This window comes from Streptomyces sp. NPDC043908, assembly GCF_056435525.1.
The window spans coordinates 459444-517114 of the sequence record NZ_JBWKEI010000001.1 but is presented as its reverse complement, the minus strand read 5'-3'; the positions used below and the strand labels follow the sequence as shown (position 1 = coordinate 517114).

The window sequence follows — 57671 nt, the reverse complement described above, 5'->3', positions numbered from 1 at the left end:
CGCGGGAGCGGCCGTGTGGCGGACCAGGATCGCTCGGTAGACGCTCTCGTCGAAGGGGTCGATCCCGGCGGCGGTCAGCTGGGGCATGATCAGGATCCTGGCCCGTAGGTGCCAGGGGCAGCAATGGGCCAGGCCAAATCGTTGTCTGGACCACTGGATTCCGATTACTTGGTCTGGCATGACCCCTCGAAGATCTCTCACCGCCGCACTCGCGGCCGCCGTCCTCGGCGGACTGCTGTCCGCGGTACCCCAGTCCGCCACGGCGGACCCCCACCAGGATCCGGAGCGGCGCGTCATCGTCACGCTGTCCGGGGCGGCCGCCGCGGCCGGGAAGGGCGTTCTGCGCGCCGGCGACGCCCGGGCGGTCGGCACGGACCGCGCCGCCGTCGCGGGACGGCAGAAGTCGTTCCTCGACCGGGCCAAGGGCGCCGGAGTGCACACCGGTTCGCCACGCACCCTGAACCTGCTGCTCAACGCGGTCGCGGTGACCGTGAAGGCCTCCGAGGTCACCGCGCTGAAGCGGTTGCCCGGGGTGGTGTCCGTGGTCCCCGACACCAAGGCGCGCCTCCTCACCGACGCGAGCGTGCCACTCGTCAACGCGCCGCGGGTGTGGCGCCGAAAGGACCCGGCGGGCAAGGGCGCCGACGGCCACGGCGTCACCGTCGCCGTCCTGGACAGCGGGGTCGACTACACCCATCCCGACCTCGGTGGCGGCTTCGGCGAGGGCCACAAGGTCGTCGCCGGTTACGACTTCGCCAACGGCGACACCGATCCGATGGACGACAACGGCCACGGCACGCACGTCGCCGGCATCATCGCGGGCCGGGCCGCCGGGAAGGGCGGGGTGACCGGTGTGGCGCCGGGCGCGAGCATCCTGGCGTACAAGGTCATGGACGACGCGGGCGAGGGTTACACCTCCGACATCGTGGCCGGTATCGAAGCCGCGGTCGACCCGGCCAATCCGCACCGAGCCGACGTCATCAACATGAGCCTCGGCGGCTACGGGGACGGCACCGATCCGCTCGGCGCGGCGGCGACCGCCGCCACCAGGGCGGGAGTTGTCGTGGTCGCCTCCGCCGGCAACGACGGGCCGAGGAGGGGCACGGTGAGCACCCCGGCCGCCGGCGACGGCGTCATCGCGGTCGGCGCCTCCATCAGCGGGCTGCGCATACCGAGCGCCGCGTACCGGGGCGGCGAGAAGATCCAGGCGTACCGCGGACTGGTCTCCGCGAACCCGCCCGTCAAGCCCGTCACCGCCGCGCTCGTCGATGCCGGGCGGGGCACCGCGGAGGACTGGGAGCGGGCCGGCGACGTCAAGGGCAAGGCCGTCCGGGTCGACATGCTGGTCGCGCAGTCCTCGCAGGACCTGTACATGACCGAGATCGAGATGGCCCGCGAGGCCGAGCGCCGCGGTGCGATCGCCCTCATCGGCGGACCGTCCGGGGGCGGTGGCCCCGTGCACGCCGCACCGGGCGCCCAGTCCCAGGACCAGCCCGGCCGACCCGACCGGCCCCAGGCCCCCTCCCGCGACGGAACCGTGCCGCTCGCCGCGCGGACCTCCCTCAAGGACTCGGGCGACTCCCTGCGCATGGACACCATCGTCATGCTGGGCATGGACTCCACCCAGTACGCCGAGCTCGGCCGCCGACTGGCGAAGGGCAGGGTCGAGGTGACGGTCAGCGGCACGGACGCCACCGACGCGATCGCCTCGTTCTCCTCGCGCGGTCCCGACCTGCGGTGGGGTCTGAAGCCGGACCTCGTCGCGCCGGGCTTCGACATCCTCTCCACCGTCCCCGCCTCCCTGTACGCCCCCGGCTACTACCGCATGTCGGGTACGTCCATGGCGGCACCGCACGTCGCCGGCTCCGCCGCCCTGCTGCGCCAGCTGCACCCGGGCGAGACCCCGGCGAAGGTCACCTCCGAACTGGTGGGCTCCACCCGGCAGCTCCGGGATGGGGGGACGATTACCGTCGGCTCCGGCCGCCTCGACGTCGCCGCTGCCGCCGCCACGGCCGACACCGGCATCACCACCACCCCGGCGACCCTCTCGTACGGCCTCGCCGACCTCGCCCGGCACACGGTCGGCGGCACCAGGAAGCTCACCGTGACCAACTCCGGCACCAGGACGCGCACGGTCCGCCTGAAGGCGAGCGGCCCGGCGAGGATCAGCCCGGACACCCTGCGCATCCCGGCCGGCGCCCGTGCGACGGCGACGGTGACCCTGCGGGCCGCCCGCCCGGACGGCGAAGCCGAGATCACCGGCACGGTCACGGTCACGCCCGAGCACGGCGCCGCCCTGCGCGTCCCGTACCTCCTCGTCGTCCGGAAGATGTTCCTCCAGACCGGCCCCGACCCGAGCGACGGCACGTCCACCGCCGTCGTCCTCAGCCCCGCCCCGCTCGCGAGGCCGCCGGTCCTGACCGTCACCCCGCCGCACGGCAGGCCCTACACCGTCACCACCACACTCCGCACCGAGAACGTCTACCAGGCGGAGATCACCGGCCGGGGCGAGGGCGCCCACCTGGTGTCCGCCGAAGGCGTGACCGCCGACGGCAAGACGCTGACCAGCAACCGCGACGGTTTCGAGGTCACTCCCCGGAGCAGCCGCACCTCCCGCTGGCAGCCCGTCGGCCCCAACGCCGAGAGCGGCGACGTCACCACCGCGCCGAGCGCCCCGGGCGCCGCCGTCCTCACGCAGTACAACAAGGCGGGCCCCTGGTCGACGGAGGACAACGGCGCGACCTGGAAGCAGCACACCAGGCTGCCGCTCGGCGACGCGAGCGGCCCGGCCTTCACCGTCATCGACCCGCACGACCCCAAACGCTGGTGGTACGCGGCCAACAGCGCGTCCGGCATTCCGCGCACCGGCTCGATCCTGCGCACCCAGGACGGCGGCCGCACCTGGCAGACCCTCGACACCCCCGACGGGCGCGTCATCGACCTCCTCACCGACGAGGCGGGCAGCACGCTCCTCGCCGTCACCGCCACCGACCTGCTGATCAGCCGGGACGGCGGCGACACCTGGGCCGCCGAACCCCACGGCATCCCCGCCGACCGCGTCTACGACGTGGCGATCGGCGGCGACAGCGTCTACTTCTCGACGGGCAAGTCGCTGTGGAAGCGCGACGGGCTGGCATCGGGCACCCTCGGCAAGGCCACCAAGGTGTACGAGCCCACCGGCAACCGGGTCTCCGTCGACGTCGTCGCGGACAGCCGGGTCGTGGCCATGTACGAGGTGGGGTCCGGCGTCGTCGGCTCCTTCGACGGCGGCAGGACCTGGGCCACCCTGGACACCGGCGAATACGGCGGTACGGGTCTGACCCTCACCGGCGGTGACCTGTACGTCGGCTACGGCAAGGACATCCGCGTCGGCCACGACCACGGCCGCCGCTGGAGCACCCTCCCGGCCGCCAACCCCGCGTCCACCACCTCCGACTTCACCCGCTGGGCCGACGGCTCGCTGACCGTGTCCGCGGACGCGGCCGGTGTCTACCGGGGCACACCGGACGGCAAGGACTACCGGCGCATCGGCGTCCAGGGCGGCACCGTCAACTCCCTCGCCCTGAGCGGGGACCGCCTGCTGGCGGCCGGCCCGCAGGGCACCCACCGCTCGCGGCTGCCGGTCTCCGGCGCCGAGTGGGGCACCACCGGCGGTGAGGGCAGGCTCGGCGTCGCGACCCGGCTGCTCCAGGCCTCCGCCAAGGACTCGCGGATCGTGTGGCGGGTGCGCAGCGGCGCCTGGGGCGACTTCCACCTGGAACGCAGCGGCGACGCGGGCGCCACCTGGCAGCAGAAGGGCGAGAGCAACGGCACGGTGTTGGCCCTCGCGGTGCACCCCGCCGACCCCGACCGGGTGTACGTCTCGTACGCGAACCTCCTGGGCAAGGGCCTGTTCTCCACCGAGGACGGCGGCTCCACCTGGAAGAACCTCCTGCACGACCAGACCTACTTCACCGCCGTCGCGGGCGACCCGAAGAACCCGGACCGGCTGTGGCTCGGCACCCCCGACGGCCTCTACCGCTCGGACAACGGGGGTGACGACATCACCAGGATGGCCGAGGGCCGGGTGGACACCATCGAGTTCGCCGGCGCCAAGATGCTGACCGGCGGCGACGCCATCAGGGTCTCGACCGACGGCGGCAGGACCTTCCGCACCGCCGACACCGGCAAACTGCCGTTGCGCGTCAACGACATCCAGGAGGTGGGCGGCTCCCTCTACGCGGCCAGTACCAGTTACTGGGATTCCGCCCTGCCGCGCGGTGGCCGGGGCGTCCTGCGGTCCACGGACGGCGGCCGCAGCTGGCAGAACGTCTCCACCGGTCTGCAGAACCTCAACGCCACCAGCCTGGCCGCCTCCGGAGGCTGGCTGTACGTGGGCACGGTCCAGGGAGGAGTGCACCGCCTGAAGCTCTGACCGGGTGGGGGGGGAAGGCGGTGGCCCGCCTGTCGGGCGGGCCACCGCTGTCCGCGTGTCCGTCGGCCGCCCTCCTCCAGGCGGTCGAGCCCGTAGGGGTTCAGCGCGCAGCGGGCCAGCCATCCCCCCTGCCGCACCAGGACTCGCCGTGGTGAGGTCACCCGCCGCCGTGCCTTCCCCGGGCACACTGTCACACGCTGCCATGTCACGCGGCCGTGGCTCCCGGCGCGCCTGACACAGGCGCACCACGGGACGCTCCATGCCCATGTTCTGGAGGTCGGCATGACGTGTGCCAGTTGGTTCTCCCGCGCGACGGCGATGGCTGTCACCGTCGTCCTGGCACTGCTGCCGGCGTACGCGGAGGCGACGGCGGAAGCAACCGCGGGCAACGCGCCGACCGCGGTGAACGCCCCGGCTCCCGGTACCAAGGGGCCCGTGGGATGGGAGAGTCTGCGCCGTCTCGACCGTCTTCCGGTTCTCCCCTCGGGTGTGCGGACCTTGCAGTTCTCCAGCTTCGACCGCGCCGGGGGCAACGCTCAGGACGGCTTCTTCGGCACCTACTCCTGTCTGCGCACCAGCGGCGGCGGTTGCGTGATCGCGGAGCACCGTGGAGCGGGCGAGATCGGGTCCATCTGGTTCACCCGCGACGAGGGCGATGTGACCCGCACGGGCACGCTCACCATCGAGCTCGACGGCAAGAAGGTCCTGGACGCGCCGCTTCAGGATGTGGTGAACGGCCGGCTCGGCGCGCCTTTCGCACCGCCCCTGGTGGCCAACGCCGAGGCGTCATCGGGGGGCGTGCTCATCGAAGTGCCCATGGCGTTCCGCGAGTCCATGCGCATCACCACCCAGCACAATCCCCTCTTCTACCACGTGTCGTACCGCTCCTTCGCCGACGCCGACGGCATCGTCACCTTCGACGCCCACGACCCGGCCCAGGATGTCGTCGCCCTCATCAAAGCGGCCGGCACCCGCGACCCCAAACCGGCGCTGCCAGGAACCCGTACGACCACCCAGGCACTGAGCCTCGCCCCGGGAGGCACCCAGACGCTCGCCACCTCCCTGACGCCCGGGCTCCTCACCGCACTGGAGATCCACCTCCCGCAGGTGTCCGGCGCCGCCACGCGGAGGGCGGTGGGACGTGGCCGGGTCCCCGGGGGCGGCGAACCCGCCGCGCCGGTGGTTGGCCGGACGCTGCTCACCGCGCTGCGGCTGCTGATCTCGTTCGACGGTCAGCGCACCGTCGACGCACCACTCGGCGAGTTCTTCGGCGCGGGGCAGGCCATGGCCCCCGTGCGGGCCCTCATGTTCGCCACCGATCCCCGGACGCAGACCTTCCGCGCCTGGTGGCCCATGCCCTTCACGACGCGGGCCCATGTGCAGCTCTACAACGGCTCCGACATCCCGGTCACCGCGGGCAGCGCCTCGGTGAGCACGGCCCCCTCCCCCGCCCATGCCCAGGCCGTGCGTACGAGAGCCGAGGGCCGCTTCCACGCCCTGTCCCACGCCGGACCGACCGTTCCCGGCACGAGCTGGTCGTTCCTGCGCACGCAGGGCCGGGGCAAGTTCGTCGGCGTCAGCCACAGCATGCGGGGCGACACGGACCGTACCTATCTGGAGGGCGACGAACGGGTGTACGTCGACGGGGCACGCACCCCCCAGCTCCACGGCACCGGTACCGAGGACTTCTACCAGAGCGGGTGGTACTTCAACCGCGGCCCCTACACCCAGCCCTTCAACGGGAACCCCACCCACCTCAGCGCCTCATCGGGCTGCGCGACCGGGCGCGACTGCACGGACGCCTACCGCCTCCAGCTGCACGACTCGGTGGCCTTCACCGAGTCGATCGACTACTCGATCGAGCACGGTCCGATGAACGACCGTCAAGCCGACTACTCCTCCACCGCGTTCTGGTACGGCACCTCCACCACCGCCTCGTACACGAGCGACGTCCTGCACCTGGGAGATCTCGCCGGCGAAGCGGCTCACCGCTACACGGCCGGCGCCGCGAGCCCCCTCCCCCTGCTCGATTCCGCCTTCGAGGGTGACGCCCGTACACCCACGCGGCTGCGCGCCCCGACCCGGGCCACCCGCACGCCCGTCACCTTCACCCTGGCCATCGACCCCCGCAACCGAGGCGTCGAGCTACGGCGCACCTCCGACCAGCAACAGGGCCCGCAGCAGGCGGAGATCAGCATCGACGGGCACCGGCTGGGCGACTGGTACCAGCCTCTCGCCAACACCGACCGGCGCTGGCTCGACGACACCTACCAACTGCCCGCCGCTTACACCCGCGGTCGGAGCCTGCTCACCGTGACGCTCACCCCGGCACCGAACGGTGCTGCCTGGTCCGCCGCCTCGTACGAGGCCCGCAGTCTGATCTGAACGGGGCACCGGGCCGGGCGCGGGGAACCGGCTACCCGGGCGGGCAGCCGGTTCCCCGGCGGTTCACGACGGACGTCTCACCGGCACGTCCCCCTGGGCGGCAGCACGCCGATTGTGAGGTTCACCGCGGTTCCGGGGAGGGCCGGCGTGCCCGCGGCCGGACTCTGATCGGAGACGGTCCGGTCGTGATTGCACGTCGGGTCGACGACGGTGCTCACCGCGCCGAGGACGAACCCCGCGGAGGTCAGGACCGACGTGGCCACGGCCCGGGTCTCGTCACTCACGTCGGGCACCCTGAGCGTGAGTTTCTGCCAGGTGGAACCGTTGGACCACCTGATGAGGTTCGGTGCCTGCAACTTGGCGCTGTATGTGGCGTCGTCGGGGAAGGTGACCAGGATGGTGTCACTGGTGATGACGACACCGGAGGCCGTCGGACGGTGCTGGGAGGACATGTCCACCGTCAGGATGTCGTCGACGTCCGAGATCACCGGTCTCGCCGTGCCTCCGTCGGTGAACGTGCCGTTGACGTCGAACACCAGCTGTGTGGCCGCGGCGGCGGCGCCCTCCCCCATGGGCGCGCTCGCCCCGACCGGTGCGACGAGCGCCGGTCCGAGCTGGTGTGCGTCGGACGCTCCCGCTCCCGCCAGGTTCACGACGGTGGTCAGGACCACCGCCAGCACGCCTCCGAAGATCTTGTCGCGGACTCGCATGATCGTCTCCCCTCCTGGGCCCCGGCCGGTCGCGTCGGGTGCCGGCTCCGGCCCGGTCGGACCGTGCCACGGCCGGTGGCGCCCAGCATCGGCGGATCCGTACACCGGCCGCCATACGAGGGTCTGCGTATGCCCGGGGCCCGGGGCGGCCGAGTAGCCTGGGACCGGCCCGCGGACGAGGGGGACCTCATGGGGAGCTCGCTGTCGCTCAGCGACCTGGATCTGCGTGCCCTGGCGGGGATCGTCACCGAGACCCGCACGGACATACCGGCCCAGGGGCTGCCGCCCTCGTTGCTCGACGATCTGATGCGGCAGATCCCGTGTGACGAACTGACCGTCGCGGGGTTCGACAGTCACCGGCGCACCTGGTGGCTGGCACAGGCCGGCTCCGGCGGGGACGACACACCGGATGAAGACGCCGACTCCACGCACTGGGAACACTACTGGGACTGCGCGCCGTGCAGTTACCCCGACCGCAGCGCCGACCTGCGCAGCGTCCTGACGATCGCGGACTTCTACTCGGCCCGGCAGTGGCACGGCACCGGTATGTACACCGACTACTACCGCCCTCTGGGCATCGAGCACGAGCTCACGCTCTGCATGCCCGCCGGGACGCCCGGGACCCGCGGCCCCGGCCGGACCCTGCGGCTGTTCCTCTTCCGCGGGCCCGGCCGGGACTTCTCCGAACGCGACCGCGCGGTGCTCACACTGCTGCGGCCCCACCTGCACGAGGCATACCTGGAAGCCGAACGGCTCCGGCACCCCGCTCCCCGGCTCACGCCCCGGCAATGGCAGCTACTGCGCCTGCTCGCCGCGGGGCACACCAACGTCCAGATCGCCCGCCGGCTGGGCGTGTCCGAGGGGACCGTGCGCAAACACCTGGAGAACGCCTACCGCCGGTTGCACGTCACCAACCGCATGGCCGCGGTCAACCGCGCGTTCCCGGAGCGCTCGCAGGGCCCGCCCCCGCACGCGGTGATTCCGTACGGGCAGACGGTGGTCCCGTACGGGCAGGGCTGACGGGGAACGCACGCGCGCCCCCGAGGTGAAATGTGCCATTCAAGATCTCGTGGATCGTCGGACTGGGCGTCACCTCGGCCCTGTACTGGCTCTGGGCGAGGCGTACGGCCAACCCGCCCGCGCAGACCGTCCACCCGGCCCCGTCCGGGAGCGGTGACCGGGCAGGGGCGGACGCCTGACCTGGTGTCACCCGGTCGGCACGACATCCGCCCACAGGGCGGCGGCGTCGGGCGAGAGCGGTGCGACCGCTCCCGCCGCCGCGTCGTCGTCGCCGTCCCACCACACGCCCTGACCGGTCGTCAGGACAGAGCCGTCCCCCGTTGCCTGGCCCGGGGCCCGCCACTGGCCGCTCAGCACATAGAGCATCCCGGAGTGTCCCGGGCCGGGCGCGACGGGCTCGGTGACGCGGTCCACCCGGGCCGTCCAGTGGCCGCGCCGCGCCATCAGGTTGAGCACCCGGCAGGGGCCACCCGGCAGTTCGGCGGTGAGCGCGAGATCGCCGGAGAACGCGAACGGCTCCCCCGCGCACACCAGCAGCCGGTCGAACACACCGGAGGACGTCAGCCGTACCCCGTCTCCCGCCAGCAGGGTGAGGGTCCGGTCCACCCCCGCGAACGCCGAGAAGGGACCTCCCCGGCCGATGTCGGCGACGCTCGCGCGCCACCCGAACGCATCGGTGCCCGCGGGCCGCGAGGTGATCTCCCTGGTCGTGCCGCCGCCGTTGCGCCAGGGACCGGCGGGCAGGGTCTCCACATCGAAGGGGTGCATGGGTGGGCTGCTCCTGGGCGGGCGCGGGTCGGGGTGGGTGTCAGGTCCGCAAGTACGAGGCGCCGTTGACGTCGAGAACGGTGCCCGAGCTCCACATGGCCTGCGGGGAGGCCAGATACAGCACGGCTGCGGCGATCTCGCCTGGGTCGGCGACGCGGCCGAACGGGCTCTGGGCCCGGATGCCCTCTCCCTCGGGTCCCTCCAGGCGGTCCGCGACCCGCTCGGTGGCGACGAACCCGGGGGCGACGGACGCCACGGCGATCCCGTGCGGGGCGAGGGAGACCGCGAGGGACTGGCCCAGGGCGTGCAGGGCGGCCTTGGTGGCGCCGTAGGCGGGATGGTCGGGCTCGCCCCGGAAAGCGCCGCGCGAGCCGATGTTCACGATCCGCCCCTCGCGGCCAGCCTCGATCATCCGGCTCGCCACCCGGTGGCTGAGGTGGGCGGGACCGAGGAGGTTCACGTCGACGGTCTGCCGCCAGGCCTGCTGCCACTGCTCGTACGAGGTCCGGGCGAGCGGGTGGGCCACCATCACGGCGGCGTTGTTGACCAGGATGTCCACCCCGCCGAGCGCCTCCTCGGCCCGGGCCGCCAGTTCCTCGACGCCGTCCGGGTCCGCGAGGTCGGCGGCGAGGAGTACGTGTCCCTCTCCCTCCAGTGCGGCGAGGGTCTTCTCGGCGTCCGGCCCGGAGGTGGAGCAGTGGACGGCCACCCGGTCGCCACCCCGGGCAAACGCGGCGGCCACCGCCCGGCCGATGCCCCGTGAGGCCCCGGTGACCAGGACGCCCCGGCCGGTGCTGGGCAGCTTCGTCACGGTCCGGTCCATCGGGGTCCCTCTCGTCGGCGGCGGCGACGGCCCCGCCGCCTGAGCGGTGCCGTCCTCCCGAGCCTACTGAGCATGATCACGATCTGGGAAGCAGTCCGTTCCGTTCCCGCCGCGGCCAGCGCCGGGCGCGGTCCCGGGCCCCGGGCGGCACGCGGACAGGACCGCCGTCCTGTCCGCCGACCGGTCACGATGGCCTCGGTCGGCCCGGGACGGCGGCCCTGTCGCAGCGGACGCGATGTCAGACGGTGAGGACGATCTTGCCGCGGGTGCGGCCCTCCTGGTTCAGGCGCCAGGCGTCCGCGGCATCGGCCAGCGGGAAGGTCTTCTCGACGTGCACCGAGAGCTTCCCCGCGTCGGCGAGCCGAGCGAGTTCGGCGAGGTCCTCGCTGTCCGGACGCACCCAGAGCGAGTGCCCGCCCTGCTCCACGGCGGCCTGGTCGGCGATGGACACGATGCGTTCGCGCTGCTTGAGCAGGGCCTGCGACAGATCGACGACGCCGCCCCCGACGAAGTCGAGCGCCGCGTCCACGCCCTCCGGCGCCAGCGCGCGCACCCGGTCCTCCAGGCCGTCCCCGTACGTGACGGGCTCGGCGCCGAGGCCGCGCAGGAACTCGTGGTTGCGCTCGCTCGCGGTGCCGATCACCCGGGCGCCGAGGGCCACCAGGATCTGCACGGCGAACGCCCCGACACCACCGGCGGCGGCGTGCACCAGCACCGTCTCGCCCGACTTCACCCCGGCCCGGTGGACCGACTGGTAGGCGGTCAGCCCCGCCAGCGGCACCCCGGCCGCCTCTTCCCAGCTCAACGCGGCGGGCTTGCGCGCCACGGACCGTACGGGTGCGGCGACGAGCTCGGCGTACGCGCCCTTCTCCACCCAGTCCTTGCGCACATAGCCGAACACCTCGTCGCCCACCTGGTACTCGGGCACGTCCAGGCCGACCGCTTCCACCACGCCCGAGACGTCCCATCCCGGGATCATCGGAAACGCGACTTCCATGATGGGATCGAGATACCCGGCGGCCAGTTTCCAGTCGACGGGGTTGATGGCTGCCGCCTTCACCCTGATCAGGACCTCGCCGGGCGCCACCTTCGGGTCGGGAAGGTCCACCAGGCGCAGGTCGTCAGCAGAACCGTACTTCTCCAGCACAATTGCCTTCATGACCAGCTCGAACACCGGCACGTGCCCGCTCATTCCCGGGCGAACGGGATACGCCCGAAAGGCCCAGCCTCCGGCGCACCGAGTCGGCTGGGACCACGGGCCCGGGGCACGGAGGTAAATGCGTCGACAGCACCCCGAGGCACCCGGCAGAGTGGCCGCCCGTGACGAGCAGCGAACTCTGGACCCGTGCGACCGCCGACCGCTACGACGCCGAAGAGACCGAGATGTCCTCGGCCGCCGTTCTCGGACCCGCCCTTGCCTTCCTGGCCGAGCTCGCCGGGGACGGCCGCGCTCTGGAGTTCGCCATCGGCACCGGACGCGTGGGGGTTCCCCTGCGCGAACGCGGTGTGCCGGTCGTGGGCATCGAGCTGTCCGAGCACATGGCGGCGGTCCTGCGCCGCAAGACGGACGAGGCCACGCTCCCGGTGGTCATCGGGAACATGGCCACCACCGTCGTCCCCGGCGAGTTCAGCCTGGTCTACCTCGTCTACAACACCATTACGAATCTGCTCACCCAGGACGAGCAGGTCGCGTGCTTCCGCAACGCCGCCCGTCATCTGGCGCCCGGCGGCCGGTTCGTCATCGAGCTGGGTGTGCCGCCGCTGCGGCTCCTGCCTCCCGGGCAGGTCGCGGTGCCCTTCGACGTGTCCGAACGGCATCTCGGCTTCGACACCTTCGACCTGGTCGAGCAGATCCTCGTCTCCCACCATTTCACCCGCGACGGCGATGACGGCACCTACCGCCGCGGCAACTCCCGCCACCGGTACGCCTGGCCGGCGGAGCTCGACCTGATGGCACGCCTCGCCGGTCTCGAACCAGAACGCCGGGTCGCGGACTGGGACGGGACGCCGTTCACCCAGGACTCCACGAAGCACATCTCCGTATGGCGCAAGCCGGTCTGAGACCGGCCCGGGGCACTCAACCGCCTAGTCCAGTTCGCCCTTCCCCCGCGAGGCCGCGCTGTGCAAGGTGCGCAGCGCCAGGAGCAGGACGCCGATGTCGTCCAGGTAGACGGGGTCGGGGAGCAGGTCGACCGGGCTGATCACGTACAGCAGCGCACCCCAGTAGGCGGCCTTGTGGGTGAGGGGGATACCGGCGTCCCGCAGCAGTCTGCGGGCGCGGACCAGCCGGACGGTCAGGACGACCGCCCCCACGGCGGCCGCCACGAGCAGGAGTGCGGCGAGGACCAGGCCGACCGTCACTTCCCTGCTCATACTCAGCGACTCGGCCAGAGCGGCTTGCGACGGGCTCATCGTGTCGCGGACGGCTGGGGACGGCGGTTTTCGAGGACCCGGGGATGCGCCCAGGGTTCGTCCAGCGTCGGGCCCATCGGCTGCGTCATGGCGCGGCCACCTCCTCGTTGTGCGGCGGGACCGTGCCCCGCATCACCTCACGTGTACCGTGCGCGCGGCGGTTGATGCGCCGAGCGCGGGATGTGTTGGCCGAGTGCCGCAACGGCGGCCGCCACCGCCACCACCCCGCCACCGCCGGGAGCGGGGCCGATGGCCGTGCGCCGCTAGGATGCGCGGGATTTGCCGTTCACCTTGGGGAGGGACATGAAACTCATCCGTATACCGGGCCGACTGCGTACGGCTCTTGGCGCGTTCGCCGTCGCCACGGGGGTACTCACCGGGATGCTCGTGGGGCCCGTGGACACCGCGAGCGCCGCCACGGTCACCACCGGACCGGTCTTCAACGATCCGACCGGTGACAGTGCCGCCCAGCAGGCCATCCGCAGCCAGGTGCGCTCGGTCGTCACCAACGCCGACAGCGGAACCTCGCTGCGGCTGGCCATGTACCACCTGTGGGACGAGACCGTCGCGAACGAACTGGTCGCCGCGAAGACGGACCGGGGCGTCAGCGTCAAGGTGGTCCTGGACGCGAGCACCCGCGACTACCCGGCCGCGTACGACATCCTGAAGGCCGCTCTCGGTACGGACACCACGAAGAGCTCGTACGTGAAGCTGTGCGCCACCGGCAGCTCCTGTCTGGGCCCGGCGGGTACCGGCATCAACCACAACAAGTTCCTGGTGGTCGGCAGCGTCGGTGGCGGAGCCCAGAAGAACGTCGTGGTGCAGCTCACCTCGAACCTGACACCGTCCAACTACTCTCGGTACTGGAACAGTTCGGTCACCGTCGTGGGCAACACCGAGCTGTACGACGGCTACCTCTCCTACTTCGACAAGCTGCCCGCGCAGAACCGCGCCGCCTGGACGTACACGTACGGCAACGCCGGCGACTACAAGTACTACTTCTTCCCGCGCGCGGGCACCGACGCCACCACGGACACCGTCGTGAACGCGCTGGACAACATCACCTGCCGCTGGACCGACACCGCCGGAGCGCACCGGACGACCGTCCACGCGGCCATGCTGAAGATCAGCCGCCAGGCCGTGGCCGACAAGCTGCGCGCGCTCGCCGGGGCGGGGTGCCTGGTGGACCTCGTCTACAGCGAGACGGACACGGGTACGTGGAACGCCCTGCACGGAGTCTCCGGCATCACCAACCGCTGCTACCAGCACGATGACGACGCTGACAGCACCACCCCCAACCGCATCGTGCACTCCAAGAACGTGATGGTGGACGGCATGTACGCGGGGACCGTCCAGAAGCTGATGTGGACCGGCAGCCACAACTGGAGCGGTCCGGCGCTCCGCGAGAACGACGAGGCGATGCTGCGGATCACCACGCCCTCCGTGTACAGCGCGTTCGAGGCCAACTTCCAGGCGGCACGCGCCGCGGCCGTACCCGGCACCAGCGACAACGTCACCGCCTGCAAGAGCGAGTAGCGAGGGCCGCGGCTCCCGCCCCATCGGGCGGGGGCCGACCCGACCGGCCGCGGGCCCGGGCGTTCACGGGTAGTTCGGCGCCGGGGAGGTGCGGAACACCCGGGGATCCTCGGCAGCGATCAGCCCGCGTAAAGGCTTACCGAGCCTGGCAAGGGGGTCGCTACTGTGACCTCATGACCACCGACGCCGTGCCGCCGCCCACCCCCGATGACATCGCGCTGCTCCCCCGGGCCGAGTTCGCCTTTCCCGGTCCGCTGCGCGACCGGCTCGTCGCGGCCGTCCTCGACGGCTCCAAGACCTCCACGACCGGGCTCGTGATCGATTACGAACACGAAGGCGAGCCGCTGCCGTCCGTCGGGCGCCGCGCCGTGGTGATCGACTCGGACGGCCGTCCGGTGGCGGTCACCGAGGTCACCGATGTGCGGGTCGTACCGCTCGCCCAGGTGGATTTCGCTCATGTGGTGGATGAGGGCGAAGGCGACACCAGCATCGCCGGGTGGCGGGCCAACCACGAGACGTTCTGGCACAGCGCCGAGATGCGCGCGGCCCTGGAGGACCCGGCGTTCACCGTGGACGACGAGACCCTGGTGCTACTGGAGCGCTTCCGGGTCGTCACCGACCTGCGCCCGGCCGGCTGACCGAGCACCGGGCCCATGGCCCGCTGCGGACGGCTGGGTACCGACACCGCCCGGCCACGGCCCTCACCTCACGCGGCCACGGCGTCCCACATGGCGTGCGCGGACGGGCGGACCGGGCGCTGGGGAGCACGCTCGGCGAGCCGCGTCATCCAGGCACCGATCTCCTGCAACTCCCTGCGCCCGACCCCGGCCCGTACGCGGGGGAACCACCGGTGGTCCTCCGCGTCCATGTGCCGTTCGACGATGTCCATCAGCAGACGGGCCTTGGCGTCGAACGCGACCTCGCCGGGACGCATGTCGTACAGCTCCGCGGCGAGCACGTCGGCGATGTGATGCTCCTCGACGAAGCCCAGGATGTCGGGCTCGGTCTCGGGGAGCAGCACACAGACGCGCGGGTACATGCCCTCCCGCTCGATAAAGGTGTACACGGTCAGTGCCCGGAGGAAGGGCTCCACCGCCTCGGTCCGTCCTTCGACCCGGTAGGAGCGGATCAGTCGCCTGATCTCCTTGTGGCCTTCCCTCAGCATCACGATCGCGTCGGTCGACATGGGCAGCTCCCTGAGGCACAGCGGGCACAGCACTCACTTACGCTCCAGGCCATACCCGGCAAACCGGATGCTCATGCACCGGATGGGGGGGTACCCGTCCGCTGTCGCGCGGTCACGGGGGGACGTCGGACACCACCCGCCTCCCTGCACACCACCGCAACACCACCGTCCCGCATACGCGAAGACGCCCGGCCGGGTCGTCCCAGCCGAGCGTCTTTGTGTGTCTGCTACCGAGAGCGGCTCACCCGGGGGCGGCTCAGTACCAGTGGTGGGTCTGCCAGAAGTTCCAGGCGCCCACGGGGCTGCCGTAGCGGTCGTTCATGTAGTCCAGGCCCCACTTGATCTGAGTGGCGGGGTTGGTCTTCCAGTCCGCACCGGCCGAGGCCATCTTCGAGCCCGGCAGGGCCTGGACCAGGCCGTAGGCGCCCGAGGAGGTATTGGTGGCGGTGTGGTCCCAGCCACTCTCGTGGGACACGATGTTGTTGAAGGCGGCGAACTGCGCCGGGTCCTTGATCATCTGCTGGGCGATCGCCTTGGCGCTCGTCGGGGCCGCGGCCTGAGCGGGGACCGTGGCGAGCAGGGAACCGGCGGCACCGACGGCGACGACGGCACCCGCGAGGGTCTTCTTCGAAGCGGCGATACGGCGGATGACAGCGTGGGACACGGAGAAACCTTCCGAAGGGAACGAGGGCGGTCGCCGCATGCCGAAGACATGCGTGAGCCACTCACGCGAAGGAGAGGGGTTCGTCTGCGGCCGGGGAGAAACACCCGCACCGCTCGGCGACTCATCCAGTTCTACCGGCCACCCCCAGCCCTGGCAACGACCCCTCCTACTAGGCCGATTCGCAGCGGAGGACGAGAGTCCCTGATCCGGCCGGGCAGCCGTTTACGCAGGTGGGAGCAGGGATAAGCCGGACAGTCCGGCCGTCTCAGGGTTACGATGTCCGCTCGTACGTGACATGGGTCCTATGGGACGAGTCACCTTCAGGGCGTCCGATTTTTACGAAGAGTGACTGTTCGTACCCTTTTGAGGTGGGGGTGGGGCGCGGCGATCGCCTCGAAATCAGAGGGAAACGGGCGACTCGACGCCGCCCTTCACAGCCCGGGGCGAGCCTGCGCCCCACCCGTAGCGCTCCGACGCGGTCCGTTCAGGGGGCGAGGGCGCCCACGGACGGCAGATAGCGCGGCGCTCGCCAGGCCCGCAGCCGTCGCTCCACGGCGGCTCCCAGCGAGAGCAGGTCGGCGTCCTCGTGGTGGCCGGCCATCAGCAGGAGCCCGACCGGCAGCTCACCCACGGCGCCGGCGGGCACCGACAGCGAGGGATACCCGGCCACCGCCGCGGGGGTGGAGGACGGGATCACGTCGTTGTCGCCGCGCGCGCAGTCGGTCGTCCAGGCCGGCGGGTTCGTCGGCGCGGCGATGGCGTCCAGGTGGTGGGCGGCCAGCGTCTCGTCGAGCGAGCGCCGGGACAGTTCGGCCAGCTCCGCGCGGATGGCGCGGTACCCCGGGTCGGTGGTGGGCGGGGCGGCGAGGGCCTGCTCGAACAGCTCCTGCCCGGCGAAGCAGGCCTGCTCCTGGGAATGGGCACGGTTGAACGCGATCAGCGCGGCGAGGTCCCGGGGCCCTTGGCGCGTACGGAGGTAGGCGTCGATGTCCCGGTGGAACTCGCTGAGCAGCGCGGGGAATTCGAGCGCGGCCAGCCGGTCCTGGTACGGGGGCGTCACCTCGACGACTTCCGCACCGGCGGTGCGCAACATCATCGCGGTACGGGTCATCACGGCGTCGACCTCGGGACCGAGCGAGGGCAGGCGCCACAGACCGATGCGCTTGCCTCGCAATCCGCCGTGACGGCCCGCCGATTCATCCCACTGGGGCGTCCGTTGGGCCGGTATGGCGTCAGCACCCGAGCGGCCCTTGGGGCCCGTGACGCCTGTGAGGCCCGTGACACGGTTTCCGGTGAGCACGGACAGCGTCAGCGCGGTGTCGATGACGTTGCGGGCCATCGGCCCGGCGGTGTCCTGCTCGGCCGAGATCGGCACCACTCCCCTCTGGCTCACCAGACCGAGGCTGGGCTTGAGACCGACCACCCCGTTCATCCCCGCCGGGCACACGATGGACCCGTCGGTCTCGGTACCGATCGCCACCTGGGACAGCGACGCGGCGAGCGCGGCGGCCGAGCCGGCGGAGGATCCGCACGGGTTGCGGTCGAGGACGTACGGGTTGTTCGTCTGGCCGCCGACGGCCGACCACCCCGAAGTCGGCTTCGCCGCACGGAAGTTCGCCCACTCCGACAGGTTGGTCTTGCCGAGGATCACCGCTCCCGCCTGCCGCAGCCGGTCCACCAGAACCGCGTCCTCGGCCGGTGGCCTGCCCGCAAGTGCGAGCGACCCCGCCGTGGTCGGCAGGTCCCGGGTGCCGACGTTGTCCTTGAGCAGCACGGGGATGCCGTCCAGTGGTCCGCGCAGTCGGCCGCCGCGCTGCCGCGCGTCGCTGGCGGCGGCCTGGCGCAGGGCCGACGGGTCGGTGTGGAGCACCGCGTGGATCTTCGGGTCGATGGTCTCGATCCGCCGCAAGTACGCGCGGGTCAGTGTCAACGACGTCAGCGTCCCCCTGGCCCTGTCCGCCTGTAACTCCGGGATCGTCACGGTGTCCAAGTCGACCCCTCCCGGAGACGACGCTCGGCGCGGCGGTCCGTCCGCCGCGCCGATGTCCTGCGCGCTCGACCCGGGCGCGCCCGCCAGCAGCGCTCCGCCGACCACGGCGGCGATCAGTGCACCCACTCTGCTCGATGTCATGGCAGACAGGGCACTACACGCCTGCGTCACGGCGCAAGGGTCGTCCCGGCCGGGAACGCTGCCCCGTCGGCCGCGGCCCCCGGGCGTGCGGGCAGCGTCGCGGCACGGGCCCTACCGTCGACGAGCAGCCTCATCGCCGCACTGTTCACCGGATGCGGCGGATACGGACCGGGCCCCGCGCTCGAGCCGGTTCGACGGGTCGGCCACCTTGAGTGATCTCGACCTCGCCGGCCTCGACCAGTCGCCGGGCCGCGCGCCGGGCGGGTTCCATGAGCGCGCGCCAGCCGTCGTCGTCCCCGTCGTACACCGCCCGTGCGGCGTCGGAGGGGCAGATCGTCGCGGTGGGGCTGCGACGCTCCAGCAGATCCAGAATGGCGCGTTCCAGACGCCGGTCGGTCTGCCGTTCGGTGTCGGTCACTCTCCCAGTGTGGCAGCAGCGGCAGGGGGGAGCCGGGCCGTTCGCGCAGGACCAGGGCACGCAGGCTGTCACCCGTTCGGGCTAACCCGATGCGACGCCCAACCCCTGTCGGACCAGGCTGGAAAGGGAGCCCAGGCACCCTCGCCGATGAGCGTACGGGAGGTGCTCCGCCATGCGCGCCGAGACACGTCCAGCGGGTACACCCGGAACGACAGTGACGAGCGCCCGGGCCACCACGTAGGAACCCCGACGGGGCGGAACCGGTCCTTGCGGGCCGCGTCCCGCCACGGGAGACCGTCTTCACCCTGAAGATTTCCCTGGAGGTTGTCATGCGTATGCGCATCGTCGCCGCTACCACCCTGACCGCGGTCCTCACCCTGGCGGGAGCGGGTACGGCCCTCGCCGCAGATCCGGGCCCCGACACAACGACCGGCGTGGCCAGCAACTCGCCCGGCCTCCTTTCCGGCAACGTGACCCAGGTGCCGATCCACATTCCGGTCGCCGTGTGCGGCGACACCATAGATGTCATCGGCCTCCTCAACCCCGCCACCGGGAACAGCTGCACCAACGGCTAGGCACCGCACCCCGCCATCTCCATCGGCTGGGGCGTGACGCCCGGCCGGGGCAAGTCCGACGGGCCGTAACGCCCGGGACTTGTCCCGGCTGCCCCCACCTGCACTCTCAGTCGCGGGCCGTCACCGCGTGGTCCACTCCCAGGACGCGGCCTTCATGTAGTCCTTGTCGGTGGACAGGGCGGTCGTCCAGACAAGCCGCTTCGGCGGGTTCGACTCGTTTCCGGCGAAGACCGTGCAGAGCGTGTGGGTCTCGCCGACGTCCCATCCCATGTAGACGGGTGGCACCTCGCACCCGCCATCGACGTATCCCGTGTGGACGGTCGGCCGGTCGGCGACTTTCACGCCGTTCTTGTCGAGGGCCGCGGCATGGGCTCCCAGGTCGGCGTTGGGTGACCGGGGCTTGCCTGCCTTCAGCGTGTAGGTGAAGTAGACGAAGTACGGTGTGTCGCCCATCAGTTCGCCCGGGGCGACCGTGTCCCAGTGCAGGGACTTCGCCTGTTCGGGGGTCCCCTTGACGATCTTCTTGGCGGCGACTTCGAACGTGCCGCCTCCCGTGTTCGCGGGCTGGTACAACTGCGGTGAGGGTCGGCCCATCGCCAGCGCCGGACCCCACTCCCACTTCGGGGACGCACTCGCGGCCGGGCTCTCCTGACCCGAACCGCCCTTCACCGCCCGCCCTTCGGAGACACCGGGGTTGCCGCTCTCCGCGTCACCGCCGCAGGCAGTGAGCGTGAGCCCGAGGACGGTGAGGAGTACCCCGTACAGGGGTGTGGAGCGGCGGTGCATACGTTCATCCTTCGGCCACAGGTTCCGGACCCGGAGGAGCGGAAGGCTGAGCAGCCCGCGGATTCCCCCTGGTCGCGCTAGCGCGTCGTGTACATGCTAAGTGCCTTTCTCGCGGTGAAGGGCACGACCATCACCCCTCCTCGCGCCCTCCCCATCACGTACGGAAGTAGCGCGTGAACGCCGTGGCGTCGGTGCCCAGGACATCACCGAAGGGTGAGTCGAGTTCCCGGATGAGCAGGACGAGGAACGTGATGAGCCCGGCCAGGCCCATCACCATGACGATGTGGGTGAAACTGCGCCGGATGCCGAAGATGAACATGAAGGCGACCGTCAGCACCCCACCCATGATCAGGCCCAGCCAGAGGACGGGCGACAGGCTGCTCTGGGCGTCGGCCTCGCGCCCGCGCCGGGCCTCGTCGAGCGTGCCCAGTTGCGCGAGGAGTTCCTGAGCGGCGATCTGCTGGGCGGGGGTGGCCGTGGCCGGAAGCCGGGTGGCGGTGCGCAGCTGGTTCAGCAGCGTCCAGCCCTCGGGGCCGAGGCTCTCGCCGTCCGCCATCCGCGGCCACTCGGCGGTGACGACGTGGTGGGCGTACTGCCCGGAGAGAGAACGCACCTGTTCCCGCTCGTCCGCCGGCAGTGCGTCGGCGACCAGATACGTCTCGTGCAGCGCACTGGCCTCCTCCTGCACGTGGGAGGAAGCACTGCTGCTGGTCTCCCATACGGACACCAGGGCGAGCCCGAGCACGAGCGCGTAGAGGACGCCGACCATCATCGAGATGTACTCGGCGACGTCCTCGCGCGGTTCCTCGTCGGGGCCCGGCGGGAAGAGGCGCCCCTTCGCCACGACCACCGCGGCGGCGAGCATGGCCACCCCGAGAACAATGGCGAGGCTTTGCAAGGTGTCAGGCACGGGAGTCCCTCTGGATCACGGGGTGCGTCACGGGGTGAGTCACGTGGTGGATCACGGGCGGCGTGAACCCATCAGCGCCGCCGCGAGCGCGGCGGGAATGAGGAGCAGAAGCAGGACGGCCACGACCGACAGGCCAGAGACCTCCCGGGCCCTGCGCCGCACCCGGGTCAGGACCGAGGCCTCCTCGCCGGGGCGTTCGTTGGTACGGGGCGGCCGCGGCCGGGGCGGCACCACCGGCGCAGGGGGCCGCGGGGGTGTGACACCGGCCGTCCCACCGCCCGGCTGCGCGGGCGCCGCACCCGCGATGCCTCCGCCGGGCGGCGCGGGCGCGACACCGGCCGCCCCGCCGCCCGGGGCCACGGGCGCCGCGCCGGCCGTACCTCCACCGGGCGCCGCGGGCGCCACGCCGCCGGTCCCCGCAGCGGGCGGCGCGGGCGCCACGCCTGCCACTCCACCGCCGGGCGCGACCCCGGCCGCCCCGCCTCCCGGGGCTCCGGCCACCCCGCCTCCCGGCGCCGCGGGCGCGACACCGGCCGCCCCACCGCCCGGCTGCTCGACGCCAGCACCCCCGGCACCCCCGGCACCGGCGCCCGGAGCCACGGGTACGGCACCGGCGGTTCCACCATTGGCCGGGGCGGGTCCGGTCCCCACCGCACCCTCTCCGAAAAGGGGCGCCGACGGCGTTTCCCCGGGCGCGAAGGGGCCGGGGGGACCGGGGGGCGCGATCGGCGCGCTGTAGAACGGCGGCTGGGCGAGCAGGCCGCGCGTGGCCGGGCCGGGCGGCTGCCCCGGCAGGCCGCCGGCCGGCGGCGGTACGGCCGGTACGAGTGCGCCAGCCGAACCCGGCGCCCCGCCCGGCCCCGACACCCCGCCTGGCCCTGACGCTGCGCCTGGTGCACCTGGTGTGCCAGTTCCGCCTCCCCCGGGTGCCCCGGGCGTCCCAGGTGCTCCGGGTGAGCCCGGCGGTGGCACCGTGCCGGGGCCCGTCGCGGGAGGCGCCTGCTGACGCAGAGGAGGGCGTGGCTGCAAGGGGAACGCCGGACGGAAGGGGAACGGCGGTGCCAAGGCCGCCGGGGGCAGAATCGGTGGGGTGGGGACGCTGAACGAGAGCGTGGCGTGCGCGGTGAGGACGGGGGGTGCTTCGCCGCCTCCCGCCGGGCCCAGCGTGATCGTCCGGTCGCTTCCCGTGGCCACGCCCGCGCTGCGGTACGTACCGGGGGGCCGCACGACCTGCGCCGCGCACGTCACGGACGTACCGGGAGGCAGCTCGGGGACGTTCGTACGGCCGGAGCAGTCGATGCGGCCGGGTGCCAGCGCGGGGTCGGCCAGCTGTACGTCGTACACCGTCCTGTTGCCGGGGTTGGTCAAGACGTAGCGGACCTCGGCCTCGTTGAAACTGGTCAGCAGCGCGCTCTCCGACAGGGACAGCCGCCCGGCCACACCCGCGTAGCCGCTGTGCGCCACAGCCTTCATCCGTATCCCCAGGGAGGCGATCGCGCCGGTCGCGGTCACCCAGCCGGTGTGCGGGCCGGGGGCGGCGGGAAACCGGGCCGTGCAGGTGGTGCTCGACAGGGCCCGTAGGGTTCCGGGACTGCCGGAACCGCCGCCGCAGCGGAGCAGCGCGGGCGCTACGGCCGGATCGGTCAGACGCACCGAGGAGAGGTCGGCCCCGCTGTGGTTGGTGAGCCGGTAGACCTTCACGACGGGTGCGCCGGCCCGGATCCCGGGCTGTACCGCGCCGAGCCCGGGACGGGTGTTGACGGTGACGGTCAGCTGGAGGCCGTTCTCCCCGACTCCTCCCGCACGGGCCGCCGGTGCGCGGTCCGCGTAGGCCGCGCACATCGCGGCCGTGATCGTGCACACGGCGAGGAAGGCCGTGTGCCGGCCCCGTGGGCACCCGCGCCGAAGCCCCATCCTGACCACCTTTGAGCGAGGGTCGCTGTGAGGCAGATGGTCACCGGTCGCCGTGCGGCAACGGCCGCAGGCGTGCCGGTGCAGTCGTATTTTCTGCCTGATATCGCCCTGATGGGTGAGCAGCGGGCCGTGTGCCTGCCGCGTTCGCCGCCCCGGCCGGGTAGTCGGTCCGGCTCAGCCGGGATCTTTGATTGAAGGGGCACCACTCCCCCGATCGGCCGATCGCCGCGCCCGGGAGGCGGGGAAGGCATGGCGTATGACGAACGTGAGTGCATCCGGGTCACCGGTGCGACCTCGGCACGCGGAGCCGGCCTCGGCCCGGGCGGATCGCCCGGGTACGGGACGCCGGGCGGGTGCCGCACCACTGGGGCGGATCCGGCGGACGGGGCACCACTGACTCTCTGGAGCGCGCGGTTCGGCGCCTCCGGCACACCCGGGCAACGCCACGGTGAGGCCGGACAAACGCTGCTCCGACCACTCGTCCGGCCGGGGCAGCGCCAGCCCCGGTCGCCGTTCCCGTCCATCGACTCCACGAGCCCTTTGGGGATGTCCATGTTCACTGAAGTCCGAGCCCTCATCTCGGAAACGCTGCGGATTCCGGCCGACGACCTGGCCCTGGACACGTCCCTGGCCGATCTGGACTCCCTCGCTCGCGCCGAACTCGCCGTCGCCCTGGAGAACTCCTATCGCGGTGCCGTCGACGGTGACCGGGCGGCGCGCGCCCAGACCGTGGAGGAGCTCGTCACCCTGCTGGAGCGAGGGCTTCGCCGGTGAGCGGCGCCGTCGTGGTCACGGGGCTGGGCCTGGTGACTCCGGCCGGCGTCGGCGTGGCGGAGAGCTGGGCCGGCATCTGCTCCGGGCTGCCGACGGCGATGGTGGAACCCCTGCTCGCGCCGTCGCCCGTCCGCCTGGCCTGCCGGGTGACCGGTTTCGACCCCGAGCGGGTCCTGGGAGCGGAGCGCGCTCACCGTACGGCGCGGTTCGGCCAGTTCGCGCTGGCCGCGGTGGCGGAGGCCCTCGGTGACGCGGGGCTCGACCCCGCGCAGTGGGACGGTTCGCGCGTCGGCATGGTCCTGGGCAACTCCGTGGGCGGGCTCGATGCCTGCGTCCTGGCGCAGGAGACGATGCGCGACCGGGGCGCCCGGGCCGTCTCCCCGCTCCTCCTGCCGCACTACCTGTCGAACATGGCGGCCGGGCACACCACGATCGCGCACCGGATCACCGGCCCCTGCCTGGTGGTCTCGACCGCCTGTGCCTCGGGCACCACGGCGATCGGCACCGCCCTGGACATGCTGCGGGCCCGGCGCTGCGACATCGTCGTGGCCGGCGGCACCGAGGCGCCGCTGACCCCGGTGGTGGCCACCGGTTTCGCCCAACTGGGCGCGCTGTCCCGTGCGGAGGACGCGAAGGGGGCGTCCCGACCCTTCGATTCCCGGCGTGACGGCTTCGTCCTGGCCGAGGGCGCGGGCGTGCTGATCCTGGAGCGGGAGGAGCACGCCCTGGCGCGCGGGGCCCGCGTCCGTGCCCGCGTCGCGGGACGGGGCGAGACCGCGGACGCCCATCACCCGGTGGCGCCCCACCCCGACGGCACCGGGCTGGAGCGGGCGGTGCGCGACGCGCTGGCCGACGCCGATCTGTCCGCGTCCGACGTGGATCACGTCAACGCCCACGCCACGGGGACGCCTCGCGGGGACGCGGCCGAGGCAGCGGTGCTGGCCCGGGTCTTCCCCCATCGGCCGCCCGTCACCTCCATCAAGGGCGTGACCGGTCACAGCCTGGGGGCGGCGGGAGCCATCGAGGCGGTGTGCGCGGTGCTGTCGATCGCCCACCGGACCATCCCCGGCACGGCCAACCTCCGCGACCCCGACCCGGCCACCGACCTGCACCTCGTCCCCTCCACACTGCGCCGGACGGTGAAAGCGGTGCTCACGCACTCGGTGGGCTTCGGCGGGCAGAACGCCGCGTTGGTGGTGACGGCCCCGTGAGCGCGCCCGGCCCGGCCGCCCTGCGGCGCGGCACCGCCGTAAGGCACTGCCTGCGCCTGGCGTGGGTGTATCTCGTCTTCTTCGAACTCCCGGCCCTGCGCGCCCTGCTGTCGCGCCGGGCTCGGGACACGCGCGCCCGTGAGCGGCTCTTCGGCCACCTGAGCCACCGGCTGCTCACCACGGGCATCGAGAAGGCGGGATTCTTCCTGGAGGGCCGTCACGCGCCGCCCTCCATCGAGGCCGGTCGCCCGGTGGTGCTGCTGGTCCGCCACTCCGGCCCCTTCAACCCCCAGCTGCTGGCCCTGCTCGCATGCCACGAACTGGGGCGCGGCCTGATCTCGGTGGGACGCCTCCTGCCGGCCTGGGATCCGGCCCTCGCGTTCTTGCTGCGTCCGCCGCGGGTGGCGCTGATCCGGTGGAACCGGCACGGCCCGGCCCGGGCCATGCGGTTCCTGATCCACCACGCCCAGAGGCTCGGCCCGGACGACGTGCTCGCGTTCTTCCCTGAAGGGGCGCACATGACCGCTGCGCGAAGGCGTACGGTCCTGGCGAACCTGCACAGGTCCGATCCCGCGCGCGCGGCGTGGGCCCGGGACCTGCGCCACGTGCTTCCCCCGGTGCCGTCCGGGGCGGCGCGCGTGCTGGCCCAGGCCGTCGACGCCGATGTCGTCGTCGTGGGCCACACCGGGCTGGAAGACCCGCTGAGCTGCCTGACCGACGTCGGCTATCCGGTGACCGGCCACCGCCGCGTACACCTGCGCTGGTGGCACACCCCGGCAGCGGACGTACCCCGCGAACCCGCGGCGGCCGCCGCCTGGCTCGATCAGCAGTGGGCGGCCATGGACGCGTGGATCTCCCGCGTCCGCGCCCCGGCCGCGGCTCCGGCCCCTGGCCATGTCCCGGCCCCTGCCCCACAGTGACCGCACCGGCTCAAGGGCCGCCCGCCTTGCCGAGCACTCAGTACGCCGACCGCCATGCTTCGCGCCCGGATCACCGCCCTGGAGAGGCCGCAGAGATGACACACCACCCCACCCACACGCCCGAAGTCGCCTTCGTGCTCGGCGGAGGCGGCGCCCTCGGCGGCCACCAGGTAGGCATGGTCCGTGCTCTCTTCGAGCACGGGATCACTCCCGACCTGGTCATCGGTACGTCCATCGGGTCGATCCAGGGAGCCATGGTCGCCAGGAACCCGACGCCGACGGTGTGCGAGGAGATGCTGCGCTTCTGGCACGACTTCGTCGCCGACCGGGTCATGGGCCTCACCCCGCGCAGCCTGCTCAAGGCGCTCGCCCTGCGGCCCGAGATCAAGACGAACACCGCCGTACGCGCCCTGCTGGCCAGCCACTTCGCCCAGCCGAGCAGGATCGAGGATCTCCAGGTCCCGTACCAGTGCGTCGCCGCGTCCATCGAGCGCGCGGCCGTACGGTACTTCGACTCCGGCCCCCTGCTCCCCGCGCTGCTGGCCTCCAGCGCCGTGCCGGGGCTGTGGCCTCCGGTCCGGATCGGTGCCGAGCACTACGTGGACGGAGGGGTCGTCGAGTCCGTACCCCTGGCGCGGGCCGTGGCCAGTGGCGCGCGCACCATCTACGTCCTGCGGATGCGCCAGAACGAACGGCCCCTGCGCCCGGCTCGTACCCCCTGGCACCTGGGGGCGACCATCTTCGAGGTGTCCCGCAGGCACCATCTGCACCAGGTCCTCAACAGCCGTCCCGACGGCGTACGCGTCCACGTCCTGCCCAGTGGTGAGGACGCCCCGATGCAGGGGCCGGAGACCCGGTGGCCCGGCAGGAGCAGTGAACTGGCCGCCATCCACCGCCGCATCGACCTCAGCTACGCCGCCACCAGCCGCTATCTTGAGGCCCGCGCCACGCGGCAGCCCGTCGTTCCGCGCCGCACGGCACCCAGGCCGCACGTCCACCCCGCGTGGCCCGGGGAGGTGCCGTCCCTGGTGACGGAGAAGCACCGGCGGCAGTTCCACCTCTTCGACACCGACGCGGACGGTGTCGTCACGGCGGCGGACTTCATGGCCGCCGCCACCCGGATGGCCACGCGCCTCGGGCACGAGACGGACAGCCGGCAGGCTCTGGCCCTCCGCGACGCGTTCGCCACGTACTGGCGCAGTCTGACCGGTGAGGCCGGGGTGTTCTCCTCGCAGTCCCTGACGCGCGAGCCGTTCACCACCGCCCTGGCCAAACTCGCCTTCACCCCCGCCACCTACGACACCTGCATTCTGCCGCTGGTCACGGCCATCCTGATGGCCGCCGACCACGACCAGGACGGTCTTCTCGGCAGGTCCGAGACGCGCCAGCTCGTACGGGCCCTCGGCGCGGACGAGACGGAGGCGGCCCACATCGCCCACCGACTGGACACCAACGGGGACGGCATGACCAACCTCGACGAACTGAGCGAGTCCCTCCACGACTATTTCACCAGCGACGAGCCCGGGTGCGTGGGAAACCTGCTCTTCGGCGGGGCTGCCCCCGAGGCGCCGGGGGCGGGCCCGTCGTGAGGTCAGCGCCCGCCGCGCAGCCGCTTGAACATCCCGCGGGCCTGCTCCCGCTTGCGCGGGTCGGAGGCGGCGCGCCGCACCGAGGCGATCGTCCGCTGCCCCTGCGGGGTGCGGCTGAACTGCTTGATCTTGGCGAGGAGACCGGACATGAAACCCTCCCGATGTAGCGAGCCGTGACGCTACGTCGTCTGCCCCGGCACTGCCGGTCGAAACGGCGGCGCGGATGCCACGCGGGGGCGCGGCGGGTGTCGCGGGGAGCACGATGAAGCGCCGGGAGGATGAGGAGCCGTCCGCGCCTGCGGGCGCTCGGGGATGGCGCTCAGAGGGGGTCCCGCGCCCCGAGGGCAGCGATGTCGAGGACGGTGCGGGCCCTGGTCGCTCGGGGTGAACGCGGCTTTGACGACCGGGACTTGGGCGGGGTGGACCACCGAGCTGCCGAAGAAGCCGCGTCGCGGCCACGGGCGCAGTCCGCCGCCAGCCTGTCGAGGTCGCGTAAGCTCTGGGCCGCGCTCAACCGCACGAACACCCTGGTGCGGCTGAAGGTCCCGTACGGCGCCCGGTCCGTCACCCGGGACGCCGCCTTCACATGCCAGGGTCCGGGGAAGCGTGGGTCTCGTCCTTCGACTTCGAGGACACACCGCCGTTCCTCCCGTAGGCGCCCACACGCGCCACAGGAGTCGTACCGTGGCTCCCATGTGCTGGAGTGCGACAGCCGACCTCGTCGCGGGTGCGGGCATCGCGGCCGTGGGAGTCGTCTCGGTGACCCTCGCGGCCCGGCGCCCCCGCGATGTGCCCCTGGCCGCGCTGCCGCTCCTCCTCGGGAGTCACCAGATCGTCGAAGCCGCGGTGTGGCACCACGACGGCGGCACCGGGCCTGCCACGGTGGCCTGGGCCGTCATCGCGCTTCCCCTGCTGGCGCTGTGGGTACCGGCGGCCGTCCTCTGCGCCGCGCCGCCGAGCGCTCGCCTCCGTCTGCTCATCCCCTTGGCCGCAGGGCTCGCGACCGCGACGGCACTCGCCCACGCGCTGGCGACCCGCACCGTGACGGCCGAGATCCGCGGGCACACCGTCGGATACTCTCTCGGCCTTGCGCAGCCGGAACTGGTCGTCGGCGGCTACCTCCTCGCCACGATCGGCTCCCTGCTCCTGTCCGGCGACCGGGGGCTGGTCCTGCTCGGTGTGCTGGTCGCCGTGGGAGCCGCGGTGTCCGCCGCGCTGTGGCGGCAGGAGTACATCTCGACGTGGTGCGCGTCCGCGGCGGTGTGTTCGGTGATCGTGGCGCTCTGGGCGAGAGGGCGCCGTCCACCGGCGCCGGTCGCGGGGCCGTCGGGCCGAGGCATGCGAGAGGCGTGACCGGGACCTGGTGGGGGCGGCCCGCAGACCTCACCCGGCCACCCGCGGCCGGGACACGGGCGCGGCGGTGGGACACGGGCGCCGACCGGGCCCGCGCCCTGTTCGCCGCGGCCGCGCCCCGGCCGGCCCCGGCTCGTGAAGCGTCCTACCGCTTGGGGGGCTTGATCCAGCCCGCACGCACCAGCTGGTCGCAGTGCCACTTGGCGTAGCTCCGGCTCTCGCCCTTGTTCCGGGCGGCCTTGATGCAGTCCGCGTACGGCCACGGCGGCCCGTCGAGCCGGGGAGAAGAGGCGGGGGCGGCCGTGGAGGCGCCGTGGGCGTGGACCGGGCCCGCCAGTCCCAGAGCGGACATGGTCAAGACCGTGACAGCAATGATTTTCCTCATGGCCTGTCAACGATCACCGTGCGCGCGGGACACGCCCCTCCGCCGGGGTGGCCGTCGTTCCGCCGCGACCATCACCCGAACGGACGCACCCGGCCGTCACTGGGGGACCCTCCCGGCGGCGCGCGACCGATGATCCGTCCGCTAGGGTGCCTGCGGCCCGACGGGGCCAGAACCCGGGTGTGGCTGGAGGAGCCCGGCCGGGTGGGAGTCGGGAGGGGCGGCATGGACACCATCGCGACGGTACTGCGGAAGGCGCTGGCGATCGGCGGGGCCACCGGGGTGGCCGTGGTCGACTTCCGCCAGCGCCGGGTCCTGGGGTCCCTCGATCGCGGCAGCGGGCTCGACATGGACAAGGTCGCCTACGGGGACAGCGACGTGATGCGCGCCAAGCTGTACACCCTGGAGCTCCTCGGCTATGCCCCGGACAGCGTCGAGGACATCCTGATCACCCTCGGCACCGAGCTCCACCTGATCCGGCCGCTGCTGCGGCTGCGTGAGGGCGGCCTCTTCATCTACCTCGTCCTGGACCGCGAACGCGCGCTGCCCCTGGAGGAGATCCGCGCGGCACTCCGTGCTCTGGAGCCCCTCCTGGAACTGTAGGCGCACCGGCCCCGGCCACCGGACGGCCGGGACATCTTCCACGAAGCCATGGTGTGTGAGCACGCGTCGTGCGGGCATCCGACCTGCGAACGACTTCGAGGAAGGGACGGCATGGAGATCTCCGGCATCATCACCGCCATCATCATCGGCGCAATCATCGGCGTTCTGGGCCGCCTCGCCCTGCCCGGCCGCCAGCACACCGGCATCCTGTGGACCATCGCCGTCGGTATCATCGCCGCTCTGATCGGTACCGCCATCGCCGCCGCCCTGGACGTGGCGGACACCAACGGCATCGACTGGATCGAACTCGCCATCCAGATCGCACTCGCCGCAGTCGGTGTCGCCGCGGTCGAACGGATGAAGGGCCGACGCTGACCGGCAGGCAGGTTTTCCCCCATCGGCCGCCCGGGGATCTCCCCGGGCGGCCGACGCGTACCCACCATCCGGGCGCCCTTGAGGTCATACGGCGAACACCGAAGAAGCGGACCCGCTAGGGGTGGTAGAGGGTTCGGGCACGTGCCGTGTCGGCCTGCCCGTCCTCGTCGAGCCGCAGGAAGTAGGCCACCTGCCACGCCTGCGTACCGCGTGCCTGTCGGTTGGTGGTCGTCACCCAGGGCGGATAGACCCGAAAACCCCGTTTGCCGCCGGCGTCGGCTCGCGAGACGATGCCGCGCTCGCACAGCACCTCGCGCGGGAACACGAACTGCCCGAAGTGGCCGCTGTCGCGACTGCTGATGACGAAGAGGTCGATGCCGTCGTCGACGTCGAAGGGGCGGATCGGGCCCTGTGCGGACCGCTGCCATACGGTCACGAACTGGCCGACCTTCGTCGGGGTGGTCCTGGCCACGCGGAACCGTACCGCCAGACCGTCAAGGGTGAACCCGTGAGCCGCGTACTCCGCACTCTCCGGCTCGGGCACCGGCCGGGTGCAGACGAAGCCGCTCGGGTCGTACACCCGTGTCCTCGCCGCCACCAGGTCATCAGGAAGCCCCGACCAGGGGTGATTCTTCGCCACTCCCCCATCCTGCCATCAGCTCGTCGCACCCCTCCGACATGGGCAGCGGTGGTGATAATCTGCCGTGCTGTCAGATTGCTCAAGGTTCTTCCCGGCGTGCGGAGGTGCGAGCGCAGATGACCGACTGGGCCGAGTACTGGGACCGTCGTTACACCCACGGCGACATCGGCTGGACGCTCGCTCCCCACCCGCTGGCGGTCGAGGAGCTGGCGCTGGTGGCACCGGACGCGCCTTCCGGCCCGGCGGCGGCGCGGCCCCGCGCCCTCGACCTCGGGGCGGGTGCCGGACGCCATACGTTGTGGCTCGCCCGCCGAGGCTGGCAGGTGACGGCCGTGGACATCTCCTCGGTGGCCCTGGAGCGCACGCGCCGGCAGGCCGAGGAGGCGAGGGTGGAGGTGACGACCGTCCTGGCGGATCTGGGTTCGTACGGACCGCCGCGCTCCACCTTCAACCTCGCCCTCATCACGTACGTCCACATCGAACCGGCAGAGCGGGCGGCACTCCTGGCACGTGCGTCCGAGGCGCTGGTTCCGGGCGGACGGCTGGTGATCGTGGGGCACCATCTCGACAACCTCGGCATCGGCCTCGAAGGGCCGTCCGAACCGGAGCGGATGTACACCCCGGACCGCCTGCGCGCGGAACTGCCGGACCTGCGCGTCGAACGCGCCGAGCGGGTGGTGCACACCGTCACGACCTCGACGGGCGAGCGCGAGGCGTACGCCACGGTGATCAGGGCCAGTCGGCCGGGGAAGACGGCGCGTACCGCCGCGCGGAACGGACACGGACACGGGGACGGGGACCTCGACTGAGGGGGGAGCGGGCGAGCGCCGACCGCCACACCCACTCGCCCCCTCCAGCCACCCTCAGAGGGCGGGGCCGCACACCACCAGACGTACCAGCAGGGCCCGCAGGGCTTCGCTCTCCTCGGCGGACAAAGGACCCAGGAACTCGCGGTGGACCCCGGCCAGCACTTCCTGCGCCTCCCGCAGCCGTCGCAGTCCCCGTTCGGTCAGGTGCAGTTCCAGGGCCCGGCGGTCGGGGCCGCGTCTGCGCTCCATCAGGCCCGTCCCCTCCAGCTTGTCGACCAGGGTGACGACGGTCATGCGATTGATGCGGAGCTGGTTGCCCACCGCCCGCTGGTTGATGCCCGGTTCGGCCGCGACGACGCTCAGCACATCGAGTTGACGCATCGTCACCTGCAGCGGCGACAGGTCGCGCTCGACGGAACCCGCGACCGTCCGGGCCGCTCTGCACAACAGGAAGCCGTGCCACCGCTGAAGACCTTCGCACAAGAGTGGATCCGTGACGCCGAGTTCCTTGCCCACGGCCAATCCTCCGGCTCCTTCGGCGAGCGCCAGGTGCAGCGCACGGTCTGCCCCAGGGCACCTGCCGGGCCGGGCGGCGCGGCCTCGCGCCTCGGGTCCGACAGCAGCACTGACTGCCTTTCAGACAGAAGACCAATGACTTTGAGACACGTCAAGCCTCCGCGGCGGTCAGGACGGGCATGCGGCCCGCGCTCCGGCGCGTGACCAGTCGCGCGGACGGCGCGTTGCTCCAACGGGGCGCTCGCGCGGGCTTGTTGGCACGTACGAGGCCGCGCGCCCGCGTTGACGATTCCAGCGGGCCGCCCCATACTGACCCATCAGGTCCTCTGACTATCAGCGCTAGTGATTAATTGCCTTCCGGCAGCCATGGAGGCGCGGGTGCACGCGAGAACCGCGGCCCGTCAGCAGACCGACGAACCGGAGGGAAGGCAGTGGACAAGCGCACCACCGATGCCCAGGACATGCGCCTGATCTACGCCGGCTCCTTCCTCGGCAACTTCGACCGGATCGTGATCACCCCGCTGCTGCTGCCCGCGTCCAAAGGCCTGGGCGTCAGCCTCTCCTCCGTCACGATCGCCCTCACGGCCTATCTGCTGCTGTTCGGTCTGATGCAGCCCATCCACGGTCTCGTCTCCGACGTGTACGGGCGCGTACCGGTCATGCGGGTGGCCCTGATGGGCATGTGCGTCGCGGACCTGGTGTCCGCGCTCGCCCCCAACCTGGGCGTACTGATCCTCGGACGCGCGCTCGCGGGCGCGTCGGCGGCCGCCCTGCTGCCCGTGATGGTCGCGTACGTGGGCGACCGGCTGCCGTTCGCCCAGCGGCAGCGGACCGTCGCGAGCGTGCTCGCGGCCGGGGCCGTCGGCACGGCCGCCGCGACCGTGGTGGCGGGGGTGTTCACGCACCTGTGGAACTGGCGCGCGGCGATCCTGCTGGTGGCGATCTGCTCGCCGCTGCTCGTCCTGGCCTTCGGCCGCCTGCCGGAGGCATCCGCCCCGGCGCCCAGCGGCACGAGCGTCTCCGCCCGGCTCGGCATGGTCTTCCGTATCGGCTGGTTCCGGTTCCTGGTGGCCTTCGCGGTCTTCGAGGGCGCGGCCATGCTGGGCTTCTTCAACTTCCTCAACACGGCCCTCCAGTCGGGCGGCCACAGCGTCGTGTACGCGGGTCTGGTCACCGGCAGCTACGGTCTGGCCGCGGTGGCGGGCGGCGTGGCGGTACGCGCCCTGGGCCAGCGGGTGTCGGCCGCGACCCACTTCGCCGTCGGCAGCGCGCTGCTCGGCGTGGGCTATCTGGTGTGCGTGCCCACCCAGTCGATGCTGACCGTGCTGACGGCCAGCGTGCTGTCCGGGCTCGCCTTCGCCCTGGTGCAGTCCACGGTGCAGACCTGGGGGACCGAGGTCGCGCCGCCGCAGGTACGCGGCATCGCCACGTCGCTGGTGGCGTGCGCGGTGTACACGGGGGCGGCCCTGAGTACATATCTGGTCAGCGGCCTGGCGGACGACGAGCACTTCGGCACGCTCTTCGCGATCGCCGCGGCCGTCACCCTGCCCGTCGCCCTCGTCGGACCGGTCGCCCGCGCACGGTTCTCGGCGTCCCTGGCACTGCGGCAGGAGCAGCCCCTTCCGGCGCAGCCGCCCACGACGCAGACGCCGTAGCGCCAGGAGTTGGCGGCTGCCCGCAGGCCGCCGTACGACGTCGTGGCCGACCGGAACCTCGTGTCGCCCGCAGGGCTCTTTCGACGCGGAAGGCCGGGGTCTCGGTGCATACACCCCGTCCCCCGCCGATGTGTGCGCCCACGCCATGGTCCCCTCCCCCACGGCCTCCCTAATCTGTGCGCGCCCCCTACCCTCCCGCGCACCTCATGGAGCCGCCATGAAGAAGGCCGTCGCCGCAACAGGACTCGCGCTCGCGCTCATGGGCACCACCACCGCTCTGCCCGCGGCGCACGCCGCACCCGGTCCGGGTTCGTGCGCCGCCCTGACCGGCCGTACGATCCCGGCCTCGGTGATCGGGCTGCCCACCACCGGTGGTGAGGTGACGGCGGCGACCCCCGTCGCGGCCACCGGGACCGGGGCCACCGCGACCGGTGCGTACTGCCGGGTCGACGCCTCCCTGCACCCCGTGGACCCCGGCGCCCCCGACATCCACCTGCGGGTCGCCCTGCCCGTCCACTGGAACGGCAAGGCCATGATGTTCGGCGGCGGCGGATACGACGGTACGGTCCCCGACGTCACCGGCAACGTCCCCTTCGGCCCCCTCGACCGGCCCCGGCCGCTCGGCCGCGGCTACGCCACCTTCGCCAGTGACTCCGGCCACCAGGCCACCCCCGGCTTCCCGCCCACCCCCTCGCTCGACGGGTCCTTCGGCCTCAACGACGAAGCCGTACGCAACTTCGCGGGCGACGCCCTCGAAAAGACCCTGGACGCCGCCCGCCATCTCATCCGCCTTCATTACGCGGGCGCCGTCCCCACCCACACCTACTTCGCCGGCGGGTCCAGCGGCGGACGCGAGGCGCTCGCCGTCGCCCAGCGCCGGCCCAGGGACTTCGACGGCGTCATCGCGGCCTACCCCGCCTGGAACGCCGCGAGCCTGGACCTGTTCTTCGGATACGAGGCCCAGCTCCTCTCCCGCCCCGGAGCCTTCCTCGGCCCCACGCAGCAGGACCTGCTCCACCGCCGCGTCGTCACGGCCTGCGACGGCCGGGACGGCTTGCGCGACGGCGTCGTCTCCGACGAGCGCGGTTGCCGCTTCGACCCCCGCACGCTGCGCTGCCCCCACGGCCTGGACACCGCGGACACCTGTCTGTCCGACCCCCAGATCCACGCCGTCGAAGCGCTCTCCGCGCCCCTGCGGTGGCGCTACCCGCTGGCCAGTGGTGAGCGCGGTTACCCCGGCTTCCCCTTTCTGTCCGGCGCGGACATGACCACTCCCCTGCTCGGCATGGGAGCGGTGGCGCCGGGCCACCCGATGCCGACGAACAGCGGCTACGGGGTGCAGTTCTGGGACCAGTGGGTGCGCCACTTCGTCACCCGCGACCCCTCCTTCGACGCCCTGTCCCTCGACCCGCGCCATCCCGGCGCGTGGCGGCAGCGCATCAGCGACCTGTCGGCCCTCCAGGACGTCAACAACCCCGACCTGCGCCCCTTCGCACGGGCCGGCGGGAAACTGCTCATCCTGCACGGCACGGCCGACGAACTCGTCAGCCACCGCTCCACCGTCGACTACTTCGAGCGCGTCCAGCAGCGCGTCGGCAAGCGCGCCACCGACGCCTTCGCCCGGCTCTACCTCGTCCCCGGCGCCAACCACGCCAACATCGACGCCTCCTTCGCGGCGAGCTGGGACTCGCTGAGCGCCCTGGAGGACTGGGCCGAGCGGGACACGGCGCCCGTCCGGCCCGTCGTCACCGACGCCAACCCCGCCGCGCACGGCAGGACCCGGCCGCTGTGCGCCCACCCGTCCTGGCCGAGGTACACCGGCGTCGGCAGCCCCGACTCCGCGGCCGGCTTCACCTGCTTCCCCGCACCCCGCCCGTAGACCTCGCCGGACGCCTTCCGCCGAAGCGCCGCGTCCCGTCAGCCGATGGTGACGACACGCGCCCAGGGCGGCGGGGCGTCCGGAACGTAGGTGGGGTTCTCCTCGTCCACGGGCCCGGCGGGACGGCGGAAGAGGCCGACGACGGTGCGGCAGGGCGGCTGGGCGGAGGGCCACGGTGTCTGACCGTCCGTCAGGGTGACGATCACGTCCGGGCGCGGCCGGGAGCGCAGCGCGCGGGCGAAGCCCGAGCGCAGGTCCGTCCCCCCGCCCCCGACCAGTTCGATGTTCTCGGCACGGCAGAGCGGCACGGCGACCCCGGCCGCCGCGTCGCAGGAGATCACCGAGACCAGGTCGCGCCGCCCGCCCACCGCCCGCGAGATCGCCGCCACCTCCAGCAGGGCGCTGCCCAGCTCGGCGTCGCTCACCGACCCGGAGGTGTCGATCAGGACGCAGACCCGGGCCGGGGTACGGCGCAGACTGGGCAGCAGGACGCCGGGCACACCGGCCGAGCGCCGGGACGGGCGCCGGTAGCTGTGGTTCTCGCCCACCCCCGGCGCGCTCGCCGCCGAGCGGATCGCGGCCCCGAGCAACCGCCGCCACGGCTGCGGCGCGTGGAAGGCCTCGTCCGCCCAGCGGCGCCACCCCTCCGGCGCGTCGCCGGGCCGGCCCTTGATGCCCTCGGCGACCCGGAAGCGGACCGCGTCCCGCTGCTGCCTGCTCAGGCCGTGGGCCCCGTCGGGCCCCAGCTCCCACGGCCGGTCCTGCCCGTCGGCGCCGCTGCCGCAGTCCAGCCAGGCGAGATCCGCCGCGAGCCCGGACATCGAGGCGGTCCGCAGGTACTCCTCCATCAGCAGCCCCTCGTCCAGTCCCAGCAGCGACGGCAGCACCGCGCCTGCGGGCCGGGGCAGACCGTCGCCGTAGATGTCGTCGTTGATCTCGAAGTCGGCGGCGATGTTCCGCCGCAACCGTTCACCCGGCCCGTACTCGCCGTGCTCGCGCCCATACCGCTCGCCCCGCCCGTGGTGGTCGCGGAGCAGGTGGGAGACCTCGTGCACCCAGACGCCCGCCAACTCCTCCACGGGGGTGCGGGCGACGAAGGCCGGGGAGACGTAGCAGCGCCAGTGCGCGTCCACGGCCATGGTCGGTACGGACCGGTCCTCCACCACGTGCAGCGCGAAGAGCGCACCGGCCAGGTAGGGGCGGACCCGCACCGCGTGCAGCCGGGCGGCCAGCAACTTCTCCGTGTCCAGGGCGAGTCGGGGGCGGCCGTGCGTCCCTCCGGAGTCGTCCGGCCCCGGTACGGTGGCCCGGACCGGGCGCGGCGGCGCGGGCCGGGGCACGGGGCGCGGCACCGGGCGCTTCGCGGCCCCCGTCATCGGCACGCCCGCGCCGTACGCCCGGCGTAGGCCGCCGCTTCGGCGCGTTCCACCGACCGGGTGGCCCGCCGGGCGAGTCCGGCCACTCCGGCCAGCCGGTCCACCACCTCCGGCACCTCCCACGGGTCGCGCCGCAGCGCGGCCAGCGCCTTCGCCGGGGCGACCAGGAGGTCCGGGGCGCCGGTCTGCAGTGCCCGGGCCAGCACGGCCCAGGCCGCCTCCCAGCGCGCCCGCTCCGGGCGCGTCCCGACGGCGGCCACCACCGCCTCCAGCGCCGCCTGGCGCAGATCGCCCCGCACGGGGAGTTCGGCGTGGGCCGGGTCGGCCAGCAGCGCTTCCGGGTCCGGCAGGTCCATCCGGTCCAGATGGGCGAGGAGTTCGAGCCCCGGCCCGTCTCCGACCGCGCCCCGCACCAGCAGGGCCAGCACCTCCCGGGAGACCGAGGCCGCCGTACCGAAGGCCAGCAGTGTCAGCGCGGCCTCCCAGCTCCGGGGCGAGGGCCAGGCGCCCCCGCGTCGCGTCTCCGTGCTCGGCAGGCGGTGGATCAGCGTCGGCCGGACGCGCAGGAAACCGCAGACCGCGCGCCGGGCGAACGCCACCGCCTCCGGCAGCCGCTCCGGTGCCAGCCGGGGCAGCTCGGCCCGGGGCCATACCCCGCCGAGCCCGCGCACCACCACCTCCTGGTCGTGGGTCCAGTGCAGGTGCACGAACCGGTTGGCCAGCGGCGGGCTGAGCTCCCATCCGTCCGCCGCCGACGCGCGGGGATTGGCGGCGGCCACGATCCGTACGCCCTCGGGCAGGCGCAGCGCGCCGACCCTCCGCTCCAGTACCACCCGCAGCAGGGCGGCCTGGACGGCCGGGGTGGCCGTGGAGAGCTCGTCCAGGAAGAGCAGTCCCCGTCCGGCGCGTACGAGATCCACCGCCCACTGCGGTGGTGCCATCGGGACCCCGTTCACCGCCGGGTCGTCGCCCACGACGGGCAGCCCGGAGAAGTCGGACGGCTCGTGGACGCTGGCGATCACCGTGGTCAGCGGCAGGTCGAGGGAGGCGGCGAGCTGGGTCAGAGCGGCGGTCTTGCCGATCCCCGGCTCGCCCCAGAGCAGTACGGGCAGATCGGCCGCGACGGCCAGGGTGAGCGCTTCGAGCTGCTCGTCGGGGCGCGGTTCGGTGGTGGTCGTCCGCAGGAGGCTCAGGAGGCCGTCGGCGAGCGCGAGGCGGGCGTCGGTCCCGGGCGCCTCGGCGGGCGCGGGATGGAGGGCAGTGGGGTTCATGGGGCATCACCTGGGGTGTGGGAGGGACGGGACGAGCCGTCCCGGAGGTCGTGGAGGCATGCGGCGCGGAACGCGCGGGAGGAGCAGGGAGCGGGACTTCGGCGGGGGTGCCGGTCAGGCGGTCAGGCCGGTGCGGGGCCGGGCGCGGTTGGTCCGCTTGGCGCGCACCGAGGGAGGCGTACGGCGGTCGATCCGGGAGCGGCGGTCCGCGTCGGCGTGTCCCGTACGGGAGGCTTCGTCCTCCGCCGCCGCACCGGCGGTGGGGCGGACGGTGTCCAGACCCGCGCGGAAGAGCCCGTGGTCGACGCGGCGGGCCGCGGCCGACTCCAGTTCCTCGCGCAGCGGCCCGCCGGGCAGGACGGCATGGGGACCGAGCAGCCCCTCGATCACGGCCAGTGCCCCGGTGACATCGCCGTGGGCGAGCCGCTCCCGTACCGCGGGCAGTGCCTCCGGGCTGCGGTGCACCGCGTCGATCGCGCGCAGGCACGGCAGCGCCGGGCCGCCGAGGGCCACCAGCAGCCCCTCCCGGCGCAGTTGGGCCGGGTCGTGGTCGATCGCCGTCAGCACGCCGTCCCGCAGCGCGATCCGGTGGACCGCGCCCCGGCACTCCACCCGGTGCGGATCACCGGGGCCGGGCTGGGGAGCGGCCGCCCGTGGCGGGCCGGGCTGTGGCAGCGCCGCGGCGACGAGGGGGTGCAGCCGCTCGGCCGCCACCAGCCCGGCGCGCAGCAGTTCGAGGTCCGGGAGGACCCGGGCCGCCGCCTCCGGAAGGACCGGCAGCGCCGCGATGTCCTGCGGTGGCAGCGCTTCCCGCAGGGGCCGCGCCACCGGGACGTGGCTGTCGTCGGGGGCGACGAGTTCGAGTACGGCACGGCTCTGCGCACCGAGCCGCACGGTGAAGGCCCCGCGAGGACGTCCCTCGGCCCGCAGCAGCAGCTCCGCTTCGGCGGCCCAACGGGCCACCACCCACGGCGAGTCGGGGACGGGGGATCCGTCCGCGCCGCAGCGCAGCGCCAACTCGCCGGCGCGCTCGGCGTCCCACAGGTGGCGGTGCAGGTCGAGCCGGAAGCGGCGATCGGGGCGGGGGTGCGGGTGCGGGTGGGAGCCAGGGGCGGCGTGCGCGGTCCCTTCCCACAGGGCCAGCGACATGCGCTGTCCCGCGTCCGCCCGGGCCGGTGGTGTCCGTACCACCAGGTGCAGTGGTGGTCCGCCGGGAGCCCGGTAGCGGGCCAAGGAGAGGGTGAGCCCGGGCCGGAGCCGCCCATCGGGGGCGATCCGGGGCATGTTCCAGCGGAGCAGATCGGGCGCCAGGCGCCGCAGATCCGCGCGGAGGCGGGTGAGCAGTTCGGTGCCGTGGCGGGCGCGCACGGCGTACGGATCGAGATCGACGTCGAGCCGGGCGGCGGCGCAGGCGCCCGCCCAGTCACCGACCGCACGCCGTGCGGTGGCAGTCTCGATCATGGACGGTGGCACGGCGTACTCACGTACGCGCTGCCACATCAGAAGGCGGGCCGGAATCGGATGCGCGGAGCGAGGTGCCATCAGCACTCACCCTGCGCGAACGATTCCCCCAATCCGTACGAGGAGAAGTTCTTCATCACCGGCATCGTAGCCACCGCGATGGTGGTCTGCCACCACAAAATCGCCGCACCGCACCGCGGCGCCTCCTCTGAGGGGACGCTTCCGGTGACGGGTCCGTCACCTTTGCTCACATGACGACATAGGTGGGCATTTCGCCCTCCCGAACGGCCGTTGACGGCAAAGTGTGGTCCAGGTCACGGGAGTGACGTGATTCAAGTCCCGAGAAAGGGGCAAACGGGGCTGGTCACAAACGCGCCCCGCCGTTTTCACCACCGGTCACAAGAACCTCTTGGATCACCTTCCCACTTATGGGCGGCGGGTATCGTTGTACACAGTTTCCTCACGGAAACAGTCGGGGGTTCGCCGGTGTGTGAAGGTTCAGCGCCGGTACGGCTCTACGGCACCCCACCATGTCGTACCGCCAGCGTTGGAACGAGGTTGTCATGCCTGAGACGTCGGTTGAGACGTCACGCCCGGTGACCCGGGCCAAGTCGCCGCGTGCCGCCGCGAAGGTCGGCGAGCCGGAGCTGCGTCAGCTCCTCGCCGGTCTCACAGCCGTACGCGACGGCGACTTCGGCACCCGGCTGCCGGACGACGCGGACGGCCTGCTGGGCGAGATCGCCACCGTCTTCAACGGCATGGTCGACCAGCTCTCCCTGTTCACCTCGGAGGTGACCCGGGTGGCCCGCGAGGTGGGCACCGAGGGCACGCTGGGCGGACAGGCCGACGTGCCGGGGGTGTCGGGCACCTGGGCGGACCTGACCGACTCGGTCAACGCCATGGCGGGCAACCTCACCACGCAGGTCCGCGACATCGCCCAGGTGGCGACGGCGGTGGCGCGCGGCGACCTCTCGCAGAAGATCGACGTGGACGCGCGCGGAGAGATCCTGGAGCTGAAGGACACCGTCAACACGATGGTGGACCAGCTCTCCTCGTTCGCCGCGGAGGTCACCCGCGTCGCGCGCGAAGTGGGCAGTGAGGGACAGCTCGGCGGCCAGGCCCAGGTGCCCGGAGTCGGCGGGGTGTGGCGCGATCTGACCGATTCGGTCAACTTCATGGCCGGCAACCTGACCGACCAGGTCCGCAACATCGCGCAGGTGACGACCGCGGTCGCCCAGGGCGATCTCTCCCAGAAGATCACCGTGAACGCGCGCGGAGAGATCCTGGAGCTGAAGAACACCATCAACACGATGGTCGACCAACTCTCCGCGTTCGCCGACGAAGTCACCCGCGTCGCCCGCGAGGTCGGCACCGAGGGCAGTCTGGGCGGACAGGCCGACGTCAAGGGGGTCAAGGGCACCTGGCGGGACCTGACCGACTCGGTGAACTTCATGGCCGGCAACCTGACGGCCCAGGTGCGGTCCATCGCCCAGGTGGCCACCGCCGTGGCCAAGGGCGATCTGTCGCAGAAGATCGGTGTGGACGCGCGCGGGGAGATCCTGGAGCTGAAGAACACCATCAACACGATGGTCGACCAACTCTCCGCCTTCGCCGACGAAGTCACCCGCGTCGCCCGCGAGGTCGGCACCGAGGGACGGCTCGGCGGCCAGGCGGACGTCAAGGGAGTCTCCGGCACCTGGAAGGACCTCACCGAGTCCGTCAACGTCATGGCGGACAACATCACCGCCCAGGTCCGCTCCATCGCCGAGGTCACCACCGCGGTCGCGCAGGGCGACCTCTCCCAGAAGATCCGGGTGGACGCCCGTGGCGAGATCCTGGAGCTGAAGGACACCATCAACACGATGGTGGACCAGCTGTCCGCGTTCGCGGACGAAGTCACCCGGGTCGCCCGCGAGGTCGGCACCGAGGGCAACCTCGGCGGACAGGCGACCGTGCGGGGGGTCTCCGGTACCTGGAAGGACCTCACCGACAACGTCAACGTCATGGCGTCGAACCTGACGGGCCAGGTCCGCTCGATCGCCCAGGTGGCCACCGCCGTCGCGCGCGGCGACCTCTCGCAGAAGATCACCGTCGAGGCCAAGGGCGAGGTCGCGGCGCTCGCCGGCGTGATCAACACGATGGTCGACACCCTCTCCGCGTTCGCCGACGAGGTCACCCGGGTGGCCCGCGAGGTCGGCACCGAGGGACGGCTCGGCGGTCAGGCGCGGGTGCCCAACGTCGCCGGCACCTGGAAGGACCTGACCGACAACGTCAACTCGATGGCGAACAACCTCACCGGGCAGGTCCGCAACATCGCCCAGGTGACGACCGCCGTCGCCAACGGCGATCTGACGAAGAAGATCGACGTCGACGCCCGGGGCGAGATCCTGGAGCTCAAGACGACCATCAACACGATGGTCGACCAGCTCTCCTCGTTCGCCGCCGAGGTCACCCGCGTCGCCCGCGAAGTGGGCAGCGAGGGGCGGCTCGGCGGGCAGGCCGAGGTCGAGGGCCTCTCCGGCACCTGGAAGCGGCTGACGGAGAACGTCAACGAGCTGGCCGGGAACCTGACCCGGCAGGTCCGCGCCATCGCCGAGGTCGCCAGCGCCGTCGCCGAGGGCGACCTGACCCGCTCGATCACGGTGGAGGCCTCCGGCGAGGTCGCCGAGCTCAAGGACAACATCAACGCCATGGTCGGCTCGCTGCGCGAGACGACCCGGACCAACGAGGAGCAGGACTGGCTCAAGTCGAGCCTGGCCCACATCTCCGGGCTCATGCAGGGCCACCGGGACCTCGCCGTGGTGGCCGAGCTGGTCATGGACGAGCTCACTCCGCTGGTGTCGGCGCAGTACGGCGCCTTCTACCTCGCCGAAGAGACGCCGGACGGCACCCAGTTGACGCTCGTCGGCTCCTACGGCCGGCCCGTCGGCCTCACCGGTCACGACCGGTTCAAGCCCGGCGAGTCGCTGGTGGGACAGGCGGCGCGCAGCCGCCGCGTCATCGCCGCCGACGGCGTCCCCGCCGAGTACATCGGGATCTCCAGCGGTCTGGGCACGGCGACGCCCGGCGGTCTGATCATCCTGCCCATCGTGGTGGAGGAGCAGGTGCTCGGCGTGATCGAGCTGGCCGCCTTCACCCCGTTCACGGACATCCACCGCGACTTCCTCGACCGGCTCATGGAGACGCTCGGCGCGAACGTCAACACCATCCTCGCCAACGCGCGCACCGACGAGCTGCTGGACGAGTCCCAGCGTCTGGCCGCGGAGTTGCAGGCCCGCTCCGAGGAGCTCCAGGTCCAGCAGGAGGAGCTCCAGCGCTCCAACGCGGAACTGGAGGACAAGGCGCAGCTCCTCGCCTCCCAGAACCGTGACATCGAGGCGAAGAACCTGGAGATCGAGCAGGCGCGCCAGGAGCTGGAGGACCGCGCCCAGCAGCTCTCCCTCGCCTCGAAGTACAAGTCGGAGTTCCTGGCCAACATGAGCCACGAGCTGCGCACCCCGCTCAACAGCCTGCTGATCCTGGCCCAGCTGCTCGCGCAGAACCACACCCGCAACCTCACCCCGAAGCAGGTCGAGTACGCGGGCATCATCCACTCGGCGGGTTCGGACCTGCTCCAGCTGATCAACGACATCCTGGACCTGTCGAAGGTCGAGGCGGGCAAGATGGACATCAACCCCGAGCGGGTCCCGATGCGCCCCCTGCTCAACGACATCGAGGCGACGTTCCGTCCGATGACCACGCAGAAGAGCCTCGGCTTCACCATCACCACCGCTCCGGGCGTGCCGGCCGAGCTGTTCACGGACGACTCGCGGCTGCGGCAGGTGCTGCGCAACCTGATCTCCAACGCGGTCAAGTTCACCGAGTACGGCAGTGTCGAGCTGTCCATCGAGGTGGCCCGGGACGCGGAGATCCCGCCGGCGGTGGACGAGGGCTGCCCGGTGGTGGCCTTCCGGGTCAAGGACACCGGTATCGGCATCGCGGCCCAGCATCTGGAGGCGATCTTCGGCGCGTTCCAGCAGGCCGACGGCACGACCAGCCGCAAGCACGGCGGCACGGGCCTGGGGCTGTCCATCAGCCGGGAGATGGCCCATCTGCTCGGCGGTGCCATCACCGCGCAGAGCACGCCCGAGCTGGGCAGCACGTTCACGCTGTACCTGCCGGTCTCGTCCGGCGACCTGCTCGCCCAGGTGACCGGCAGTGACGCGCTGGCCGCCGCCGAGGACGCGGTGAGGGGCCTGTCCTCCGCCGAGCAGCGGCAGTTGCCCCCGGCCGCGGCGGATGTGCCCGACCGCCGTCCCCGGCGGCTGCTGGTGATCGAGGACCGTCAGCGCGGCCTGCTGTCCCTGGTCGCCGAGAGCGCGGTCGCCAACCTGGAGAACAGCCCGGAGCTGCCGGGTGAGCACAGCCACGAGGTCATCACCGTGGTCGGCGCGCAGGAAGCGGCCGCGGCGCTGGCAGCCGACCCCTTCCACTGCGTCGTCCTCGACGTCGACATGGCCAACAGCGAGGCGTGGACGTTCCTCGACGCCATGGACGGCGACGCCGCCCTGCGTCAGGTGCCCGTCCTGGCCCACAACAGCCAGCGGCTGAACGCGGAGCAGGAGCACGCGCTCCAGGCCCGGGCCTCCGAGCGCCCGCTGGAGGTCCTCTCCAGCCTGGACGAACTGCGCGAACGCATCGTGCTGCACCTCTCCGCCGAGCAGCCCGGCGATGTCATCGCGCTGGTCAGAGGCGACAAGCCACGCCATCAGGAGGTCGACGGCGTCGACGAGACCCTCAAGGGCCGTACGGTCCTCGTCGTCGACGACGACGCCCGCAACCTCTACGCCATCAGCGGCATCCTGGAGCTGCACGGCATCCGCGTCCTGCACGCGGAGGACGGGCGCAAGGGAATCGACACGCTCTGCGCCCATCCCGAGATCGACCTGATCCTGATGGACGTGATGATGCCCGAGATGGACGGCTACGCCGCGACCTCCGAGATCCGGCAGATGCCCGAGTACGTGGACCTGCCGATCATCACCGTCACCGCCAAGGCGATGCCGGGGGACCGCGACAAGAGCCTCGCCTCCGGCGCCAGCCACTACATCACCAAGCCCGTGGACGCCAACGACCTCCTGGCGTGCATCCGGCACTGGCTGGGGGAGAAGTGAGGCCCGCACCCGTCCGCCGGGCCACTCCCGGCCGTCTTCGTCCGTCCGTCGTTGACACCAAGGAGTCCCTCGCGCGATGAGTGTCAGCGAGCAGACCGGGGGCCACGCCGAACCCCACAGCGGTGAGGACGTGTCCCCCGGCTCCGATACGCCACAGCCGACTTCCGCATCCACCGCGGTGGCGGTGCCGACGCAGAAGGACGCCGCGTCCGCGGACGGTCCGCAGCCGTCGACGGCGGTCACCGAGAGCGCGCCGAGGCGCCCGCACACACCCGCCCCGGCCGTGGGCCAGGACGGCGGCGAGGCCGTGGGCCGGCTGGCCGCCACCGTGGAGCGGCTGCGGGCCGAGGTGCAGGCCGCGCGGGCCGCCGTCGAGGGCCGCGCCCTGGTCGAACTCGCCAAGGGCGTCATGATCGAGCGGCTGCACTGCGGACCCGCCCAGGCCGCACGCCAACTCGCCGAGCTGGCCGAACAGGCGGGCATGTCCGAGCTGGAACTGGCCGCCGACATCATCAACGAGGCCGCCCGCGACCAGGTCGCCCAGATCGCCGCCGACTTCGTACGGCGCACGGCCTCGGACAGCGACGCGGACACCGACGCGGACAGCGCCACCTCGGTGGCGGTACGGCTGCGGACCGCGGAGAGCGCGGCCCTGGCCGCCGACGACACCCAGGCGGTCGCGGAATCGCTGCTGCAACACGCGCTGGCCCCCCTGGAGGCCGTCGCCGTGGCCGTGTGGACCGCGGGCCGCGACGGCTCCCTGGCCCTCAGCGGCCACGCCGGGTTCAGCAGGGAGGAAGCCGAGCGGTGGCGTTACGTACCGCCCGGCGTGGCGACCGTGGCGCGCCAGGCCCTGTCGAGCCGTACCACCGTGCACCTCGAATCCGTGGCGTCCATGCCGTCGATCGGCCAGCCGAGCTGCCCCGAGGGCGGCCGGGTCGCCATTTGCGCCGGTACCGGCGGCCGCATCCACGGCGTGCTGGAGATCTGCTGGCCCCGGCCCCTCCCCCCGCTCCCCCAGGCGGTCGAGCGGCAGTTGGAGGCGCTGGCCGAGCTGTGCGCCCACACCCTGGAGAGCCTGCCCACGACCTCGCCCTCGGTGCCCCGCTCCGCCGGTCACGACCCGGCCGCGGCCGAACTGGTCGACCTGTCCGACGGACTGCACGACGCGGCCCTCGTCCTCACGCCGCACCTGAACACCGACGGCAGCCTGGCCGACTTCCGCATCCACCACGCCAACGTCCACTTCAAGGACCCGGCCGGCCGCCCGCGCAGCGCCCTCAACGGCGGACTGCTGCTGGAGACCTACCCCATGGCCATCGGGGGCAGCGACCTCTACAACCACATGGAGCGGGTCTACGCCACCGGTGAGCCCCTGCGCGTCCAGCGCATAGCGCTCACCACGCTCGTCGACCAGGTGCCGTTGCAGGTCGTCGCGGACATCAGTGTCACCCGGCACGGCAGCAGTCTGCTGGTGATCTGGCGCATCGAGGACGAGACCGCCCGTCTGGCCAGCCTGCTCCAGCACGCCCAGCGGCTCGGCCGCATCGGCGGCTTCGAGGAGGACCTCGCCACCGGCGAGATCACCTGGAACAGCCAGCTGTACGCCCTGCACGGGCGGCCCCTCACGCAGGGCCCCGTCCCCCTCAAGGACCTCGCCGCGCACGCCCACGCCGACGACGCCATCGCCATCGGCCGGTTCCTGCGCACCGTGCTGTTCCACCAGCGCTCCTCCACCGTCGCCTTCCGGCTCCAGCGCGCGGACGGAGTCACCCGGCACATCCGCATCGTCGCCGAACCCGTCCTGGACAGCGAGGGGCACCTGCTCCGTATCCGGGGTGCCTACCAGGACATCTCCGCCCAGCACTGGACCGAGGTCGCCCTTGCGGCCACCCGCGACCAACTCGCCCAGACCGCGCAGGAGTCCGCCGAACGCAACCGGCTGGCGCTGCAACTCCAGCACGCCATCATGCCGCCGGCCCACGGCCCGCTCCAGGTCTCGGGGCTCCAGGTCGCCGTGCGCTACCGGCCCGCCGAGTCCGAGGCGCTCGTCGGCGGCGACTGGTACGACGCCGTCGTCCTGCCCTCCGAGCACATCCTGCTGTGCGTCGGCGACGTCGCGGGCCACGGCATCGACGCGGCCACCGGCATGGTGGTCCTGCGCAACGCCCTGCGCGGTCTGGCCATGACGGGGGCCGGTCCGGGCCAGCTCCTGTCCTGGCTCAACAACGTCGCCCACCATCTGACCGACCAGGTCACCGCCACCGCGGTCTGCGCCCTGTACGACCCCTCCACCCGTACGCTGCGCTGGGCCCGGGCCGGGCACCTCCCTCCGGTCCTCGTCCGCTCGGACCGGGCGAGCGCCCTGCCGCTCACCGGGGGCCTCCTGCTGGGAGCGCTGCCGGAGGCGGACTACGAAGAGGACGAGGTGCAACTGGAGCCGGGCGACACCCTGCTGATGTATACCGACGGCCTCGTCGAGCGGCGCGACACCGCGATGCAGGAATCCCTCACCCAGCTGCTGACCAACGCCCAGACCCCGGTCGACGGCCTCAGCCAGCGCCTGGACCGACTGCTGACCTACAGCAAGTCGGACACCGACGACGACACCTGCCTCATCGGCATCGAGGTCCTTGAGGAGCCGTCGGCCTGACCACCGCGCCCGTGTGGCCCTTCCTCGGAAGGGCCACACGGGGCCACGGCTCCTCAGCCGGGCCGCTTGGCCAGGACGACCACGCCCGGCCCGGTGTGCTCGTCCGCCGGGAGCCGGAGCTCGGCGACCGTACGCAGCCCGGCCTCCTCGATCAGCTCCACGAGCGGTTCCGGCCGCCACTTGTGCGTCGTCCAGCGCACCGGCACACCCCCGTACGCCTCCGTGCGCTCCACGTCCTCGTCGCCGACGTGGGTCGCGGTGATGAAGTGGCCGCCCGGCTTCAGCGCGCGGGCGAACTGGGCGAGTACCTGCGGAAGGACGTCCCGGGGGAGGTTGAACAGCGACCACCAGCCGAGCACCCCGCCCAGGGTCGCCTCGCCCAGGTCGAGTTCGGTGGCCGAGGCGACACGGAAGCGGCACTCCGGGTGGAGGCGGCGCGCGTTCTCGATCATGCGGGGAGAGAGGTCCACGCCCGACACGTCCAGGCCGCGCTCGGCGAGGTAGGCGGTCACCGTTCCGGGCCCGCAGCCGACGTCGAGGACGGGCCCGAGCCCGCCCACCGCGTCGGCGAAGGCGTCGATGGACGCCCTGAGCCAGGGATGTCCGGTCCGGATGTCGCCGATCCCCGTAGTCAGCACCATGTGGGCGTAGTTGTCGGCCACGCGGTCATAGGACTCACGGACCTCGTCGAGATCGGCGGGGCGGTCGATACGGTGTGCGCGCATCCGCCAACCCTATGGCGGTACGCGGATGTGGGAAGCGGCGGCGACGGTCGGGGGAGCGCCGGTCCCGGGTACCCGGTTCTCGGGTCAGCTCCTCCGTGACGCGCACCCCGCCCGCGAGGACGCGTCCGCCCGCCGTGACACCACCGCGCCGCTCCCCCTCTGGTTGACCTTGACACGGTGACAAGCCCTTCACTGTCTGCCGAGGAGGTGGTCCCATGACGATCACACACCAGGACACCGACGTGGTCCGAGCACTCCAGGCGCTGGCGGACGCCCGCTCGTCCGTACGGCTGCGGGCCGCTCTGGCGGTGGGGACGGCGCCCGACCGGCGCTTCGTCGACGCACTCGTCGAGCGCTGCGCGAGCGAGCCGGAGTTCTTCGTCCGGGACATGTTGACGTGGGCGCTCACCCGCCACCACGTGTCCCTGACCCTGCCCGCACTGCTGCGCGCGGTCCGCTCGGAGCGGGCGCAGGCCCGCAGCCAGGCGCTGCACACCCTGTCCAAGATCGGAGACCGGCGGGCCTGGCCCGCGGTCACCCGGGCGCTGCTGTGCGACGCGGACGAGGAGGTGGCGCGGGCCGCGTGGCGGGCCGGGGTCGTTCTCGTGCCGGAGGGCGAGGAGTCCGCGCTGGCCGAGGTGTTGGTGTCGCAGCTCGGGCGCGGTGACCGCGAGACGCAGCTGAGTCTGAGCCGGGCGCTGGTCGCGCTGGACGAGGTGATCGTGCCGGCGCTGCGAGCGGCGATGACGGGCCCCGACCCGCGCGTACGTGCTCACGCGCTCGCCACAGAGCGGCTGTTGCGCGACCCGGACGCCGGATTCGGGTTCGCCATCGAGGAGGCGAAACGCGTGGTGGTCCTCGGCGAGGACCGTCAGGAGGGAAGATGAGACGTGTTGATCGGTGAGGTGGCGCGACGGTCCGGGGTCAGTGCCCGCATGCTCAGGCACTACGAGTCGCTCGGGCTGGTGCGCCCTTCGGGGCGTACGGGCTCGGGGTACCGGGAGTACTCCGGCGCGGACATCCGGCGGATCTTCCAGATCGAGAGCCTGCGGTCGCTGGGGCTGTCGCTGCGGGACATCGGGCGCGCGCTCGACGACCCCGGCTCCACGCCCTCGGCGCTCGTCGGGGACCTCATCCAGCAGACACGTACCCGTATCGCGGCCGAGACGGAACTGCTCACGCGCCTGTCCCGGATCGAGGCCGCGGAACCCGACGGCTGGGAGGACGTCCTCCAGGTCGTCGCGCTCCTCCAGGCGCTGGGGTCGAAGAGCGCAGGCGCCCGCCAGCGCGCGGCCCTCTCCTCGGCCGACGACGTGGCGGTGCCGGTCGAGGCCCTGGTCGACGCGGTACTGAGCGAGACGGATCCGCATGTCGCCGGGGCCCTGCGCTGGGCGCTGGCGCGAGCGGGCGGCGGCGCCCCGGACCTGCTGGTGAGGGGCCTCGCCTCACCGGTGGCGGCCGTACGGGAACGTGCCGTCCGGTCCCTCGCCGAGCTGCCCGGGGGCGAGGCGACCGACCGGCTGCGGGAGGCTCTGGCGCACTCCGATCCGGCGGTCCGCGGGTGCGCGGCTCTGGCGCTCGGGGCGAGCGGAGTGGCCGACGCGGTGCCGGTGCTCGTCGACATGATCGTGGAGGGCAGGAACGACACCGACGCCGCCGACGCCCTGAGCGTGCTGGCGAGCGACACCGCGAGGGCGGACCGGATCGCGGCCCTGCTCGTCGGCCGTCTGGCCCTCGACCTCACGCACCAGCCGGCCCGTGGGCGGCTGACCCAGGCGCTGGCGGGCATCCCCGGGACGACGGCGTCACGCGCCCTCGCGGAGTTGTCGGATGACGAGGACCGTGCCGTCGCGCTGACCGCGACGTATCTGCTGCGGCTGCGCGACGCGGGATGACCGAGCCGGCCCGCACGGTTTCTCGCGGAGGCGGAAGAAGCCGGCCGGAGCCCGTGTGGACGAGAACTGCGGGGACCAGGCCGTGCAGGTGCGTCCTGCGAGGTGCGGAAGCAGCGGTGGTGACGGGCCGCGCCGTTACCCCAGTCGGGCTACTGCCGCCAGAACGCGACTTCTTGGGGGCATGGCACGTATGACACACCGGAGAAGCGAAGAACGCCGCAGAGGTGTTGAGTGGCAATGAAAGGCCCCAACTGGGGCATTACGGTACTTGAAAGGTGTTCCACCGTGCATCTGCTTCCCCGTCACCGTCGTCCGCTGTGGCCGCTCGCCCTCCTCGCCGCAGCCGGGGTGATCGCCGCGGCGCCGACCGCCGCCGCCACCACGCACGCGCCCACCACCCCCGCCACCGCGACCGCCGAAGACCCCAACCCCACGCCCCCGGTGACGCCGCTACCGCCGGCCGCGCCCGTGACCCCGCCGAACGGCACACAACAGCCGGCGAAGCCGAGCGCCCCCACGGAGAACATGCCCGCCAAGCCGGCGGCGCCCCTGGAGAACATGCCGGCCAAGCCGGCCGCGCACGACCCCGCCGCCCAGACGCCGCACACGCCCAACACCCCGGCGGCCCCCGGCACGCAGGAGACGCCCAAGCAGACCGGTTCCATGGAGAACACGCCGGCCAAGCCGGCCGCTCCGGCGAACCCCGCGGGGGTTCAGCACCCCTCCGCCCCGGCGGCCCCCGTCAGTGAGCTGCCGGGCCTGACGGTGCCGCTCGGTACGACCTCGCAGCTGCCCGCCGCAGAGCTGCCGGCCGCTGCGCCGCACGCCTGACCAGGCGTGTAGCAGAGGACAGGAGACCCCAGCGGGACCGTCCCCGCTGGGGCCCGCCTCCCGCGCTCCCCCGCCCTACGCCCCGGCCGCGTCGGTGTCCGCCCGGTCCGCCTCGCCGTCCGGGTCCCCTCCCGCGATCGTCGACAGGTCCGCGAGCAGCCGGATGGTGTCCGCGGTGACGGCCGCGAGGACGTCCTGCCGTGCGTCGCCGCGCTCGCGGAACAGGGAGGTCAGCTCGTTCTGCGCCGCGTACGCGCTGCGCAGCGCCTCGCGCCGGTCGCGGTCCCGGTCGCGTTCACCGGGCTCGTCGTCGCCGTCCCCCGCCTCGCGGGCCGGGCGGTACTCAGCCGTGTCGTCGAGCGCGCACACGTCGCCGGCCGCACGCAGCAGCCGGGCCACGATGCCGGGCGCCGGGTCCGGCAGGGCAGGGCCGTCGGGCCGGCCGCCCGTCGCCTCGGCCAGCGTCCGGGTGATCGCCTCGACATGGCTGGTGATGCGGTCCCAGACGAAGTCCCACTCGGCGGCCGGCGGGACCGGTGCCGAGCGGCGCAGCTTGCGGCCCGGGTTGAAGCGGTAGCTCTCGTCCGACCAGCGGCGGGCCGTGCGCAGATCGGTGACGTGGTCGGTGAGCCGCCTCGCCCGGTCGTGCCAGGCCCGCGCGTCCTCGCGGGAGAAGCCGCCGTCACCGAGCCCGTCCGCGACCGTGCCGAGCAGCGCCGCGCTCTCCTCGGGCAGCCGGGCGCGGAGGTGGCCCACGCTGCGGGAGTGCACCGGAGGCAGCACGAGCGCGTTGACCGTGAGCCCGATGACCGCGCCCAGCAGGGTCTCCAGGAAGCGGTGGAGGATCTCGAAGCCCGAGTACGTTCCGTAGACCAGGACGAACAGGGCGGCGGTCGGTGCGTTGAGGCCCTGGGTGCCGAACCGGGCGTACGAGCCGAAGAGCATGGTCAGCGGCAGCACGACGAGCATGGCCAGCATGGTGTTGCCCATCAGCAGACCGGCGCCGGCCGCCAGCAGCGTGCCCACCACGACGACCACGAACTGTTGGAGCGCTGTCTTGAGCGAGCGGTAGACGGTGCTCTGCACCAGCAGGAGCGCCGTCCAGGGTGCCAGCAGTGCCATCGGCGCCTTCCACCACCAGCCCGCCAGTGCCCAGGCGATGAGCGCGGCCGCGGCCGCCTTCAGGGCCTGGACGGCGGTGTCCCGCTCGGGTCCCGGCCCGCCCAGCGCTCGTCGCGCCGACCGGAACACCGACGCGCACTCCCAGGTTGCCCACTGCCACCACTGGAGGGAGGCCTGGCGCAGATCTTTCAACGTTCCATCCCGTGCTCGCACTCCGCCGCTCAGGCGCTCTCCGCGGCCGACGGCGGGATCCGCCCGTCCCGTCCGCCGTGTCCCGTCCGCCCGACCGCCGCTACGGAAGCGGCGAACCGCCGGTGGCGTTGAGGATCTCGGCCGTGATGAAACTGGCGTGCTCGGAGGCGAGGAACACGTACGCCGGTGCCATCTCGGCGGGTTGCGCGGGCCGCCCCAGCGGAGCCTGCTTGCCGAACTCGGCTGTGTCGGGCAGCGTCGCCGGGATGAGCGGCGTCCACACCGGCCCCGGGGCGACGGCGTTGACCCGGATCCCGCGTTCGGCCAGCATCTGCGCCAGGCCCTTGGTGAAGGTGACGATCGCGCCCTTGGTCATGGCGTAGTCGAGGAGGTGCGGGCTGGGCTGGTAGGCCTGGACCGAGGTGGTGTTGATGACGGATCCGCCCGCCGGGATGTGCGGCACGGCCATCTTCGTCAGCCAGAACATGCCGTACAGGTTGGTGCGCAGGACGCGGTCGAACTGCTCGGTGGTGATGGCTTCGATGCCGTCGGACTGTGCCATCTGGTACGCGGCGTTGTTGACCAGCACGTCGATGCGCCCGAACTCCGCGACGGCCCGGTCGATCAGGTCCCGGCACTGCTGCTCCTCGCGGATGTCGCAGACGACGGCCACGGCCCGGCGTCCCGCCTCCTCCACCAGACGTACCGTCTCGCGGGCGTCTTCCTCCTCTTCGGGGAGGTGGGTGAAGAGCACGTCGGCGCCCTCACGGGCGTAGGCGAGGGCGACGGCCCGCCCGATGCCGGAGTCACCGCCGGTCAGGACCGCCTTGCGGTCGGTCAGCAGGCCACTGCCCCGGTACGACTGCTCACCGTGGTCCGGCGGCGGGTCCATCGGGCCGGTCCAGCCGGGGTGCTGCTGCTCCTGCTGGGGCAGGTCGGGCCGGGGGTGCTTGTCGGTCGGGTCCTGCGGGCGGGTCGGGTCGGTCATGGAGGGCGCCTTTCGTGAGAGGGGCGGCTCGCGGACGAACGCCTCGGGGCCGTCCCGGCGCGGCGCGCGTCGCCGGCGTCGTGCACGACCCGTGGGCTCGCTCGGTCCGCCCCGGGGTGGTCATGGCTGGAATACGCATCAGGTACCCCGATGAGCGCATGTATGCCTGTGCGTACCGCCCGGGGATGGGGACGAGTCGTGTGCGGGGAGGCGGGGTACGCGCGGGCGTAGGCCCGCCCCGTCGTACGGGCGGGCGGGCGGACGCGGTGGGTGCCCGCGCCGGTGGTCCGGCTGTGCGGGCACCCACCGCGGCGTGCTCAGACGGCGGCCGGGAACCTGTCCCAGGCGCGGTGCTCGGCCAGCGCCTCGACGATCTTCTGCACGGCGGCCGGGCCGCTGTCGCTCACCACGACCCCGGGTTCGTCCGCGCCGATGCCGGAGGCCTCGAACAGCCCCCGGGCGTCGTTCCAGCCACCGACCGCCTTGCCGTGCCGGTACGCCTCGGTGAGCAGCAACAGCACACGCGGGTCGGGCCCCTGGGGCGCGGGAGAGCCGGCCTTGGCGTCCCGCGCGCCGTAGGCGTCGGCGCCCGGCCGGGGCGTTCCGGCGAACAGGAGCGCGTCGTACTCGACGGACCGGGCGGTGGCGAAGGTGCGCTGGACGGCGACCGGCTCGCCCCCGCCGTCCAGGACGCCGCCGGTCGGTGCGATGACCAGGGGAACCATCCCGGCGTCCAGCACGGCCTGCCGCGCACCGCGTACGCCGTCGAGGTGGGCGGTGTCGTCGGCGACGATGCCGACCACGCGCCCGTCCGGCGGCCAGGTGTTTCCCAGCTGGGACAGGGCGGGGCTCGGGGTGGCGTCGGCGAGGGGCACGGTGGCCTCGGGCGCCGGCAGACCGAGGCCCTCGGCGACCTTCTCGCACAACTGCGTGTCGATGTTCGCCAGCACCCGCAAGGCACGTTCCTTGACGGCCTGTTCGAAGCATTTGTTCAGTTCGAAGGTGTAGGCGGCGATGATGTGCTCGCGCTCCGGGGCGCTCATGCTGAGCCAGAAGAGCCGGGGCTGGGTGAAGTGGTCCGCGAAGGAGGCGGGCGCCTCGCGGACCTTGCTCGCCTCCGGGACGCGGACCGGGGTCTCGACATAGGCGCCCGCGTCGGCGCCCGCGAGGAAGGGGCAGCCGCCGTCCAGGCTGTTGGGCCGGTAGGGGGCGACGCCGGTGTGCACGGCGGTCTGGTGCATGCCGTCCCGGAGCATGTCGTTGACGGGGACGTGCGGCCGGTTGATCGGGATCTGCGCGAAGTTCGGACCGCCGAGCCGGCTGATCTGGGTGTCGAGGTAGGAGAAGAGCCGGCCGGCCAACAGCGGGTCGTCGGTGACGTCGATGCCCGGTACCAGGTGGCCGGGGTGGAAGGCGACCTGCTCGGTCTCGGCGAAGAAGTTCTTCGTGTTGGCGTTCAGCGTCATCAGGCCGATGGGCTGGACCGGCGCGATCTCCTCGGGGACGATCTTGGTGGGGTCCAGCAGGTCGATTCCCTCGAACGTCTGGTCGGGGGTGTCGGGGAAGACCTGGATGCCGAGCTCCCACTGCGGGAAGGCGCCCGCCTCGATGGCGTCGAAGAGGTCGCGGCGGTGGAAGTCCGGGTCCATCCCGTTGATGAGCTGCGCCTCCTCCCAGACCAGGGAGTGCACACCCAGCTTGGGCTTCCAGTGGAACTTCGCGAGCACGCTCTTCCCGCCGGTGTCGACCAGGCGGAACGTGTGGACCCCGAAGCCCTCCATCATCCGGTAGGAGCGCGGGATGCCGCGGTCGGACATGTTCCACAGGGTGTGGTGGGTGGCCTCGGTGTGCAGGGACACGAAGTCCCAGAACGTGTCGTGGGCGCTCTGGGCCTGCGGGATCTCGCGGTCGGGGTGGGGTTTGGCGGCGTGGACGATGTCCGGGAACTTGATCGCGTCCTGGATGAAGAACACCGGGATGTTGTTGCCGACGAGATCGAAGGTGCCCTCATCGGTGTAGAACTTGGTGGCGAACCCCCGGGTGTCCCGCACGGTGTCGGCCGAGCCGCGGGACCCCAGGACGGTGGAGAAGCGGACGAACACCGGCGTCTCCACGTCCTTGGCCAGGAAGGCCGCCCGGCACACCTCGGTGGCGGTGCCGTAGCCCTGGAAGACCCCGTGCGCGGCGGCCCCGCGCGCGTGCACCACCCGCTCCGGAATGCGTTCGTGGTCGAAGTGGGTGATCTTCTCCCGCAGATGGTGGTCCTGGATGAGGACCGGGCCGCGTGCCCCGGCCTTCAGGGAGTGGTCGCTGTCGTACAGGCGCGTCCCCTGGGCCGTCGTGAGGTACGCGCCGCTCTGCGCCGTGCGCGCCGGGTCGGCGCCCGTGGCCTGACCGGTCGGGCTCACGGTCTCCGGCCCCTGCTGGTCGGCCTTCGGCGGCAGCGGCTCGGCGGGCCGGGTCGGCTCGGCGACGGGCGGCGACACGGGTCCCGGCCTGCCCGGCAGGCCGTCGGAGTCGGGGGTGGGGTGCTCGGTCGTCATGCTCTCTCCCAAGGACGGTCGTCAGGACACCTCAGCCATGACCGCTGGACGGCGGACCTCAAACGGGCTACCGGCGGTTGTCACCCACATCCGCCGGAGGTCCATGGCATCTGCCCGGTTCTCGGGCCCGGGCCGCCCGGCCGCGCGCCTCCGCGGTGTCCGGTGCCGCCGGTTCCGCGCAGGGCGTGCGTATCCCCGCGCCCGGCATCCGGCGCCGGGCCGAGGCCCTTCACCGCTTGTGCCACGCGTCGGCGCCGGGGTCGTACACGGCGAGTCCCAGCGCCTCGAAGGCCCGCAGCCACCCCAGCATGGGCCAGCTCCCCCAACGCCGCTTGTAGAGCGCCCCGTTCCGCAGGATGTCGTCGAGGTGCTGGACCGGTGGATCGTGGGTGGGGTGGTGCTGGTGGTACGCGGGCGCGCCGCCCACCCACCACAGGTCCACCCCGCACCCCGCCGCCGCGGCGGCGAAGTCGGTGTCCTCGCCCCCGTAGCCGCTGTAGGACTCGCAGAAGCCCCCGACGCGGTTCCACGTACGGGCGGTGAGGGCGAACGACAGCGACCAGAACAGCCGCGGGTCTCCCCCGCGCAGGAGCTCCCCCTCGGCGGGGGCCGGGCGCGCCGGGTGGGGTGGGGCAAGGCCGGCGAGTCCGGCCAGGTCGTAGCCCTCCGGCGGTGGCGGCGGCAGATAGGCGACCGTGCCGCACAGCAGGGCGCCGTCCTCGGCGGCGCCGGTGTAGCGCTCCAGGAGGGTGGGGCCGGGTACGCAGTCCACGTCGAGGAAGACCAGCAGCTCCGCGCCGCCTTCCAGGGCGCGCGCCGCCCCGGCGTTGCGGGCGGCGGCCAGGGGCAGGCGCCCGTCGGCGAGCGGCAGGGTGACCACGTCCGGCGCGGGCTCGCGTCCGGCGGTCAGGGGCGCGATCCGGGGATCGCCCATGGAGACGATCACATACCGGTCCGGGGCGCGGGTGCCCCGGGCGAGCCCGTCCTGCTGGAGGAGCAGATGGGTGTGGCGGCCGGCGGCGAGGGTGATCACCGCGGTACGCACGCGGCCTGCCTTCCCGTGCGGGCGGCCAGCTCGGTGAGCAGGCGTCCGGCCCTCTCGGCGCCGTCGCCGGGGCACCAGTGGGCCCAGCGCTCGGGGCGGGCGACCGCCTCCGCGAGCAGGGCGGGCCACGCGTCGGCGCTCGGCCAGGTCTCCCGTACGCTCGCCAGGTTCGCCGCTCGCAGGGCTCGGGCGGTGGCGTGCTGTTCCCCGTGCGGGCGGTCCTGCGGGATGACGACGGTCGGCACGCGCGCCGCGGCGCACTCCGCGACGGCGTTCTGCCCGGCGTGGGTGACGACGACGCTCGCGCGGCACAGCACCGGCCAGGGGTCCTCGGTCCAGGCCGCGCCGGCGCCGCCGAGGACGGTCCAGGACCAGCCGGGGGTGGCCCGGGCGGCGGCGCGCAGGTCCGCGGGGGTGACGTCGGCGCCGCCCGCGCCGAGCATCACGACGACCTCGCCATGGGTCCGTGCCCGGTCGCCGCCGGCCGCCGGGCGGGGCCGGCGGTCGTAGCGGGAGATGCTTCCGGTGTGCACGGTCTTGGCGTACCAGTGCGCGGGCCAGCCCGGTTCGGGCAGGGTGTGGGGCCAGGGCGCGAGGAGGGCGTCCGCGAGGTCGTAGCCCAGGCGGTGGGCCTCGTCGCGGCGGTCGCCGCGCATGGCCGCGACGACGACGGGGACTCCCATGAGCCGCGCCAGGGTGGCGGCCTCCACCGACACGTCGCTGACGAACAGCGCGGGGTGCTCCGCCCTGATCCACTCGGCGATGCGCCCCATGCGTTCGCGATGGCCGCGGTGGTGCAGCGGTACCCAGTGCAGACGTCCTCGGGCGGTGTGGTCGACGGGATCGTCGGCGGTGTCCGGCGGCAGGGGGACCCACGGTCCGCGCCACTCGGCGGGCCGGGGCAGCGAGGACAGGACGGTGACCGGCTCCGCCACCTGGGCGGCGATGCACTGTGCGCGATGGAGGTGGCCGCGGCCCTGGTGGTGGACGTAGTAGCCGATCACCGCGTCACCTCCTGGTACAGGGCGGTGTAGGCGTCGGCGGTGTGCTCCAGGGAG

At 72.7% G+C, this 57671-nt stretch carries 50 protein-coding genes (2 of these 50 cut by a window edge); 23 read left to right on the top strand and 27 right to left on the bottom strand.

What is annotated here, in order from left to right; translation table 11 throughout:
• A protein-coding gene (locus AC069K_RS02425; protein ID WP_358837099.1) for a helix-turn-helix transcriptional regulator crosses the window boundary here: on the bottom strand, window positions 1-87 show its 5' end (the start). 861 nt of this gene lie to the left of the window's left edge; only the first 87 of its 948 coding nucleotides appear in the window; it begins with the start codon at window positions 85-87; its stop codon lies beyond the left edge, outside the window.
• Between the two features lie 91 nt (window positions 88-178).
• On the opposite strand from AC069K_RS02425, the gene AC069K_RS02420 reads away from it, so the two are divergent.
• Together AC069K_RS02420 and AC069K_RS02415 are read left to right on the top strand one after the other, a co-directional pair.
• Window positions 179-4414 (top strand): S8 family serine peptidase, encoded by a 4236-nt coding sequence (locus AC069K_RS02420; RefSeq protein WP_478611324.1) that lies wholly within the window; start codon window positions 179-181, stop codon window positions 4412-4414.
• 282 nt (window positions 4415-4696) lie between these two features.
• A complete protein-coding gene (locus AC069K_RS02415; protein ID WP_478611321.1) occupies window positions 4697-6799 on the top strand; it encodes a glycoside hydrolase family 172 protein in 2103 nt (700 codons plus the stop codon).
• Between the two features lie 77 nt (window positions 6800-6876).
• On the opposite strand, the gene AC069K_RS02410 is transcribed toward AC069K_RS02415, so the two are convergent.
• Window positions 6877-7509 carry a PASTA domain-containing protein gene (locus tag AC069K_RS02410; protein ID WP_478611319.1) on the bottom strand — a complete coding sequence of 211 codons (633 nt, stop codon included), beginning with the start codon at window positions 7507-7509 and terminating at the stop codon, window positions 6877-6879.
• A 189-nt stretch (window positions 7510-7698) separates the two neighbouring features.
• On the opposite strand from AC069K_RS02410, the gene AC069K_RS02405 reads away from it, so the two are divergent.
• A complete protein-coding gene (locus AC069K_RS02405; RefSeq protein WP_478611317.1) occupies window positions 7699-8529 on the top strand; it encodes a helix-turn-helix transcriptional regulator in 831 nt (276 codons plus the stop codon).
• A 32-nt stretch (window positions 8530-8561) separates the two neighbouring features.
• Window positions 8562-8708 carry a hypothetical protein gene (locus tag AC069K_RS02400; protein ID WP_478611314.1) on the top strand — a complete coding sequence of 49 codons (147 nt, stop codon included), beginning with the start codon at window positions 8562-8564 and terminating at the stop codon, window positions 8706-8708.
• 7 nt (window positions 8709-8715) lie between these two features.
• Here AC069K_RS02400 and AC069K_RS02395 read toward each other — a convergent pair whose 3' ends face one another.
• The 3 genes from AC069K_RS02395 to AC069K_RS02385 all read right to left on the bottom strand — a co-directional run bounded on the left by AC069K_RS02395 (window position 8716) and on the right by AC069K_RS02385 (window position 11279).
• Window positions 8716-9297 carry a HutD/Ves family protein gene (locus AC069K_RS02395; protein WP_478611311.1) on the bottom strand — a complete coding sequence of 194 codons (582 nt, stop codon included), beginning with the start codon at window positions 9295-9297 and terminating at the stop codon, window positions 8716-8718.
• 40 nt (window positions 9298-9337) lie between these two features.
• Complete coding sequence (locus tag AC069K_RS02390) at window positions 9338-10120, bottom strand: SDR family NAD(P)-dependent oxidoreductase (RefSeq protein WP_478611308.1); 783 nt, start codon at window positions 10118-10120, stop codon at window positions 9338-9340.
• A 238-nt stretch (window positions 10121-10358) separates the two neighbouring features.
• A complete protein-coding gene (locus AC069K_RS02385) occupies window positions 10359-11279 on the bottom strand; it encodes an NADP-dependent oxidoreductase (protein ID WP_365108211.1) in 921 nt (306 codons plus the stop codon).
• Window positions 11280-11440: 161 nt separating this feature from the next.
• Here AC069K_RS02385 and AC069K_RS02380 point away from each other — a divergent pair, with 161 nt between their 5' ends.
• Window positions 11441-12181 carry a class I SAM-dependent DNA methyltransferase gene (locus AC069K_RS02380; protein WP_478611306.1) on the top strand — a complete coding sequence of 247 codons (741 nt, stop codon included), beginning with the start codon at window positions 11441-11443 and terminating at the stop codon, window positions 12179-12181.
• A gap of 24 nt (window positions 12182-12205) precedes the next feature.
• Here AC069K_RS02380 and AC069K_RS02375 read toward each other — a convergent pair whose 3' ends face one another.
• Window positions 12206-12493, bottom strand: a complete 288-nt coding sequence (locus AC069K_RS02375) for a YkvA family protein (protein WP_365108191.1) — start codon at window positions 12491-12493, stop codon at window positions 12206-12208.
• A gap of 342 nt (window positions 12494-12835) precedes the next feature.
• On the opposite strand from AC069K_RS02375, the gene AC069K_RS02370 reads away from it, so the two are divergent.
• Together AC069K_RS02370 and AC069K_RS02365 are read left to right on the top strand one after the other, a co-directional pair.
• Window positions 12836-14068: a phospholipase D-like domain-containing protein gene (locus AC069K_RS02370; RefSeq protein WP_365108194.1), complete on the top strand. Its 1233-nt coding sequence runs from the start codon at window positions 12836-12838 to the stop codon at window positions 14066-14068.
• Between the two features lie 173 nt (window positions 14069-14241).
• A complete protein-coding gene (locus AC069K_RS02365; protein WP_478611301.1) occupies window positions 14242-14706 on the top strand; it encodes an ASCH domain-containing protein in 465 nt (154 codons plus the stop codon).
• A gap of 68 nt (window positions 14707-14774) precedes the next feature.
• Here AC069K_RS02365 and AC069K_RS02360 read toward each other — a convergent pair whose 3' ends face one another.
• The 4 genes from AC069K_RS02360 to AC069K_RS02345 all read right to left on the bottom strand — a co-directional run bounded on the left by AC069K_RS02360 (window position 14775) and on the right by AC069K_RS02345 (window position 18467).
• Window positions 14775-15254, bottom strand: coding sequence for a hemerythrin domain-containing protein (locus AC069K_RS02360; protein ID WP_365108200.1), 480 nt, complete (start codon window positions 15252-15254; stop codon window positions 14775-14777).
• 256 nt (window positions 15255-15510) lie between these two features.
• Window positions 15511-15918: an aggregation-promoting factor C-terminal-like domain-containing protein gene (locus AC069K_RS02355; protein ID WP_478611296.1), complete on the bottom strand. Its 408-nt coding sequence runs from the start codon at window positions 15916-15918 to the stop codon at window positions 15511-15513.
• A gap of 484 nt (window positions 15919-16402) precedes the next feature.
• Complete coding sequence (locus tag AC069K_RS02350; RefSeq protein ID WP_478611293.1) at window positions 16403-18049, bottom strand: amidase family protein; 1647 nt, start codon at window positions 18047-18049, stop codon at window positions 16403-16405.
• Window positions 18050-18194: 145 nt separating this feature from the next.
• A complete protein-coding gene (locus tag AC069K_RS02345) occupies window positions 18195-18467 on the bottom strand; it encodes a DUF3253 domain-containing protein (RefSeq protein ID WP_478611291.1) in 273 nt (90 codons plus the stop codon).
• Between the two features lie 329 nt (window positions 18468-18796).
• On the opposite strand from AC069K_RS02345, the gene AC069K_RS02340 reads away from it, so the two are divergent.
• Window positions 18797-19042: a chaplin gene (locus AC069K_RS02340; RefSeq protein WP_478611289.1), complete on the top strand. Its 246-nt coding sequence runs from the start codon at window positions 18797-18799 to the stop codon at window positions 19040-19042.
• 120 nt (window positions 19043-19162) lie between these two features.
• Here AC069K_RS02340 and AC069K_RS02335 read toward each other — a convergent pair whose 3' ends face one another.
• The 3 genes from AC069K_RS02335 to AC069K_RS02325 form a co-directional block, all read right to left on the bottom strand.
• A complete protein-coding gene (locus AC069K_RS02335) occupies window positions 19163-19828 on the bottom strand; it encodes a hypothetical protein (RefSeq protein WP_478611286.1) in 666 nt (221 codons plus the stop codon).
• Window positions 19829-19982: 154 nt separating this feature from the next.
• Window positions 19983-20738, bottom strand: coding sequence for a bestrophin-like domain (locus AC069K_RS02330; RefSeq protein ID WP_478611283.1), 756 nt, complete (start codon window positions 20736-20738; stop codon window positions 19983-19985).
• A 51-nt stretch (window positions 20739-20789) separates the two neighbouring features.
• Window positions 20790-22601 carry a hypothetical protein gene (locus AC069K_RS02325; protein ID WP_478611280.1) on the bottom strand — a complete coding sequence of 604 codons (1812 nt, stop codon included), beginning with the start codon at window positions 22599-22601 and terminating at the stop codon, window positions 20790-20792.
• Window positions 22602-23204: 603 nt separating this feature from the next.
• Here AC069K_RS02325 and AC069K_RS02320 point away from each other — a divergent pair.
• The 4 genes from AC069K_RS02320 (at window position 23205) to AC069K_RS02305 (ending at window position 27146) form a co-directional block, all read left to right on the top strand.
• Window positions 23205-23426, top strand: a complete 222-nt coding sequence (locus AC069K_RS02320; RefSeq protein ID WP_358837549.1) for an acyl carrier protein — start codon at window positions 23205-23207, stop codon at window positions 23424-23426.
• Window positions 23423-24637, top strand: a complete 1215-nt coding sequence (locus AC069K_RS02315; RefSeq protein WP_478611277.1) for a beta-ketoacyl-[acyl-carrier-protein] synthase family protein — start codon at window positions 23423-23425, stop codon at window positions 24635-24637. Before AC069K_RS02320 ends, AC069K_RS02315 begins: the two co-directional genes overlap by 4 nt.
• On the top strand, window positions 24634-25557 hold the full coding sequence (locus AC069K_RS02310) for a hypothetical protein (protein ID WP_478611274.1): 924 nt from the start codon (window positions 24634-24636) through the stop codon (window positions 25555-25557). The genes AC069K_RS02315 and AC069K_RS02310 overlap by 4 nt, the downstream gene beginning before the upstream one ends.
• A 95-nt stretch (window positions 25558-25652) precedes the next feature.
• Entirely contained in the window at window positions 25653-27146 is a 1494-nt protein-coding gene (locus AC069K_RS02305; protein ID WP_478611271.1) for a patatin-like phospholipase family protein, read from the top strand.
• Window positions 27147-27148: 2 nt separating this feature from the next.
• On the opposite strand, the gene AC069K_RS02300 is transcribed toward AC069K_RS02305, so the two are convergent.
• Entirely contained in the window at window positions 27149-27295 is a 147-nt protein-coding gene (locus AC069K_RS02300; RefSeq protein WP_358837801.1) for a hypothetical protein, read from the bottom strand.
• A gap of 544 nt (window positions 27296-27839) precedes the next feature.
• On the opposite strand from AC069K_RS02300, the gene AC069K_RS02295 reads away from it, so the two are divergent.
• Complete coding sequence (locus AC069K_RS02295) at window positions 27840-28499, top strand: DUF6629 family protein (RefSeq protein WP_478611267.1); 660 nt, start codon at window positions 27840-27842, stop codon at window positions 28497-28499.
• Between the two features lie 145 nt (window positions 28500-28644).
• On the opposite strand, the gene AC069K_RS02290 is transcribed toward AC069K_RS02295, so the two are convergent.
• Window positions 28645-28851, bottom strand: coding sequence for a hypothetical protein (locus tag AC069K_RS02290; protein WP_365114265.1), 207 nt, complete (start codon window positions 28849-28851; stop codon window positions 28645-28647).
• A gap of 255 nt (window positions 28852-29106) precedes the next feature.
• Here AC069K_RS02290 and AC069K_RS02285 point away from each other — a divergent pair, with 255 nt between their 5' ends.
• Together AC069K_RS02285 and AC069K_RS02280 are read left to right on the top strand one after the other, a co-directional pair.
• The gene (locus tag AC069K_RS02285) at window positions 29107-29484 is read left to right on the top strand and encodes a hypothetical protein (protein WP_358836784.1); all 378 of its coding nucleotides are present in this window, start codon (window positions 29107-29109) and stop codon (window positions 29482-29484) included.
• Window positions 29485-29595: 111 nt separating this feature from the next.
• A complete protein-coding gene (locus tag AC069K_RS02280) occupies window positions 29596-29859 on the top strand; it encodes a GlsB/YeaQ/YmgE family stress response membrane protein (RefSeq protein WP_365114267.1) in 264 nt (87 codons plus the stop codon).
• A gap of 115 nt (window positions 29860-29974) precedes the next feature.
• Here AC069K_RS02280 and AC069K_RS02275 read toward each other — a convergent pair whose 3' ends face one another.
• Entirely contained in the window at window positions 29975-30499 is a 525-nt protein-coding gene (locus tag AC069K_RS02275) for a MepB family protein (protein WP_478611262.1), read from the bottom strand.
• 116 nt (window positions 30500-30615) lie between these two features.
• On the opposite strand from AC069K_RS02275, the gene AC069K_RS02270 reads away from it, so the two are divergent.
• The gene (locus AC069K_RS02270; RefSeq protein WP_478611261.1) at window positions 30616-31308 is read left to right on the top strand and encodes a class I SAM-dependent methyltransferase; all 693 of its coding nucleotides are present in this window, start codon (window positions 30616-30618) and stop codon (window positions 31306-31308) included.
• Between the two features lie 54 nt (window positions 31309-31362).
• Here AC069K_RS02270 and AC069K_RS02265 read toward each other — a convergent pair whose 3' ends face one another.
• Window positions 31363-31824, bottom strand: coding sequence for a MarR family winged helix-turn-helix transcriptional regulator (locus AC069K_RS02265; RefSeq protein WP_478611258.1), 462 nt, complete (start codon window positions 31822-31824; stop codon window positions 31363-31365).
• 431 nt (window positions 31825-32255) lie between these two features.
• Between AC069K_RS02265 and AC069K_RS02260 the strand changes: the two genes are divergently transcribed.
• Entirely contained in the window at window positions 32256-33479 is a 1224-nt protein-coding gene (locus AC069K_RS02260; protein ID WP_478611255.1) for an MFS transporter, read from the top strand.
• A gap of 217 nt (window positions 33480-33696) precedes the next feature.
• On the top strand, window positions 33697-35358 hold the full coding sequence (locus tag AC069K_RS02255; RefSeq protein ID WP_478611252.1) for a tannase/feruloyl esterase family alpha/beta hydrolase: 1662 nt from the start codon (window positions 33697-33699) through the stop codon (window positions 35356-35358).
• Window positions 35359-35396: 38 nt separating this feature from the next.
• On the opposite strand, the gene AC069K_RS02250 is transcribed toward AC069K_RS02255, so the two are convergent.
• The 3 genes from AC069K_RS02250 to AC069K_RS02240 all read right to left on the bottom strand — a co-directional run bounded on the left by AC069K_RS02250 (window position 35397) and on the right by AC069K_RS02240 (window position 39547).
• Window positions 35397-36734, bottom strand: coding sequence for a vWA domain-containing protein (locus tag AC069K_RS02250; protein WP_478611996.1), 1338 nt, complete (start codon window positions 36732-36734; stop codon window positions 35397-35399).
• Window positions 36731-38005: an AAA family ATPase gene (locus AC069K_RS02245; RefSeq protein WP_478611249.1), complete on the bottom strand. Its 1275-nt coding sequence runs from the start codon at window positions 38003-38005 to the stop codon at window positions 36731-36733. Before AC069K_RS02245 ends, AC069K_RS02250 begins: the two co-directional genes overlap by 4 nt.
• 114 nt (window positions 38006-38119) lie before the next feature.
• The gene (locus AC069K_RS02240) at window positions 38120-39547 is read right to left on the bottom strand and encodes a hypothetical protein (protein ID WP_478611246.1); all 1428 of its coding nucleotides are present in this window, start codon (window positions 39545-39547) and stop codon (window positions 38120-38122) included.
• Between the two features lie 482 nt (window positions 39548-40029).
• Between AC069K_RS02240 and AC069K_RS02235 the strand changes: the two genes are divergently transcribed.
• Both AC069K_RS02235 and AC069K_RS02230 read left to right on the top strand, forming a co-directional pair.
• Window positions 40030-44619 carry a HAMP domain-containing protein gene (locus tag AC069K_RS02235; RefSeq protein WP_478611243.1) on the top strand — a complete coding sequence of 1530 codons (4590 nt, stop codon included), beginning with the start codon at window positions 40030-40032 and terminating at the stop codon, window positions 44617-44619.
• Between the two features lie 76 nt (window positions 44620-44695).
• Window positions 44696-47272, top strand: a complete 2577-nt coding sequence (locus AC069K_RS02230; protein WP_478611240.1) for a SpoIIE family protein phosphatase — start codon at window positions 44696-44698, stop codon at window positions 47270-47272.
• A 53-nt stretch (window positions 47273-47325) separates the two neighbouring features.
• On the opposite strand, the gene AC069K_RS02225 is transcribed toward AC069K_RS02230, so the two are convergent.
• Complete coding sequence (locus AC069K_RS02225) at window positions 47326-47997, bottom strand: class I SAM-dependent methyltransferase (RefSeq protein ID WP_478611237.1); 672 nt, start codon at window positions 47995-47997, stop codon at window positions 47326-47328.
• Window positions 47998-48212: 215 nt separating this feature from the next.
• On the opposite strand from AC069K_RS02225, the gene AC069K_RS02220 reads away from it, so the two are divergent.
• From AC069K_RS02220 to AC069K_RS02210, 3 genes are all read left to right on the top strand, one after another.
• The gene (locus AC069K_RS02220; RefSeq protein ID WP_478611234.1) at window positions 48213-48884 is read left to right on the top strand and encodes a HEAT repeat domain-containing protein; all 672 of its coding nucleotides are present in this window, start codon (window positions 48213-48215) and stop codon (window positions 48882-48884) included.
• Window positions 48885-48887: 3 nt separating this feature from the next.
• Window positions 48888-49892 carry a MerR family transcriptional regulator gene (locus AC069K_RS02215; RefSeq protein ID WP_478611231.1) on the top strand — a complete coding sequence of 335 codons (1005 nt, stop codon included), beginning with the start codon at window positions 48888-48890 and terminating at the stop codon, window positions 49890-49892.
• A gap of 285 nt (window positions 49893-50177) precedes the next feature.
• Window positions 50178-50723, top strand: a complete 546-nt coding sequence (locus AC069K_RS02210; protein ID WP_478611228.1) for a hypothetical protein — start codon at window positions 50178-50180, stop codon at window positions 50721-50723.
• Window positions 50724-50798: 75 nt separating this feature from the next.
• Here AC069K_RS02210 and AC069K_RS02205 read toward each other — a convergent pair whose 3' ends face one another.
• From AC069K_RS02205 to AC069K_RS02180, 6 genes are all read right to left on the bottom strand, one after another.
• Window positions 50799-52037, bottom strand: coding sequence for an FUSC family protein (locus AC069K_RS02205; RefSeq protein ID WP_478611225.1), 1239 nt, complete (start codon window positions 52035-52037; stop codon window positions 50799-50801).
• Window positions 52038-52137: 100 nt separating this feature from the next.
• Complete coding sequence (locus tag AC069K_RS02200; protein ID WP_478611222.1) at window positions 52138-53025, bottom strand: SDR family oxidoreductase; 888 nt, start codon at window positions 53023-53025, stop codon at window positions 52138-52140.
• 317 nt (window positions 53026-53342) lie between these two features.
• A complete protein-coding gene (locus tag AC069K_RS02195) occupies window positions 53343-55568 on the bottom strand; it encodes a catalase (protein WP_478611220.1) in 2226 nt (741 codons plus the stop codon).
• Window positions 55569-55797: 229 nt separating this feature from the next.
• Window positions 55798-56613 carry a glycosyltransferase family 2 protein gene (locus AC069K_RS02190; protein ID WP_478611217.1) on the bottom strand — a complete coding sequence of 272 codons (816 nt, stop codon included), beginning with the start codon at window positions 56611-56613 and terminating at the stop codon, window positions 55798-55800.
• Window positions 56598-57617, bottom strand: coding sequence for a glycosyltransferase (locus AC069K_RS02185; protein WP_478611214.1), 1020 nt, complete (start codon window positions 57615-57617; stop codon window positions 56598-56600). The genes AC069K_RS02190 and AC069K_RS02185 overlap by 16 nt, the downstream gene beginning before the upstream one ends.
• Window positions 57614-57671 carry the end of a glycosyltransferase gene (locus tag AC069K_RS02180; RefSeq protein WP_365111278.1) on the bottom strand. 1013 nt of this gene lie beyond the right edge of the window, so 58 of the gene's 1071 nt are visible here — the last part of the coding sequence; its start codon lies beyond the right edge, outside the window — the gene reads right to left on this strand; the stop codon is at window positions 57614-57616. Before AC069K_RS02180 ends, AC069K_RS02185 begins: the two co-directional genes overlap by 4 nt.

Coding starts and splice junctions, on each gene's coding strand:
- AC069K_RS02375 (WP_365108191.1), bottom strand. CDS start 12,493: ATGAGCAGGGAAGTGACGGTCGGCCTGGTCCTCGCCGCACTCCTGCTC.
- AC069K_RS02350 (WP_478611293.1), bottom strand. CDS start 18,049: ATGACATCGAGCAGAGTGGGTGCACTGATCGCCGCCGTGGTCGGCGGA.
- AC069K_RS02370 (WP_365108194.1), top strand. CDS start 12,836: ATGAAACTCATCCGTATACCGGGCCGACTGCGTACGGCTCTTGGCGCG.
- AC069K_RS02250 (WP_478611996.1), bottom strand. CDS start 36,734: ATGACGGGGGCCGCGAAGCGCCCGGTGCCGCGCCCCGTGCCCCGGCCC.
- AC069K_RS02225 (WP_478611237.1), bottom strand. CDS start 47,997: ATGCGCGCACACCGTATCGACCGCCCCGCCGATCTCGACGAGGTCCGT.
- AC069K_RS02285 (WP_358836784.1), top strand. CDS start 29,107: ATGGACACCATCGCGACGGTACTGCGGAAGGCGCTGGCGATCGGCGGG.
- AC069K_RS02295 (WP_478611267.1), top strand. CDS start 27,840: ATGTGCTGGAGTGCGACAGCCGACCTCGTCGCGGGTGCGGGCATCGCG.
- AC069K_RS02300 (WP_358837801.1), bottom strand. CDS start 27,295: ATGTCCGGTCTCCTCGCCAAGATCAAGCAGTTCAGCCGCACCCCGCAG.
- AC069K_RS02255 (WP_478611252.1), top strand. CDS start 33,697: ATGAAGAAGGCCGTCGCCGCAACAGGACTCGCGCTCGCGCTCATGGGC.
- AC069K_RS02320 (WP_358837549.1), top strand. CDS start 23,205: ATGTTCACTGAAGTCCGAGCCCTCATCTCGGAAACGCTGCGGATTCCG.
- AC069K_RS02360 (WP_365108200.1), bottom strand. CDS start 15,254: ATGTCGACCGACGCGATCGTGATGCTGAGGGAAGGCCACAAGGAGATC.
- AC069K_RS02405 (WP_478611317.1), top strand. CDS start 7,699: ATGGGGAGCTCGCTGTCGCTCAGCGACCTGGATCTGCGTGCCCTGGCG.
- AC069K_RS02420 (WP_478611324.1), top strand. CDS start 179: ATGACCCCTCGAAGATCTCTCACCGCCGCACTCGCGGCCGCCGTCCTC.
- AC069K_RS02415 (WP_478611321.1), top strand. CDS start 4,697: ATGACGTGTGCCAGTTGGTTCTCCCGCGCGACGGCGATGGCTGTCACC.
- AC069K_RS02395 (WP_478611311.1), bottom strand. CDS start 9,297: ATGCACCCCTTCGATGTGGAGACCCTGCCCGCCGGTCCCTGGCGCAAC.
- AC069K_RS02280 (WP_365114267.1), top strand. CDS start 29,596: ATGGAGATCTCCGGCATCATCACCGCCATCATCATCGGCGCAATCATC.
- AC069K_RS02235 (WP_478611243.1), top strand. CDS start 40,030: ATGCCTGAGACGTCGGTTGAGACGTCACGCCCGGTGACCCGGGCCAAG.
- AC069K_RS02270 (WP_478611261.1), top strand. CDS start 30,616: ATGACCGACTGGGCCGAGTACTGGGACCGTCGTTACACCCACGGCGAC.
- AC069K_RS02230 (WP_478611240.1), top strand. CDS start 44,696: ATGAGTGTCAGCGAGCAGACCGGGGGCCACGCCGAACCCCACAGCGGT.
- AC069K_RS02240 (WP_478611246.1), bottom strand. CDS start 39,547: ATGGCACCTCGCTCCGCGCATCCGATTCCGGCCCGCCTTCTGATGTGG.
- AC069K_RS02340 (WP_478611289.1), top strand. CDS start 18,797: ATGCGTATGCGCATCGTCGCCGCTACCACCCTGACCGCGGTCCTCACC.
- AC069K_RS02335 (WP_478611286.1), bottom strand. CDS start 19,828: ATGCACCGCCGCTCCACACCCCTGTACGGGGTACTCCTCACCGTCCTC.
- AC069K_RS02200 (WP_478611222.1), bottom strand. CDS start 53,025: ATGACCGACCCGACCCGCCCGCAGGACCCGACCGACAAGCACCCCCGG.
- AC069K_RS02410 (WP_478611319.1), bottom strand. CDS start 7,509: ATGCGAGTCCGCGACAAGATCTTCGGAGGCGTGCTGGCGGTGGTCCTG.
- AC069K_RS02245 (WP_478611249.1), bottom strand. CDS start 38,005: ATGAACCCCACTGCCCTCCATCCCGCGCCCGCCGAGGCGCCCGGGACC.
- AC069K_RS02365 (WP_478611301.1), top strand. CDS start 14,242: ATGACCACCGACGCCGTGCCGCCGCCCACCCCCGATGACATCGCGCTG.
- AC069K_RS02290 (WP_365114265.1), bottom strand. CDS start 28,851: ATGTCCGCTCTGGGACTGGCGGGCCCGGTCCACGCCCACGGCGCCTCC.
- AC069K_RS02305 (WP_478611271.1), top strand. CDS start 25,653: ATGACACACCACCCCACCCACACGCCCGAAGTCGCCTTCGTGCTCGGC.
- AC069K_RS02195 (WP_478611220.1), bottom strand. CDS start 55,568: ATGACGACCGAGCACCCCACCCCCGACTCCGACGGCCTGCCGGGCAGG.
- AC069K_RS02385 (WP_365108211.1), bottom strand. CDS start 11,279: ATGAAGGCAATTGTGCTGGAGAAGTACGGTTCTGCTGACGACCTGCGC.
- AC069K_RS02390 (WP_478611308.1), bottom strand. CDS start 10,120: ATGGACCGGACCGTGACGAAGCTGCCCAGCACCGGCCGGGGCGTCCTG.
- AC069K_RS02220 (WP_478611234.1), top strand. CDS start 48,213: ATGACGATCACACACCAGGACACCGACGTGGTCCGAGCACTCCAGGCG.